51 protein-coding genes, 1 tRNA gene and 1 other RNA gene (1 of these 53 running past the window's edge) are annotated in these 57671 nt (G+C 53.3%); 23 read left to right on the top strand and 30 right to left on the bottom strand.

What is annotated here, in order from left to right; translation table 11 throughout:
- Positions 1-839, bottom strand: partial view of a hypothetical protein gene (locus tag C5O23_RS08000; RefSeq protein ID WP_133166525.1) — the 5' portion only. 622 nt of this gene lie to the left of the window's left edge; only the first 839 of its 1461 coding nucleotides appear in the window; its start codon is at positions 837-839; its stop codon lies beyond the left edge, outside the window.
- Positions 840-1101: 262 nt separating this feature from the next.
- On the opposite strand from C5O23_RS08000, the gene C5O23_RS14300 reads away from it, so the two are divergent.
- The gene (locus tag C5O23_RS14300) at positions 1102-1248 is read left to right on the top strand and encodes a hypothetical protein (RefSeq protein WP_160630765.1); all 147 of its coding nucleotides are present in this window, start codon (positions 1102-1104) and stop codon (positions 1246-1248) included.
- Positions 1249-1366: 118 nt separating this feature from the next.
- On the opposite strand, the gene rplS is transcribed toward C5O23_RS14300, so the two are convergent.
- The 6 genes from rplS to C5O23_RS07970 form a co-directional block, all read right to left on the bottom strand.
- Entirely contained in the window at positions 1367-1726 is a 360-nt protein-coding gene (gene rplS / locus C5O23_RS07995; protein ID WP_107032421.1) for a 50S ribosomal protein L19, read from the bottom strand.
- A 106-nt stretch (positions 1727-1832) separates the two neighbouring features.
- The gene (locus C5O23_RS07990) at positions 1833-2066 is read right to left on the bottom strand and encodes a DUF3791 domain-containing protein (RefSeq protein WP_168182012.1); all 234 of its coding nucleotides are present in this window, start codon (positions 2064-2066) and stop codon (positions 1833-1835) included.
- 4 nt (positions 2067-2070) lie between these two features.
- Positions 2071-2541, bottom strand: coding sequence for a DUF3990 domain-containing protein (locus tag C5O23_RS07985; RefSeq protein ID WP_107032419.1), 471 nt, complete (start codon positions 2539-2541; stop codon positions 2071-2073).
- On the bottom strand, positions 2538-2753 hold the full coding sequence (locus tag C5O23_RS07980) for a DUF3791 domain-containing protein (protein WP_107032418.1): 216 nt from the start codon (positions 2751-2753) through the stop codon (positions 2538-2540). Before C5O23_RS07980 ends, C5O23_RS07985 begins: the two co-directional genes overlap by 4 nt.
- 241 nt (positions 2754-2994) lie before the next feature.
- On the bottom strand, positions 2995-6267 hold the full coding sequence (locus tag C5O23_RS07975) for a S41 family peptidase (RefSeq protein WP_107032417.1): 3273 nt from the start codon (positions 6265-6267) through the stop codon (positions 2995-2997).
- A 64-nt stretch (positions 6268-6331) separates the two neighbouring features.
- Positions 6332-7258, bottom strand: a complete 927-nt coding sequence (locus C5O23_RS07970; protein WP_162496194.1) for a DMT family transporter — start codon at positions 7256-7258, stop codon at positions 6332-6334.
- Between the two features lie 358 nt (positions 7259-7616).
- On the opposite strand from C5O23_RS07970, the gene C5O23_RS07965 reads away from it, so the two are divergent.
- Positions 7617-8318, top strand: coding sequence for an OmpA family protein (locus tag C5O23_RS07965; RefSeq protein WP_107032416.1), 702 nt, complete (start codon positions 7617-7619; stop codon positions 8316-8318).
- A gap of 203 nt (positions 8319-8521) precedes the next feature.
- Here the strand turns inward: C5O23_RS07965 and C5O23_RS07960 are convergent, their stop codons facing one another.
- The 12 genes from C5O23_RS07960 to C5O23_RS07905 form a co-directional block, all read right to left on the bottom strand.
- Entirely contained in the window at positions 8522-9025 is a 504-nt protein-coding gene (locus C5O23_RS07960) for a metallophosphoesterase family protein (protein ID WP_107032415.1), read from the bottom strand.
- 40 nt (positions 9026-9065) lie between these two features.
- Positions 9066-11099, bottom strand: a complete 2034-nt coding sequence (locus C5O23_RS07955; RefSeq protein ID WP_107032414.1) for a carbohydrate-binding protein — start codon at positions 11097-11099, stop codon at positions 9066-9068.
- Positions 11100-11333: 234 nt separating this feature from the next.
- Positions 11334-11525 (bottom strand): 30S ribosomal protein S21, encoded by a 192-nt coding sequence (gene rpsU, locus C5O23_RS07950; RefSeq protein ID WP_107032413.1) that lies wholly within the window; start codon positions 11523-11525, stop codon positions 11334-11336.
- Positions 11526-11695: 170 nt separating this feature from the next.
- Positions 11696-12985: a sodium:proton antiporter NhaD gene (gene nhaD / locus C5O23_RS07945; RefSeq protein ID WP_107032412.1), complete on the bottom strand. Its 1290-nt coding sequence runs from the start codon at positions 12983-12985 to the stop codon at positions 11696-11698.
- Between the two features lie 208 nt (positions 12986-13193).
- A complete protein-coding gene (locus C5O23_RS07940; RefSeq protein WP_107032411.1) occupies positions 13194-13970 on the bottom strand; it encodes a tRNA threonylcarbamoyladenosine dehydratase in 777 nt (258 codons plus the stop codon).
- 31 nt (positions 13971-14001) lie between these two features.
- A complete protein-coding gene (locus C5O23_RS07935) occupies positions 14002-14352 on the bottom strand; it encodes a hypothetical protein (protein ID WP_107032410.1) in 351 nt (116 codons plus the stop codon).
- Positions 14353-14871: 519 nt separating this feature from the next.
- Positions 14872-16026, bottom strand: coding sequence for a sodium ion-translocating decarboxylase subunit beta (locus C5O23_RS07930; protein WP_107032409.1), 1155 nt, complete (start codon positions 16024-16026; stop codon positions 14872-14874).
- Between the two features lie 62 nt (positions 16027-16088).
- Positions 16089-16523 carry a biotin/lipoyl-containing protein gene (locus C5O23_RS07925; protein ID WP_107032408.1) on the bottom strand — a complete coding sequence of 145 codons (435 nt, stop codon included), beginning with the start codon at positions 16521-16523 and terminating at the stop codon, positions 16089-16091.
- Between the two features lie 49 nt (positions 16524-16572).
- Positions 16573-17499, bottom strand: coding sequence for an OadG family transporter subunit (locus C5O23_RS07920; protein ID WP_107032407.1), 927 nt, complete (start codon positions 17497-17499; stop codon positions 16573-16575).
- A gap of 51 nt (positions 17500-17550) precedes the next feature.
- On the bottom strand, positions 17551-19104 hold the full coding sequence (locus tag C5O23_RS07915; protein WP_107032406.1) for an acyl-CoA carboxylase subunit beta: 1554 nt from the start codon (positions 19102-19104) through the stop codon (positions 17551-17553).
- 83 nt (positions 19105-19187) lie between these two features.
- Entirely contained in the window at positions 19188-19607 is a 420-nt protein-coding gene (gene mce / locus C5O23_RS07910) for a methylmalonyl-CoA epimerase (protein WP_107032405.1), read from the bottom strand.
- A 308-nt stretch (positions 19608-19915) separates the two neighbouring features.
- Positions 19916-21538, bottom strand: coding sequence for an Rne/Rng family ribonuclease (locus tag C5O23_RS07905; protein WP_107032404.1), 1623 nt, complete (start codon positions 21536-21538; stop codon positions 19916-19918).
- A 26-nt stretch (positions 21539-21564) separates the two neighbouring features.
- Here C5O23_RS07905 and C5O23_RS14405 point away from each other — a divergent pair, with 26 nt between their 5' ends.
- Positions 21565-21771 carry a hypothetical protein gene (locus tag C5O23_RS14405; protein ID WP_162496193.1) on the top strand — a complete coding sequence of 69 codons (207 nt, stop codon included), beginning with the start codon at positions 21565-21567 and terminating at the stop codon, positions 21769-21771.
- Between the two features lie 29 nt (positions 21772-21800).
- On the opposite strand, the gene C5O23_RS07900 is transcribed toward C5O23_RS14405, so the two are convergent.
- From C5O23_RS07900 to C5O23_RS07885, 4 genes are all read right to left on the bottom strand, one after another.
- Complete coding sequence (locus C5O23_RS07900) at positions 21801-22082, bottom strand: HU family DNA-binding protein (protein WP_107032403.1); 282 nt, start codon at positions 22080-22082, stop codon at positions 21801-21803.
- Between the two features lie 175 nt (positions 22083-22257).
- Positions 22258-22974, bottom strand: a complete 717-nt coding sequence (locus tag C5O23_RS07895) for a YjjG family noncanonical pyrimidine nucleotidase (RefSeq protein ID WP_161553573.1) — start codon at positions 22972-22974, stop codon at positions 22258-22260.
- Positions 22964-23650, bottom strand: coding sequence for a queuosine precursor transporter (locus C5O23_RS07890; protein WP_107032401.1), 687 nt, complete (start codon positions 23648-23650; stop codon positions 22964-22966). The genes C5O23_RS07895 and C5O23_RS07890 overlap by 11 nt, the downstream gene beginning before the upstream one ends.
- A gap of 42 nt (positions 23651-23692) precedes the next feature.
- Complete coding sequence (locus tag C5O23_RS07885) at positions 23693-24172, bottom strand: KdsC family phosphatase (protein ID WP_107032400.1); 480 nt, start codon at positions 24170-24172, stop codon at positions 23693-23695.
- 210 nt (positions 24173-24382) lie between these two features.
- On the opposite strand from C5O23_RS07885, the gene guaA reads away from it, so the two are divergent.
- From guaA to pyk, 9 genes are all read left to right on the top strand, one after another.
- The gene (gene guaA, locus C5O23_RS07880; RefSeq protein ID WP_107032399.1) at positions 24383-25906 is read left to right on the top strand and encodes a glutamine-hydrolyzing GMP synthase; all 1524 of its coding nucleotides are present in this window, start codon (positions 24383-24385) and stop codon (positions 25904-25906) included.
- A gap of 278 nt (positions 25907-26184) precedes the next feature.
- Positions 26185-27522 carry a YncE family protein gene (locus tag C5O23_RS07875; protein ID WP_107032398.1) on the top strand — a complete coding sequence of 446 codons (1338 nt, stop codon included), beginning with the start codon at positions 26185-26187 and terminating at the stop codon, positions 27520-27522.
- 274 nt (positions 27523-27796) lie between these two features.
- On the top strand, positions 27797-29773 hold the full coding sequence (locus C5O23_RS07870; protein WP_107032397.1) for a putative porin: 1977 nt from the start codon (positions 27797-27799) through the stop codon (positions 29771-29773).
- Between the two features lie 96 nt (positions 29774-29869).
- Positions 29870-30784, top strand: a complete 915-nt coding sequence (locus tag C5O23_RS07865; RefSeq protein ID WP_160630753.1) for a transporter substrate-binding domain-containing protein — start codon at positions 29870-29872, stop codon at positions 30782-30784.
- Between the two features lie 169 nt (positions 30785-30953).
- Complete coding sequence (locus C5O23_RS07860; RefSeq protein WP_107032395.1) at positions 30954-31508, top strand: HdeD family acid-resistance protein; 555 nt, start codon at positions 30954-30956, stop codon at positions 31506-31508.
- Positions 31509-31639: 131 nt separating this feature from the next.
- Positions 31640-32596, top strand: a complete 957-nt coding sequence (locus C5O23_RS07855) for an AvaI/BsoBI family type II restriction endonuclease (RefSeq protein WP_107032394.1) — start codon at positions 31640-31642, stop codon at positions 32594-32596.
- Entirely contained in the window at positions 32578-34113 is a 1536-nt protein-coding gene (locus C5O23_RS07850; RefSeq protein WP_205743437.1) for a DNA methyltransferase, read from the top strand. Before C5O23_RS07855 ends, C5O23_RS07850 begins: the two co-directional genes overlap by 19 nt.
- 201 nt (positions 34114-34314) lie before the next feature.
- Positions 34315-34731 (top strand): DUF3127 domain-containing protein, encoded by a 417-nt coding sequence (locus C5O23_RS07845; protein ID WP_107032393.1) that lies wholly within the window; start codon positions 34315-34317, stop codon positions 34729-34731.
- 550 nt (positions 34732-35281) lie between these two features.
- Entirely contained in the window at positions 35282-36733 is a 1452-nt protein-coding gene (pyk, locus tag C5O23_RS07840; protein WP_107032392.1) for a pyruvate kinase, read from the top strand.
- Positions 36734-37185: 452 nt separating this feature from the next.
- Here pyk and C5O23_RS07835 read toward each other — a convergent pair whose 3' ends face one another.
- Entirely contained in the window at positions 37186-38286 is a 1101-nt protein-coding gene (locus tag C5O23_RS07835) for an ROK family protein (RefSeq protein ID WP_107032391.1), read from the bottom strand.
- A gap of 272 nt (positions 38287-38558) precedes the next feature.
- Between C5O23_RS07835 and C5O23_RS07830 the strand changes: the two genes are divergently transcribed.
- From C5O23_RS07830 to C5O23_RS07815, 4 genes are all read left to right on the top strand, one after another.
- Entirely contained in the window at positions 38559-39245 is a 687-nt protein-coding gene (locus C5O23_RS07830; protein WP_107032390.1) for a response regulator transcription factor, read from the top strand.
- Positions 39223-40680: a sensor histidine kinase gene (locus C5O23_RS07825; RefSeq protein ID WP_107032389.1), complete on the top strand. Its 1458-nt coding sequence runs from the start codon at positions 39223-39225 to the stop codon at positions 40678-40680. The genes C5O23_RS07830 and C5O23_RS07825 overlap by 23 nt, the downstream gene beginning before the upstream one ends.
- Positions 40681-40789: 109 nt before the next feature.
- Positions 40790-40987, top strand: coding sequence for a type II toxin-antitoxin system HicA family toxin (locus C5O23_RS07820; protein ID WP_107032388.1), 198 nt, complete (start codon positions 40790-40792; stop codon positions 40985-40987).
- 205 nt (positions 40988-41192) lie between these two features.
- A complete protein-coding gene (locus C5O23_RS07815) occupies positions 41193-41603 on the top strand; it encodes a hypothetical protein (RefSeq protein ID WP_107032387.1) in 411 nt (136 codons plus the stop codon).
- Between the two features lie 153 nt (positions 41604-41756).
- Here C5O23_RS07815 and C5O23_RS07810 read toward each other — a convergent pair.
- From C5O23_RS07810 to C5O23_RS07795, 4 genes are all read right to left on the bottom strand, one after another.
- Positions 41757-41828 (bottom strand) — tRNA-Met (locus C5O23_RS07810).
- A gap of 103 nt (positions 41829-41931) precedes the next feature.
- Positions 41932-43251: a TolC family protein gene (locus C5O23_RS07805; RefSeq protein WP_107032386.1), complete on the bottom strand. Its 1320-nt coding sequence runs from the start codon at positions 43249-43251 to the stop codon at positions 41932-41934.
- A 76-nt stretch (positions 43252-43327) separates the two neighbouring features.
- Complete coding sequence (locus C5O23_RS07800) at positions 43328-46489, bottom strand: efflux RND transporter permease subunit (RefSeq protein ID WP_240597740.1); 3162 nt, start codon at positions 46487-46489, stop codon at positions 43328-43330.
- Positions 46490-46530: 41 nt separating this feature from the next.
- On the bottom strand, positions 46531-47613 hold the full coding sequence (locus tag C5O23_RS07795) for an efflux RND transporter periplasmic adaptor subunit (RefSeq protein WP_107032385.1): 1083 nt from the start codon (positions 47611-47613) through the stop codon (positions 46531-46533).
- Positions 47614-47932: 319 nt separating this feature from the next.
- On the opposite strand from C5O23_RS07795, the gene C5O23_RS07790 reads away from it, so the two are divergent.
- The 4 genes from C5O23_RS07790 to C5O23_RS07775 are packed head-to-tail and all read left to right on the top strand — an operon-like array spanning position 47933 to position 53019.
- Complete coding sequence (locus C5O23_RS07790; protein ID WP_107032439.1) at positions 47933-48667, top strand: rhomboid family intramembrane serine protease; 735 nt, start codon at positions 47933-47935, stop codon at positions 48665-48667.
- The gene (locus C5O23_RS07785) at positions 48654-49595 is read left to right on the top strand and encodes a rhomboid family intramembrane serine protease (protein WP_107032384.1); all 942 of its coding nucleotides are present in this window, start codon (positions 48654-48656) and stop codon (positions 49593-49595) included. Before C5O23_RS07790 ends, C5O23_RS07785 begins: the two co-directional genes overlap by 14 nt.
- The gene (locus tag C5O23_RS07780) at positions 49592-50806 is read left to right on the top strand and encodes an endonuclease/exonuclease/phosphatase family protein (protein ID WP_107032383.1); all 1215 of its coding nucleotides are present in this window, start codon (positions 49592-49594) and stop codon (positions 50804-50806) included. The genes C5O23_RS07785 and C5O23_RS07780 overlap by 4 nt, the downstream gene beginning before the upstream one ends.
- A gap of 35 nt (positions 50807-50841) precedes the next feature.
- Positions 50842-53019, top strand: a complete 2178-nt coding sequence (locus C5O23_RS07775) for a M3 family metallopeptidase (RefSeq protein WP_240597738.1) — start codon at positions 50842-50844, stop codon at positions 53017-53019.
- A 275-nt stretch (positions 53020-53294) separates the two neighbouring features.
- Here C5O23_RS07775 and C5O23_RS07770 read toward each other — a convergent pair whose 3' ends face one another.
- Positions 53295-54326 (bottom strand): glycosyltransferase family protein, encoded by a 1032-nt coding sequence (locus C5O23_RS07770; protein WP_107032381.1) that lies wholly within the window; start codon positions 54324-54326, stop codon positions 53295-53297.
- A gap of 289 nt (positions 54327-54615) precedes the next feature.
- Here C5O23_RS07770 and C5O23_RS07765 point away from each other — a divergent pair, with 289 nt between their 5' ends.
- Both C5O23_RS07765 and C5O23_RS07760 read left to right on the top strand, forming a co-directional pair.
- A complete protein-coding gene (locus C5O23_RS07765; RefSeq protein WP_107032380.1) occupies positions 54616-55206 on the top strand; it encodes a sigma-70 family RNA polymerase sigma factor in 591 nt (196 codons plus the stop codon).
- Between the two features lie 95 nt (positions 55207-55301).
- Complete coding sequence (locus C5O23_RS07760; protein WP_107032379.1) at positions 55302-56381, top strand: porin family protein; 1080 nt, start codon at positions 55302-55304, stop codon at positions 56379-56381.
- A 14-nt stretch (positions 56382-56395) separates the two neighbouring features.
- Here C5O23_RS07760 and ffs read toward each other — a convergent pair.
- An RNA gene (gene ffs / locus C5O23_RS07755) (signal recognition particle sRNA small type) lies at positions 56396-56495 on the bottom strand.
- A gap of 59 nt (positions 56496-56554) precedes the next feature.
- Between ffs and C5O23_RS14155 the strand changes: the two genes are divergently transcribed.
- A complete protein-coding gene (locus tag C5O23_RS14155) occupies positions 56555-56806 on the top strand; it encodes a hypothetical protein (RefSeq protein WP_133166524.1) in 252 nt (83 codons plus the stop codon).
- Positions 56807-57671: the final 865 nt, after the last annotated feature.

The raw sequence follows: 57671 nt of genomic DNA, 5'->3' as shown, positions 1-57671 counted from the left end.
GTTGCTTTATCAGTGATCGCCATTGTTTCAGCAATCGAGTTTACAGGCTGTCCTACATAAACTTTATACGAAGCCGATCCTGCAAGGAATTTATCATTTGATTCTGATTTTGCAGAAATTTCAGCGGTTCCCACACCAACAATTGTCACGGCACCGGTAGCTGAGTTTACAGTTGCCACGTCAGTATTCGATGACACATATTCAGGGGCAGGAGCACCTTCTGCACAAGTAAAATCAGGTGCATCAATTGAAGATCCTAATGGGGCACAAACAGAAGCCTTTGAAAAAGCATACTCTGCATCAGCCTTATCAGATTTACCATATACGGTAATCTTATTAATTGATATCGCCTGACCGTTAGATTTTTGAGATGGAATTACAAGGCCAACTTTGTAATATTTGTTTTCTGCCGGATTGGGAATTGTGATTGTCCAATCTGAATTTGCACCGGTAGGCAGAGTGAGCGAAGTTTTAACCGCATTCTCAAAAGTGTTAGTATCTGCAACATATAAGGTTGCTGAAGTGATAGCGCTTGCTGTATAACGGGCTGCTATACCTATAACAATCTTCGATACGGGGGCTGCATAAACTCCGGTGTAGAAATAAGGCTCTGAAGCATTATTTTTTCGGCCGCCTGCAATGAAATCCCAGCCGTTTTTGTTGTTATTAAAGCCCTTGAATACCCATTTTTCATCTGTTGATTTCCAGGTATCAGTATAATTACCTATTTTTTCATAGTCTGTACTGTTTTGTTTGAACTCGATGGATGAAAGGACTTCTTGGGCATTTGCGCCGAGGCCGAGGAGCAAAATTGCGAGTGAGAGTAAAGTTTTTTTCATAAGCGATTGATTTATAATTAATTAAGCTAAGAGGGATGTTATTTCGTGTTCCGGTGGAGAGTCTAAGCAGATATATAATGCAAAGTTAGTGCATCTGCGCTTAATATAATATAACAATTATGTTAAAATTTGGTGAGCGGGTTGATTTAGGGCAATCTTTCGGAGTTTTTGGCGATTTTTGCCGTAGGGGCAACTTTTGGGGGCGGGCGTGTGTTGTAAAGGTTGAAAGATTTGCTAACCTCTGTTTTAACTAATTTATATTATGAGTGAGAAAAAATCAAAATCAGGGACTGCTGTGTGGCTTGTGATCGGAGTGGTAGTTCTGATCATACTGCTTTTTCTGTGGCTGACTATCGCTGACATTTTCGGTGATACAGATGTGGCTGCGGCTGTGATGCCTGCACTCTGACGGAAAAAGATAAAGAACCGCAGAAGTTTTCTCGCCTCACGGTGATACGACTTGCGGTTCTTTGAAGTGTCCGGGCGATGGAGTTGGGGGACGCCCGGACGGGCGGGTATTACTTTTTTTAAGCTTTCTTGACTACGCGGCGCTCTTTGATACGGGCCTTTTTGCCGGTGAGTGAGCGGAGGTAGTAGAGTTTAGCGCGACGCACTTTACCATATTTGTTGATGGTAATTGAGTCGATAAACGGTGATTCGATGGGGAAGATACGCTCAACGCCGATGTTGTCGGAGATTTTGCGTACGGTGAAGCGGCGCTTGTTGCCGTCACCGGAAATGCGGATAACGACACCGCGATACTGCTGGATACGTTCCTTGTTACCTTCCTTGATTCGATAAGCGACGGTGATGGTGTCGCCGGGCTGGAAGTCAGGGTGCTGCTTGCCTGTGGCGAAAGCTTCTTCAGCAACTTTAATTAAGTCCATTTTTCTATACGTATATTAAAAATGTTAACACTGCTCGCAATATACGCAGGCTGCTTGTCCTTGCCAGAGATTGCGAATTCGGGTGCAAAGGTAGTGGAAAATCTGTTTACCTGCAAGCGTTTGACTGATTTTTTGCGGCCGAGAGTTCGAGGATGAGCTCATCGACAAGGTAAATTTCCGATCGGGCGTGAAGATCGGCAATGCCTTTTTCTATCAGCTGAAATGTGGCTGAGCCATAGAATATCTCCATAGCTTTTTCGATCGACAGCCCCAGTCGGGCGGCAAGCCCGCTGATTATGCGGGCATACTTCATTTGCAATACAATTCTTCGTCCATCCATCGGTTTACAATTCTGTAGATGAAACAAATTTCAGATATCGGTCTATAACGCTCTGTGATCTGAAACAAATCTGGTGATTTGGTTTTTCGTATTTAAGTCTGTTGAGCGCGTCGGTTTTGGTGATGTCGCCTGAAAGATACAGGTCTATTGTCCGGAATATCTTGTCGTCGGCTACTCCTCCCTCAATGATTTCATAGTCTGTCACCGGCTGATTCTGCCGGTTTGCCATGATGAAGTCAAGCCATTCTTCATCATATGACACAAACTGCCTGATGTTGGCTTCGAGATAGGCCGAGTCGAGGACGTATTCGTTGAGTATTGCTGGAATTCCCCTGAGCGAGAATCGCAATCCATAGGCTTCGGCCTGTTCCCGAAGCACTGTGCAGTAGAATCCTTTGCCGAAATCAAGACCTTCGCGGGAATGAATGATGTCAGGATTGATTATTTCAATGGTTGATGTGTGGTAGACTTTCATTGTATTACCCCTCTTTCTTTCATGAGACTGACAAGGTCGTCGGCAATGTATTCGGGACTGTATGTATGAAGCACTTCGTAGCCGGGCACAATATAGCTGCCAAGAATATCCGAGTCTTTCAGCATTCGGAATACTGTTGGCTGTGAGAGTTTGAGTCTCTCCGAGAGTGCGCCTATACAATATGTGGTGAAGTCCAGTTGATCAAATGTCATTAAGTAACTCTTCAAAATTAACAGATGTGCATAAGCAGCTCCGATGGATGATCTTTTTCAGAGTTACTTAGCCGAGTAGTTTTATTACGCAAATATAATGAAATTCGCATAAATTCAAAAGCCGAGGGTCTTTTTATTGGAGTGCTTTGAAACGAAAATTAATCCGATTAGTCCGATCTGGCTAATCGGACTAATCGGACTAACTGGATTTATTAGAGCCTTGTGAGGTTTTGCCTCAGGTTCAGCGGAGGTCTTTGAGGAGGGTCTCAACGGCGGTTTTGAGCTGGTCGTCGATACCGAGGACTATGCGGGCGGGGTCGTTGGCCACCTTCACGTCAGGCTCAAGCTGGGTGTTTTCAAGATAGTTGCCTTCGGCGGTGCGGAAACCGATCACGGGAATGCCGAACACGAGCGAGGGGTCCTGCATGTCGATCCAGTTGACCGAGCTCATGGTGCCGGGGACGGGCATACCGACCACCTTTCCGAGTTTCATGTGGCGGTAGACCCAGGGGGTGCCGTGGGCGTTGGAGTAGTTGGCCTCGCAGGTGAGCATGATCGAAGGCTTGTTCCAGCGGCGCGAGGGCATTTCGCCTACTGGCTGGCCTTTGATTTCCTGAGTGAGGTATTTCTTGCCGCTGAAGAGCACTTCGATGTCTTCGTGGAGACGGCCGCCGCCGTTGTTGCGGGTGTCGATGACTATGCCGTCACACTCATTGTATTTGCCGAGGATGTCGGCATAGATGGTGCGGTAGCTTTCATCGTTCATTGACTTGATGTGGACGTAGCCGAGACGGCCGTTTGAGAGAGAGTCGACCAGGTGGGCGTTGCGTTTGACCCAGCGGTCATAGAGCAGGCCGTTGATCACCGAGGCTCTGACCGGGAGCACCACTTCCTCGGCCTTTTCACCTGAAGGGAGGGTGAAGGCCACGAGGGTCTTGCGGCCTGCCAGAGAGTTGAGCATCACGGTGGGGTCTGTCTTCGAGCCGATCTCGGTGCCGTTGATGGCGGTGATGACGGCTCCGGGCTTCATCGAGGAGTCGGCGTGGCCGAATGGGCCGCCTGCGAGCACTTCGCCCACCTTGAGGCCGGGTCCGGGATAGGTCATGTCATAGAGCAGGCCGAGCGAGGCAGTGGCTTCGCGGGCGCCCTGCGGATAGTAGCGGCCTCCGGAGTGGGAGACGTTGATCTCGCCGAGGATCTCGCTTGTGAGTTCGGCAAAGTCGGCGTTGTGGCTGATGTGGGGGAGGAACTTGCGGTAGGCCTTGCCCATAGCTTTCCAGTCGGTGCCGTTCATGTCGGTGCCGAAGAAGCGTTTTTCGGCTTCGGTGAGCATGTAGTCATACATGTATTCGCGTTCGGCCGCGGCATCGAATTTCTGAGTGGCCGAGAAGCTTACGCCGTCAATCTTTCCGCCGGGGAGGCTCATCTTGCGGATGGCTCCGCCGCCGGTGAGGAAGAGGGTCTTGCCTGCGGCTGCGGGCTGCATGCCGGTGGGGCGTGCGCCGAGCTTGGAGGCGAGGCTCACGGTGCCTTTGCGGAGGTCTTTCTTCCAGAGGTCGTAGCCGTTGTCAACCTGGGCGAGGAACCAGAGGGTTTCGCCCTGGTCGTCGATATAGGCGTCAGACATGGATGCCGAGAATGGGGTCAGGCGCACTATGCGGTCTGTGATGCCGTCGAGCTCGACGTTGATGGTCTTTGAATCCTTGTCTTTGTCTGATTTGGCGGCTTTATCCTTGTCGGCCTTTGAGTCGGCTTTCTTCTTGCCGTCGGCTTTGGCGGCGGGCTTGGCAGCGGCTTTGGCGCGCGAGGCTTTCAGCTCTTTCTGAAGCTGGAAGTCTTCGGGCGAGAGGCGGAAGCGGTCATAGGCGGCCTGGTTTGTGAAGGCCAGAAGCACGTCATACTGCGATCCCCATGAAGCGTGGCTGCGCATACCGTAGCGGTCGCTGAGGAAGAGGATTGCATCGCCTCCCATCACCCAGCGGGGCGACTGGTTCATGTAGGCCGAGTTGGTGATGTTGGTGATTGTGCCGTCAGCGGCATTGATGATGGCGATGTCGAAATAGGGTGAGCGGCGGTGCATGTCGACCACGGCCACGAGCCATTTTCCGTCGGGCGACCATGAGTAGTCGAGCATACCGTCACGGTCGTTGCAGATGTTGCCCTTGGTGAGTCTGCGCACTTTCTTTGAGGCGAGGTCCATCACTGCGATGTCGCGGCGGTCGATGGTGAAGGCCATCTGCTTGCCGTCAGGCGAGATCACGGGGTTGGCACGGTCGGTGCGGTCGCCGGCGGGGAAGATTGCAGTCTCTTCAACGAGGGTTGCGTTGGGGAAGTTGGGGTCCTCGTCGCGGCCTATCTTGGCGCTATATATATTAAGGTGGCCGTCGCGGTCGGAGGTGTAGTAGAGAGTGCGGTTGTCACTGCCCCAGGAGATGAAGTTTTCAGCGGCGGGGGTTGATGTGATCTGGCGTGTTGTGGGATAGTCAACGGAGGTCACGAAGATGTCGCCGCGATTAGAGAAGGCCACCTGTTTGCCGTCGGGCGAGGGAACGGCACCTGATGCACCGCTGCTGAAGTTGCGGATGCGGAGGGGCTCCGACTGGTCGGCCGTGATGTCGATCCTGACCTTGGAGGGTTTGGCTCCGGGGGTCATGGTGTAGATCTCGCCGTCATAGGTGAAAGCCAGAGTGCCGTCGGCTCCGCGCGAGAGGAAGCGGACGGGATGGGTGGTGAAGTTTGTCAGGCGGCTTGCCTTTGAGAGGTCGTCGACGGGTGCTGAGTAGACGTTGAAGCTGCCTCCGTCACGCTCGCTGAGGAACCATACGGTCTTGCCGTCGGGGCTGACCACGGGGTTGCGGTCTTCACCGGCACGGTCGGTGAGGTTGGTGTGGCGTCCGCTTGCGGCATCGTATTTCCAGAGATCGCGGGTGACTGACGAGGTGTGGTGCTTGCGCCATTCGTCTTCAAGTCCCTTGCGGTCCATGTAGAGGAATGATTTTCCGTCAGGGAGATAGCTGACGGCCTCGGCGGGAGTTGAGAGGATCTGCATGGGGCGTCCGCCGCTGACGGGCACACTGTAGAGCTCGGTCTGCCATGAGGAGGGGAAGAGGAGCGATCCGGGAGCGTCCTGGATTGAAGCCGAGTAGACCACGGCTGAGCCGTCGGGGGTGAAGGCCCAGGGAGTTTCAGCCACAGAGTTGAAAGTCAGGCGTGTGGCTTCGCCGCCTCTGGAGTCCATGATGTAGATGTCGGCATTTCCTTCGCGGTCGCTGGTGAAGGCGATCTTCGATCCGTCGGGCGACCATACGGGCATGGCCTCGTAGGCTTCATTGGCGGTGAGGCGCGTGGCTTCTCCGCCCTTGGCAGGGACTGTGAAGATGTCACCTTTGTAGGTGAAGGCGATTTTCGATCCGTCAGGCGAGATGCGTACATCTCGGAGCCACATCGGGGTGACGGCTCCGGCACCAAGTGCCGCGCCGGCAAGAAGAGTGGCGAGGAGGTTTCGTCTGTTCATAAGTAAGTTATAGCGTGATTGGTTATTGATTTCTGTCATTATTGTGAGTGAGGCACGGGGCTGATCAGTGGCGCGTTGCGGCGCGCGATCCGCGCTTCTGCAGATAGTCGGCCAGCCAGACTCCGAGCAGAATCATGGCGCAGCCGGTCACTCCGATCAGCGTGATCTTCTCGCCGAGAATCAGGAAGGAGAAGACGAGGGTGACCACGGGCTGGAAATACATATAGTTCGAGGCCTTGACAGCTCCGATCTTGCCGTTGATCACTGCCCACATCAGATAAGCGAACAGAGAGCAGAAGAGGGCGAGGAAGAGAATGTTGAGCAGCAGTTTGGGCTGTATGAGCACGGCGGGAGAGGTGACATGAGGCTCGATGAGCAGGAAGGGAAGGGCTGTCAGGACTCCGTAGAAGAAAGTCTTGCGGGTGATGAACAGTGCGCTGTAGAGTGGTGTGAGCTGCTTGATGATGATGCTGTAGACGGCCCAGCAGAGGGCAGCGAGCAGGGCGAGGAGGTCGCCGAGGGGGTTGATGCTCAGAGCGAAGCTACTGTTGAAAATCACAAGCCCCACTCCGACGAAGGCTATAGCCGATCCGAAAATGGTGGCTTTGCCCGGACGTTCCGAGCGGTAGAGGAAGCCAATGAGCAGCACCGTGAGAAGCGGAGAGAGAGATGTGATTAGCGAGACGTTGCTGACCAGGGTGTACTGCAGGGCGACGTTCTCGGAGATAAAGTAGATCGACCCTCCGAAGAGGCCCGCAAGTATGAATATGAATTCATGGCGCCATGTGTTGCTTCTGATCTGCTTGTGGCAGAAGAGCAGCAGGGCCAGATAGGCAAGGGCGAAACGATAGATGTAGACTTCGATCGGCGAAAGGCCGTTGTCCATGAGGACTTTGGTTGAAATGAACGAGATACCCCATCCCATGACTGCCACAGCCGCGCCGGCATGATAGATGAGGTTGCTTCCGGCTGAAAAACGCTTCGTTGACATAAGAAAGCCAAAAAATCGGACACCCGCGCGCCGGTGTTGTGATAGGTCTGATATTAGCGCGCAAGGCGAAAAATTTAAGGTTAACCTTCGTTTTAGACGCGCAGCTGTCAGCTGACCGGTGTCAGTTATGCCGACGGAAGGATTTTACGTCAACCATAACTGCTGACAAAATTAAGAATTTTTTGTCAAAGAACACAGTCCCGACAAAAAACTTTATCGCTCTGCCGGACGTATTATCTAATGTAGACGCAAGAAAGTGATAAAACAGTCCCGATTATAGATTTTATTGGGATATGTTGAGGGAATTTCCTATTTTTGCGTCTGAATTTAACACGTTAACTTAAAAACATTAAAAGCAATGAAACTCGCAAAAGCATTAGGAATTCCTGCAATGGCACTCTGCGTGCTTCTCTCCACGGGATGTTCTTCATGGTCCAATACGGGCAAGGGCGCTGCCATCGGCGGCGGCGGCGGTGCAGCTCTCGGAGCAGGCCTCGGAGCTCTCATCGGCGGCGGTAAAGGCGCTGCCATCGGTACCGCTATAGGCGCTGCGGTAGGCGCAGGCGCAGGTGTGCTCATCGGAAAGAAGATGGACAAGCAGCAAGCCGAACTTGAGGCCGAACTCGCAAAGCAGGCCGAGATCAAGCAGGTAACTGACGAAAACGGTCTCCAGGCAATCCAGGTGACTTTTAACGGCGGAATTCTTTTCCCCACCAACGGCACAACCCTCAGCGCCAACGCGCGCACTGATCTGAGCAAGTTTGCCGCTTCGCTCATCAACAACCCCGGCACAAACGTGCAGATCTACGGCTACACCGATGACACCGGCACTCTCGCCGTGAACGAGCGTGTGGCTACCGGACGTGCGAACGCCGTGCGCAACTATCTGCTCAACAGCGGTGTGCAGGCCAACCGTCTTTCTGCCGAAGGTCTGCCCATGCAGGACTATATCGCATCAAACTCTACTGCCGAAGGACGCGCGCAGAACCGCCGTGTGGAAATCTTCATCACCGCAAGCAAGGAGATGATCGACCAGGCCAACAGCGGTAATCTGAAATAAACCGCAAGCGTCTCGACAATTAGCAATCATCAATTCCATTATCCGTATATGGCTTCCCTCCGCCTGAGCGGAGCGGTCAATGCCGGAACAGAGAGGAGTCTGTGTCACCTCAGCGCGACACAGACTCCTCTGCTTTTTTTCATCCTGATCAGAGCAGGCAGGCCTGTCATTTCCGGCGGCCCGCACCGGATTGCTGACCGGAATCAGATTTTGACTTTGCCGAGCTCGATGACTTCAAGGCCGGTGACCGAACCGGTGTCGATGGTCAGGCGCACGAGCGTGCGCTCTTTCTGCCATCCGTGATAACCGGCAGCACCGGGGTTGACGTGAAGCAGGCCGAGTTCGGCGTCGGGCATCACTTTAAGGATGTGGGAATGGCCGCAGACCATGAGGTTGACGCGGTTTTCTATGAGCTGACGCTTCACGCCGGGGGCGTAGCGTCCGGGATAGCCTCCGATATGGGTCATCCAGACATTTACACCCTCTATCTGAAAGCACTCTACTTCCCGACACCTGCGGCAGACGTCGCCGTGGTCAATGTTGCCGCGCACGGCCCTGACCACGGGCACCACCTCTTCGAGGCGGCGTATCACACCGATGTCACCAACATCGCCACAGTGCCATATCTCGTCGCAGTTTTTGAAATGGGCGGCATAGCGGTCGTCCCAGCAGGAATGGGTGTCAGAGATGATTCCGATTGTTTTCATCAAATGTCTTGTTTATGCGGTTGAAGCCACGGAGCGCGGGCTAATGGACCTTTTTCAGTAATGTTATTCTGTTGAGCAGCATGGTGCCGCTGATGTATGTAAGCGCGATCTTGTTGGGGCCTTCCTGCAGGGAGACCACCACGGTGTTTGACGGTCTGACGGTCACCCAGTCGTCATGATGGAACGAGGGACAGACCAGAGTGGCCACATCGCGACCGTTGATGCTGAGAGTGCGGAGCGCGTCGCGCTGCGAACCGTTGGAGTAGCCAACGGTCAGAAAGTAGTCACCGGCGGCAGGGACGTTGGCATAGCAGGTGATGCGGGTGTTGTGGCGGGCAGCAAGCTCGATATAGCCGTCGGCTGTCCGGCGGTCTTTGATCAGATGCAGAGGCGGACGGCGCGGTATGACTGACGATGCGAGTACGGTGACTTCCGACTGACCCGGAGCATAGACATGGCCGGGCGGCGAGAATCCGGTCAGCCCACCCGGAAGCGAGGGCATGATCGCGGTGACTGAAGGCTCAGACGGAGGGAGCGAATAGCGCTCAGCGCCGAGCACCTGGGTCATTACTCCATCCACAAAAAGACTGTAGCGGATCTCAGGGTCGAAATCCATTATCTCGACAGTACTGCCGTCATCACTCCACCTCAGCTGCGGGACGTGGAGCAGATCTCTGCGCTCGACGATGTTCACACCAGGCTCCGGCAGATCGTTGCCTGACAGGGTGATGTCCACCCTATGACGGCCCTCCAGAGAGGCCGGCAGACGCGGGGTCTCCAGCGATACGGAGTCGACGGCAAAGGTGGCGATACGGTCGCCCGTGCCGTGCATAACGATGTCAAACACCGCGTCGCGATAACGGAAACCGCCCAGAGTCTTGTCTCCTGCGAATGCCACCGGCACTATCGGTCGGAAGTCAATGCCATCAGGAGTGAAATCCATACCGAAAAAGCCTTTGCAGACCACTGCCGGCCACTCGGAAGTTAGATTGCCGTCAACAGCCATGTTCATAAGCGATGCCACTCCAAGCACAAAGGCCTGCGGGTTGCGGACCTTGGCGGCCGCAAGAGTGAAAAGAGCCTGGGTAAGCGGCGAGCAAGAGCCGGCAGACGGGTTGATCTGCGGACAGACATCAGGTACTCCGTCACGATAGACCGGCATGGCGCTGACCAGATCCTCGGCCATCTCCGCTGTGGCTATGCCGTTGAGCACGCAGAGCGCGTTCGCACGACTGTCAGACACGGCTGACAACACCGGATAATAAACTCCGTAGAGATACTGTCCGTAGCGCTGCCCGTCGGGAATCCACAGGCGGTCATTGATCGCTGAACGCAAGGCTGCAAACTGGATCTGATGCTCATGCTCGGCATAGAGATTCAGTTCTCCGGCCATACGCGACGCTACAGAACTGGCCGTGGCCTGCGAGACGTTGACCTCCAGAGCCAGTGTCTGGTAGCGGTCCATCGCCGTCATCCAGTCAGGATAATAATCCGCAGGATTGTCAATCCGTGCGACCTGCCCGCACACCAGGGGGGCGACTCTTCCGGAGGGCTGCTTCCACTGCCTGCGGATTGAGGCGGTCAGTATGTCATAGGCTTCTTTGAGCCACTGGCGCGAGCCGGTCACACAATACAGTTCCCAGGCGGCAATGGCCCAGCAGCCTATGTCGGAAATCTTCGGGAAATCCTGGCAGCGGATACAGCCGTCGGCCACCTCTGCCCTGAGCGCAGCCATTGACTCCTCTGGCCGCAGAAAGGCCCCTGCCAGCCTGACATCAGCCACTGTCAATGCCGAAGTATCGGCGAGCGCGGCGGCAAACAGTGCATCGGCCATGCGTCCGGCTGAACTGTAGGCCACGGTTCTGTGAAGCGAGTCACACTCCCCTGCCCTGCCTGACTCAGCCGCCCTGAGGCCGGAGGCTGTGTAGATCCGGTGGCCCCGGACAATGCTGTCTGGATACAGTTCGAAACTGCCGCCGTCATATATGGCATTCTTTTCCACACCTGCATGTGAGCATGACACTGCAAGGAGCAGTGTCAGGTGGCAGGCCAACAGTAGAAATATGCGCGACATAATCAGCAGGCGGAATGTCAGAGGTGAGTAATGCTTATATCAATACCTATATTAATATAGGTGTATTATATTATATAACGTTTCAAGTCACAACAATAGCGATGAAGAGTTGCAGTCTGCAATCTTCACCGCCATTGAATATGTTTCTTTCAAATAAATTCGGGTGATTTCCGGGTGTTTTCCTGACCTCCTTTCGGTTGATTGTCTAAAGGTAGAGTGCTAATCAGAAAAATCTTATTCTTCGTTGGCACGAAGCTGCTGGACGTAAACAGCCTTCATCATTTTCTTACGGTTGGTCACAGAGGGCTTCTGGAAAGCCTGACGTGAACGAAGCTCGCGAACGATGCCGGTCTTTTCAAATTTACGCTTGAATTTCTTCAGTGCCTTTTCGATGTTTTCACCTTCTTTTACTTGTACGATGATCATTTTGGTTTCTTGATTATTGATATTTAAGTTATTGATTGGTGAGACGGCCGCAAAAACGCCCTGTTTCAGACTGTCCCGGCGGACGCCTCACGGATTTGCGCTGCAAAATTAGCAATTCTTTTTCGTATTTCAAAACATTTTAGCTTTTTAGCTTAAAATGCCGCTGAAAATTACATGAAAAGAGTTTCCAGAGCGTAGGCTCCCATGCCTGCGATATAGCCGGCGAAGGCAATCCAGGTGAAACGGCGCAGATACCAGCCGAAGCTGATTTTTTCGAGGCCCATGACCACGACTCCGGCTGCCGATCCGATGATGAGCATCGAGCCGCCGACTCCTGCACAGTAGGCAAGCAGCTGCCAGAACAATCCGTCGCAGGCAAAATCGCCGGTCGGAGCGATGGCATACATGTCCATGCAGCCTGCCACGAGGGGCACGTTGTCGACGATGCTTGAAACCACGCCGATGACACCGGTCACAAGATAGTGGTTACCATTGGAGACTTCATTGAGCCACTGGCCGAACGCGGTGAGCACTCCGGTTTCCTGGAGGGTGGCCACTGCGAGGAGAATGCCGAGAAAGAAGAGTATGGTGGCGAGGTCAATGCGCGAAAGCAGAGTTGTCACTTTCAGATGTGAGTCACCGGCCAGGATAGAGCAGCGGTTGGAGCGCCATTCGCTTACAAGCCACAGCACACCGAGAGCGAGGAGTATGCCCATGAAAGGGGGCAGACCGGTGAGCATTCTGAAGATAGGCACGAAGATCAGGCCGCCCACACCGAAGATGAGTATGATCTTGCGGTCAGCCGGAGAATTCCTGACTTCATTGGCTTCAGACCGTTTCGGAGCCACGACCTCGCCTTTGAGGTAGAGCGAGACGCAGAGAGCCGAGACGACAACCGAGACAATCGAGGGGATGATGAGCTGTGAGATCACACCGCCGGTCGAGATCATGCCTTTGATCCAGAGCATGATGGTGGTAACGTCGCCGATCGGCGAGAAGGCTCCGCCGGCATTGGCCGCGATTATGATGATGCCGCCATAGATCATGCGGTCTTTATGGTCTTCGATCAGCTTGCGCAACACCATGATCATCACGATCGAGGTGGTAAGATTGTCAAGTATGGCCGAGAGGATGAAGGTCATGGCTGTGATGCGCCACAGAAGTGTTTTCTTACTTTTGGTGGCCAATGCGTCATGAACGAAGTAGAATCCGCCGTTGGCATCGACGATCTCGACGATGGTCATGGCGCCCATGAGGAAGAAGAGAATCTCGCAGGTTTCTCCGAGATGATGGAGCAGACGTCCGGAATAGTCAGCGCTGTCGCCCACGCCGCAGGCGTAGAGAGTCCAGCAGATAACACACATAAGCAGTGCGGGTACGGCTTTGTTGATCTTCAACACACTCTCAAGTGCGATGCACAGATAGCCGAGGATAAAAAACGTGACAATAGCTGTTACCATTTCTAAAGTTTTTATTTCATGGATTATGATTGATTTTTCAAAAACGTGAATTTAAGGCAAAAAACAGCAGGCCAAGTGACCTGTCGGTACTGACAATTCGGGCGCAAAGGTCGGAATTATCAGAATCAAAACAAAATTTACAATAATGAAAGATTTCCTTAATCACAGGAGACTTAGCGCTTGGTTGACAAGCACATCTCAAGTCCGTTCAGACAGTCTTTCCGATGGCATCGCGGATGACAAGAGAGGCAAGAGTGATTCCGAAAACAGCTGTAATGTGCATGAAAGCCCCGTTGACTGCCACTTTTCCGTAGGTCATGGCCCCGCTCCGGTCAGCGAGCATAACCGCATCAGCATGATTTGCGACCAGTTCGTCGGAATAGACACAGCGGAACTTGCGGGTAGGAAAAACACCCGATTTTTTAAACTTGCGCCTTAAAGCCGCTGCAAGCGGGCAGCCTTTCACTCTCCAGAACTCAGCCACGGCTATGCGCGAGGGGTCAAGCTTGAGAGCCGCTCCCATCGATGAGTAGAAGCGCACCGGTCGGGAACTTTTGGCCGTCTCGGCCATTGCCGCCGTTGCGTTCAGAATGAGCAGAGCCTTGTCAGCCAGCGAATCAATGGCATCTATGACATAGTCATAGTCCCTGAGATCGTAGCGCGACTGGGTTTCGGCGTTATAAAAATCATGGATGGCTTCAATCTCGGCATCAGGGTTGATGTCAAGCAGACGCTGCTTCATCACCTCGACTTTCACACGGCCTACCGTTGATGACGTGGCCGGCAGCTGACGGTTGATGTTAGAGGCGGCCACTGTATCCGCATCGACAATAGTCAGCCGGGCTATACCGCTGCGCACCAGAGTCTCGGCAGTCCAGCTCCCCACGCCGCCTACGCCGAAGATTATGACCCTGCGCGAGGCCAGAGTCCCGAAAGCCTCAGTCCCTGTCAGAAGGGCCACACGGTTGAAAGAATCCTTTATCATTACAAGTAATTACAGAATAGCGGCCGGGCGGTCAGTCTCTATATAGCAACGAATCTTTGATGCGCGACCAGACCGATGTTTTTTCCATACGCAGATGCACATTCACTTTAGAGTCTGACTTGCTCAGAAAGACAATCGAGTTGCGCAACACGATCGCTATCTGGTTTTCAAATTCAAATATCTCGTGTATATGCCTGAGCGGAATTCTGGCAAACGGCGATGACGGATCAACGCTTCCGATAAACAGGTCATCCTCATCAATGACTATGCCGTGATTTTCCAGCGCATAGTCAAAAAGCAGAGAAAAGTTAAGCTCGTCTGTCGACGCCGGAGGCCGATTATATTTCCGGTAGAGAGCATCAATAAGTTTTCGTGTTACCATAAATCAGAAAGAATGGATAAATGTTCCGGACCTTATTGTTCGGTTTAAATCAGGCCTGCCGATTCACTATGCACTGTGCCGCATTGGCGAAAAAAGAGGTCTGCAGTTGAAATCAAACGCATACGGATGTGAGAATTTCTATTTTATAAACACCCCTGCCGCCACAATGGTTCTCAATCAGGGCCGGATTCCTGGAACAATTTTTAAGTAACTCTTCAAAATTAAACGATATAATGTACATTAGTATCTCCTATGGAGGATCTTTTATACTCTCTGCGGTTTTATTCCGGTCAGAATCAAGTTCTTCATCGGTCGTTTATGTCTATAAACTCCCTCTTCATTCCTCGATTCTGCCTCTGAATAAATTCCGCATATAGTATAAATTAATTTTTCAGAGTTACTTATTACAAATAACTTATCGCAGGAAAGTAATCATGAAAAACGCAGAGGCATAACATTTTATTCAGCTAAAATTTATGCCCCTGCGTTTTTATAAGGGATATTCAGATCCTGATATCATCAGGCAAGGAATCCGAGAAGCACACCGGCTGCCACAGCCGAACCGATCACACCGGCCACGTTCGGGCCCATAGCGTGCATCAGCAGGTAGTTGCTCGGATCGTATTCCAGACCGAGGTTGTTTGAAATACGTGCCGACATCGGAACGGCCGAAACGCCGGCGTTGCCGATAAGCGGATTGATCTTCTTGGACTTCGGAAGAACCAGATTAAAGAGCTTGACGAAGATCACACCGCTGGCCGAGGCGATGATAAACGCCATGAAGCCAAGAAGGAAGATGCAGATAGTCTCCGAAGTCAGGAACTCTGACGCCTGGGTCGATGCGCCGACTGTCATGCCCAGAAGGATGGTGACAATATCGGTGAGGGCATTGCTGGCAGTCTTGGCCAGACGGTTGGTGACACCGCACTCACGCAGAAGGTTGCCGAAGAAGAGCATGCCGAGCAGCGGCAGACCCGAAGGCACAACGAAGCAGGTGAGGATCAGACCCACGATCGGGAAAATGATCTTTTCGTTCTGCGACACGGCACGCGCGGGCTTCATCTTGATCAGACGCTCGTTCTTGGTGGTCAGCAAGCGCATCAGCGGCGGCTGGATCACTGGCACGAGAGCCATATAGGAGTAAGCCGACACGGCAATGGCGCCCATTAGGTTCGGAGCGAGTTTCGACGAAAGGAAGATTGCTGTCGGACCGTCGGCACCGCCGATGATGGCAAGCGCACCGGCCTGGTCAGGAGCAAAGCCTAAAAGAAGAGCCACCATGTAGGCACCGAAGATACCGAACTGCGCGGCAGCGCCGATGAGCATGAGCTTCGGATTGGCGATCAGTGCCGAGAAGTCGGTCATGGCGCCGATGCCGAGGAAGATCAGAGGCGGATACCAGCCTGCACTCACACCGTTGTAGAGGATATTGAGCACGGAGCCTTCTTCATAAATACCGATTTCCAGACCGGCGGTAGTGTTGAAGGGCACATTGCCGATAAGGATACCGAAACCTATAGGCACGAGGAGCATGGGCTCGAAGTTCTTCTTAATGGCAAGCCAGATGAAGAACAAGCCCACCACCAGCATCACCAGATGCTGCCACGTGGCGTTGTAGAAACCTGTCAGATGCCAGAACTCCTGAAGGTTTTGGGTTAAGAATTCGCTAAACATAATTGATGCTGTTACTTGGAAGTGAGGTTTTCAATCAGATTGTAAGACTACACTCACTCTTTTTATTCGAGGGTAATGAGGGCTGCACCCTGGAGCACGGAATCACCTGCCGAGACAGCGATCGAGGCAACTGTGCCATCCTGGCCTGCATGGATGGCATTTTCCATTTTCATGGCCTCAAGCACGACTACAGTGTCAGATGCCTTGACGACATCTCCCACTTTGACGTTGACCGAAACTACCACACCGGGCAGAGGAGCCTCGACGCTGTAGCCTGCGGCTGCGGCTTTGGGTTTGGCGATCACCTTGGCGCCGCTCTCTGTGCGGGGAGCTGCCGATGGACGCGGGGCGGTTACGATGGTCACAGGCTTTTCGGTCTTTTCGAGTTCCACCTTATAGGGAACACCGTTGACCTCCACCTTGGCGATATTGTTGTCGATGTCGCCGACTTTGACGGTGTATGGGTTACCGTTGATTCTATATTTATATTCTTTCATTGTCGTGATAGTGTTTCAATGGTTGAAAGTGTTAATGAGGTGGACACGATTATTTGCGGGGAAGTTCGCGCAGATTGTAGATCTTCGAGCTCCAGGGCGAATAGGCACGACGCACCTTGTTGATGGTCAGCACTGTGCTTTCGCGATCATGAGCATCGAGATGCTCGGAGAGAGCTGCCGAGATAGCGGCGATGACCTCACCTGAATCCTGTTCGTGATGGTGGTCTGCCAGTTCTTCGTCATCTGAGCTGAGAGCCTTGATCTTGCGAGAGCGCGACACAGAGGCTCCGATGCGGCTGATGATGTAGAAGCAGATCGAAAGCACGAGCAGCGCCGAGAACACGATGCACATCGCCATCACAGCCATCGCAAATCCGTGGGGATCGTTTTCAGCGAAGCTGTCCACCTTATTGTTGGTGCTCTTGATGATGTTGTTGCTTGAAGGCGTGATATACTTGGCTTCCGAGCCGTCACGCACTTCCCAGTCCTCAGGGTTGTTGATACCGCCTTCGCCGTCAGCCTTGCGGGCATATGACTGTCCGGGGAGCAGGTTGCCGGGCACCACGATCTCGTCGATGAGCGACAGGCCGTTGGCGTCATAGATGGCAAGATAGTTGTCCTCACCGGGAGTGAAGGTGAAATTCAGATGGAAAGTTCCCTTGTTGGGCTCTCCGTCGGCCCAGAACAGCACATGCTGACGGGCGGGAATCTCGGTATTCACGTCGCCTAAAGGCACGGGATAGAGAGTATTGTTGCTGCGGTCGTTGGTGATGAAGACGCTTGAGATCTCCAGCGGTGCGAAAGTCGAGTTGTAAAGCTCAACCCAGGCACTGTAACGGCCGAAGTCGTCCACCACACTTGTGGAGTCGTTGGCGATCATCACCTCGTTGAGGCGCAGACCGCGGCGACCTTGGGCCGACACTGCCGTGACACAGGCGAGAGTCACCAGCAACAGCGTTAAAAGTCTTTTCTTCATAACTTTTTCTGATGTTTGTTTTATCGGTTTGGGGTGACCTTCCCTCGCGGTTTAGAGAGGTATGTTGCCGTGTTTCTTGGCCGGGTTGACAACCTTCTTGGTCGCAAGCTGCTGCAGGGCACGGATGATGCGGAAGCGGGTGTTGCGAGGTTCGATGACGTCGTCGATATAGCCGTAGCGGGCGGCGTTGTAGGGGTTGCAGAAGAGCTTGTTGTATTCGTCTTCCTTTTCGCGGAGCACCTTGGCAGGATCTTCAGCTGCCTTGGCTTCCTTGGCATAGAGCACTTCAACAGCGCCTGCGCCACCCATAACAGCGATTTCTGCCGTGGGCCATGCGTAGTTCATGTCGCCGCGAAGCTGCTTGCATGACATCACGATGTGGCTGCCGCCGTAGCTCTTGCGCAGTGTGACTGTCACCTTGGGCACTGTGGCCTCGCCGTAGGCATAGAGGAGCTTGGCGCCGTGGAGGATCACGCCGTTGTATTCCTGACCGGTACCGGGGAGGAAGCCGGGGACGTCGACGAGGGTCACCAGAGGAATGTTGAAGGCATCGCAGAAGCGGACAAAGCGGGCACCCTTGCGAGATGCGTTGCTGTCAAGCACACCGGCGAGATATTTGGGCTGGTTGGCAACTATGCCGACTGCCTGGCCGTTGAAACGGGCAAAGCCGATGATGATATTTTTTGCGTATTCGCGCTGGATTTCAAGGAATTCGCCGTTGTCGACGATTGCGTTGATGACCTCATACATGTCATAGGGATGGTTGGCCGAGTCAGGCACGATCTCGTTCAGAGAGTCTTCCAGACGGTCAATGGGGTCGTTGCATTCAACCAGCGGCGGTTCTTCGAGGTTGTTCTGGGGGATGTAGCTGAAGAGCTTGCGGATGATGCGCAGGGTCTCTTCGCCGTCTTCGGCTGCGAAGTGTGCCACACCGCTCTTCTGCGAGTGCACGGTTGCGCCGCCGAGTGCTTCTTGGGTCACGTCTTCGCCGGTCACGGTCTTGACCACCTTCGGGCCGGTGAGGAACATGTAGCTGATGCCCTTGGTCATGATGGTGAAGTCAGTCAGCGCTGGAGAATACACCGCACCGCCGGCGCAGGGGCCGAGGATGCCGGAGATCTGGGGAATCACGCCTGAGGCGAGGATGTTGCGCTGGAAAATTTCGGCATAGCCTGCGAGGGCGTTGATGCCTTCCTGGATACGTGCGCCGCCTGAGTCGTTGAGACCTATGACGGGTGCGCCCATCTTCATGGCCATGTCCATGATCTTGCAGATCTTGAGGGCCATTGTCTCGCTGAGAGATCCGCCGAACACGGTGAAGTCCTGAGCGAATACATATACGAGTCGGCCGTCGATTGTGCCGTAGCCGGTCACAACGCCGTCGCCGAGATAGCTTTTCTTTTCCTGTCCGAAGTTGTAGCAACGATGACGGACAAACATGTCGATTTCCTCAAAAGAGCCTTCATCGAGAAGCTGTGCGATACGCTCGCGGGCTGTGTATTTGCCTCTCTCGTGCTGTTTTTGAATGGCCTTTTCGCCACCGCCTAAGCGGGCTTCTTCGCGAAGGGCGATAAGCTCTTTTACTTTTTCAAGCTGGTTACTCATTTGTTTCGAAGTAAAATGGGTGGAGTTCTTGGTTGTAGATTTCTTCTGTCTCCGTCATTGCTGACGGGGATGGGAGATGGATGTTACTTGTTGGGGTCCTCGCAGAGTTCGATAAGAGTACCGCAAGTTGATTTCGGGTGAAGGAACGCGATGTTCAGACCTTCGGCACCCTTGCGCGGAGCCTTGTCGATCAGACGGCAGCCTTTGCCTTCGACTTCTGCCAGAGCGTTGGCCACACCGTCTTCAATGGCGAATGCGATGTGCTGGATGCCGCCGCGGCCGCCGTTGTTGGCGATAAACTTTGAGATGGCGCTTTCAGGAGAAGTTCCTTCAAGAAGTTCGATCTTGGTCTGGCCTACCTTGAAGAAGGCGGTGCGTACTTTCTGATCTTCAACTTCTTCAATGGCAAAACATTTAAGGCCAAGAGTGTTTTCGTAAAAGGCGATGGCTTCCTTCAGATCAGGAACTGCGATGCCTACGTGCTCGATGTGGGAAATATCCATGATATGAAAAATAATAAATTAATGCTTATAATTAGTTGTGATTAAATTGATTTCGGGCCAATTACGCACAGGCGTTCTTAGCCCTTGCAAAATTAGTCATAAAAAGTTGTAAAGCAAATTTAATCTCTACAAAAAATCTCCTCGAAATTGTTCTTAAGGCCAACCACGCCGACACACGGACTCAGCACCCTCCATTCCCTGACTGCCGCTACTGCCGGAAGATGCGAAAAACCTCCCGGCTCAGACCTTGCAGTCTGCGACGGGAGGTTTCTGATAGGGTTCGTAAGAACAGGGAAAAGGCTTGGATGCTAATCTTCCTGGGTTCGGTTCTTGGTTTTTGCTTTTGATTTCGATGCCGAGGAGTCCATGTCTTTCTCTTCCTTGAGGTCGATTTCGTTGCGGTCGCGGTCAAGTACGCGATACTGCAGATAGGCGAGCGATTCGTCAGGCACGATCCGGAAGTTGAAGCCGAATTCAAGCTGCCAGCGACGGTAGAGCGACGGGAAACCTTTCTTCAGATAGGCCGACACGAAGGGGTGCACATAGAGCACAAAGTGTTTGGTCTTAAGCGTGTTGACCAGATAGTCGAGTTTTTCGTGCAGCAGATCGGTGAAGAGCAGCGACGGGCGCACCTCGCCTTTGCCGTGACACGACGGGCAGGTTTCGGAGGTGTTTATGTCAAGCACCGGGCGCACTCTCTGGCGGGTGATCTGCATCAGCCCGAACTTGCTCAGCGGCAGAATGTTGTGGCGGGCGCGGTCATTGGCCATCACCTCGCGCATGTGTTCATAGAGTTTCTGCCGGTGCTCGGCTTTGTTCATGTCGATGAAGTCGATGACGATGATGCCGCCCATGTCGCGCAGGCGCAGCTGGCGGGCTATCTCGTCGGCGGCCCGCAGGTTGACCTCAAGCGCGTTGCTTTCCTGGTCAGGTGCGGCTTTCGAGCGGTTGCCGGAGTTGACGTCAATGACATGGAGTGCCTCGGTATGTTCGATGATTACATAGGCGCCGGATTTGAATGAAACCGTCTTTCCGAACGACGATTTTATCTGGCGGGTGATGCTGAAATGATCGAAGATGGGGACATCGTCCTCATAAAGCTTGACGATGTCTTTGCTCTCCGGTGAAATGAGGTTGACATACTTTGAAATCTGGCTGAAGATTTCCTTGTCATTGACATGAATGCTCTCGAAAGTGGGGCTGAATACGTCGCGAAGCATTCCGACGATGCGGCTTTCCTCTTCAAAAATGAGAGCCGGGGCGCTTGCTTTCTGCGCTTTTGCCACTGTCTCCTCCCAGCAGCGCAGGAGGGTTTTGAGCTCGTGGTGCAGCTCCCTTACGCTCTTTCCTTCGGCCGAGGTGCGGATGATTACTCCGAAGTTTTTCGGCTTGATGCTTTCGATGAGCTGACGCAGGCGGAGTTTTTCTTCCGTGGTCTTGATTTTCTGCGAAAGGGAGATCTTGTCGCCGAATGGTATGAGCACCATGTAGCGTCCGGTGAAAGTGATCTCAGTGGTCAGACGGGGGCCTTTCGACGAGATAGGCTCCTTGACTATCTGAACCATGAGTTCCTGGCCCGGCTCCAGGACGCCGGTGATGGCGCCGTGTTTGTCGATGTCGGGCAGGCGCTTGATTTTCGGGACGGTGGTATCAGACTTCTTGTCGACGAGAATGGCCTTCAGAAAGGCCGAGTAGGTGGAGAATTGAGAACCGAGATCCAGATAATGAAGAAAAGCGTCCTTCTCGTAGCCCACGTTGACGAAGGCGGCGTTAAGGCCGGGCATCAGTTTCTTGACTTTGGCAAGATAGATGTCTCCGACAGCGTAGGCGATGTTGCGCGACTCCTTCTGCAAGGAGACGAGCCGCGAATCCTCAAGCAAGGCTATCGAAACCTCACCGGGCTGTACGTCTACAATCAGTTCACTTTTCATTGATAAGCGTTATCCGGATTAGAGAAATGACGCAAAGAACAAACCTTTTGCGTGCGTCTTTGTTCAAGAGCCGGGCAAAAGAGTTTGTTCTTCGTGTTCATTACGCAACTACGCAAGAATTATTTCTTCTTGTGGCGGTTTTTGCGAAGGCGTTTTTTACGCTTGTGGGTAGCCATCTTGTGGCCTTTTCTTTTCTTTCCGCTTGGCATGTGGTTGGTATTTATTTTGTTTAACTAAAAGTTGGATTTTCTGGCAGGCAGAATTATTTCAGATCCTTAACCTCTTCCATAAACACCTTGGCGGGCTTGAAAGCGGGGATGCGGTGTTCGGGGATGATGATAGTGGTGTTCTTTGATATGTTACGGGCAGTCTTTTCCGAACGCACCTTGGTGATGAAGCTACCGAAGCCGCGAAGATAGACGTTTTCGCCGTGAGAGAGAGATTCCTTTACGGTCTCCATGAATTTCTCGATGGTTTCGAGCACGTTGGCCTTGTCAATTCCGGTTGATTTTGAGATCTCGTTAACGATGTCAGCTTTAGTCATTACAATATGAATTTTATAATTGGTTAATATCTTTGACGTTGCGCTTTTTCAAGGCGCAATTTTTTGCAAGTGCAAATATCGGAACTTTTTTTGGATTATCAACTATAATTCCTATAATTTTTTGCTTAAATTTCACTTTCTCACCACTTTAGCGAGAAAAAACGCCGAAAAAGCCTCACAGAAGCCCCTCAAGCAGCTTCAGATCGGCTATGGCAATATGGCTTCCTCTCCAGCGCAACCCCGGCTGAGTGCGGTCGAAGTGTATTGCACGCCAGCCCACCCTGACAGCCCCGCCTACATCGGCCGCAAGGTTGTCGCCGATCATCAGATGGGCCTGCGGATCCATCTCTCCGGCGCGCTTCATGGCATGGGCAAAGATACGCAGGTCAGGTTTGTTGAAGCCCACGTCATCGCTGAGCACCACAAGATCCACAAGCGGCGCGAGTCCGGTGTTTTCCAGCTTCCGATGCTGCACTTCCTTGAACCCGTTGCTGAGCACACCTATATTATAATGCGCGCGCAGGCGGGAGAGCTGCTCAACGGCACCGTCAATCATCACCGTCTGCTCGGCAAGCCGGTCGAGATACTCCCTGTCGAGCCTCCAGCAGAAGGCTTCAAGATCTTCGCGACTTCCGGCCCAGCGGGGAGACAGCGGTGTGGCGAAACGGTCGACACGCAGAAAACCCTGCGTGATCTCCCCTCGGCTGTAGCGCTCCCACAGCAGGCGGTTGTGCCCCTCATATGCCTCGATCCACTGCTCAGGAGTGGCATAATAGCGGTCAAGGCCGGCCTCGCGATAGATGATCGCATTGGCCAGCCGCGAATTGGCATGAAAATCAATCAGAGTGTCGTCAAGATCGAACCACACCCACTTGACACCTTCATATTTCATTGATCTTCCACCATTTGTATGACGTCCGGCTGTCATCTGTCACATCGCCGCCTTCATGATCGCGCAGCATCTTTACAACCCTCATGGTCACCGGCAGGATCAGCACCTCGTAGAAAGTCTTCAGGAAGGTCTGCGTGATGATCAGCATCGCTATTTCATTCCATGCAAGGATGCCGCCGAAAGCTATCGGGAAGAAGATCACCGAATCAACCCCCTCGCCCCACAGCGACGACACGATGGCCCGCAGAGAAAAGCGGCGTCCGTTAGAGGCAGCCTTCATGCGCGACATCACATAGGCATTGACCATCGAGCCACACAGGAAGGCAATGAAACTGGCCGCGAAGATGCGCGGGACAGCCCCGAAGACCACCTCCATAGCCTCCTGGCCCTGCCACGACGGCGCTCCTGGAAGCCAGATGCCGAGCTGCAGCAGCAGCGAGACAAGAAGATTCATCCCGAAGCCGAGCCAGATGACAAGACGCGCCTTGCTGAAGCCATAGACCTCGACTATGCAGTCGTTGAGAATATAGGAGATCGGAAAGACCACCACGCCCGCGGTTATGGTCAGCGGGCCAAGATCCACAGTCTTTATCTCCATCAGATTGCTGACTATGAGGCAGACGCAGAACGTCACCGCAAGCAGCATGAAAGTCACTGATATTTTTACTTTGCTCATTTTTTTTCAGAGTTTGTTCAGAGGTTGTTTTTTAACAACGTATTAATATTCCCCGGAAAGGACCGCTTCGGCAAACTCCCGCACACAGCCCTCTCCTCCTTTAAGATTCATTATCCGTATTCCTTCTATAGCCTTGACAGCAGCCATCGCATCGGCCGGACAGGCAGCCACACCAGCGGCGCGCAGCAGATCGCTGCAATTGACATCATCGCCTATGTATGACACCTCGTCAAGCCCGATGCCTATCCGAGCACAGATCTCAAGCGCGGCTTCAAGCTTGCCGCCGTCACGCCGGCCCTGGACAAGAAAATCCACACCGAGCTTTTCGGCACGGCTTCTGACAATGCCGGTGTTCTCGCTGGTGATGATCCCCACCTTTATGCCGGCCTTCTGAAGGAGCAGCAGCCCCATGCCGTCGCGCGCGTTGAACTTTTTCATGGCATCACCCCCGGCGGTGTAATACATACCCCCGTCAGTCAGCGTCCCGTCTACATCGGTCAGAAAAAGTTTTATTCTGTTCATTGTCTCATTTTGAATTAGCCCGCAAAATTACTCAATTTTTCTCACATAACCGCCTTTAAACTACTATTTGAGCCTATTTTAAAGCACTTTTGAGGCGCTTTAATAAAATTTCACCATCTTTATTGCGACGGGGTGAAAATCTCACGATTTTTGAGTAAATTTGCACTCAGAAATCAATCCATTACCACAACCATCTCTTATTCCCACTTTATGCAGGAAAAGATAATCATTCTCGACTTCGGATCGCAGACCACACAGCTCATCGGACGCCGTGTGCGCGAGCTCGGCGAATACTGCGAGATCTTGCCCTACAACAAGTTCCCCTACGACGACCCCTCGGTCATCGGCGTGATTCTCTCAGGCTCCCCCTTCTCGGTCTACGATGAAAAAGCCTTCCACACCGAACTCTCGCGCCTGCGCGGACACCTGCCGGTGCTCGGCATCTGCTACGGAGCTCAGTTCATCGCCTACACCTCAGGCGGCAGTGTGGAACCCGCTCCTTCACGCGAATACGGCCGTGCCCACCTGACAAAGATCGACACCGCGAACCCTCTGTTCAAAAACATCCCCGCAGGATCACAGGTGTGGATGAGCCACGGCGACACCATCACCGCGATCCCCGACTCATTCAACACCATAGCCTCCACCGACAAGGTTGCAATAGCCGCCTATCAGGTTGAAGGCGAAAAGACCTGGGGCGTGCAGTTCCACCCCGAAGTCTACCACTCGGAACACGGAACCCAGCTTCTGCGCAACTTCGTGGTCGACATCTGCGGCGGCAAGCAGGACTGGACTGCCGAATCATTCATCGAATCTACAGTGGCCCAGCTCAAAGAGCAGCTCGGCGATGACAAGGTGGTGCTCGGCCTCAGTGGCGGAGTCGACTCCTCGGTAGCCGCAGTGCTCCTCAACCGCGCCATCGGCAAGAACCTCACCTGCATCTTCGTAGACCACGGCATGCTGCGCAAAAACGAATTCCGCGACGTGCTCCACGACTACGAATGTCTCGGCCTCAACGTGATCGGCGTCGACGCCTCTGAAAAATTCTTCAGCGAACTCGCCGGAGTCACCGAGCCCGAACGCAAGCGCAAGATCATAGGCAAAGGCTTCATCGATGTGTTTGATGAAGAAGCCCATAAGATCAAAGACGTCAAATGGCTCGCTCAGGGAACCATCTACCCCGACTGCATCGAAAGCCTCTCCATCACCGGCACAACCATCAAGAGCCACCACAACGTAGGCGGTCTGCCCGAAAAGATGAACCTCCGTCTGTGCGAACCCCTCCGTCTGCTCTTCAAAGACGAAGTCCGCGCCGTAGGCCGTCAGCTCGGCATGCCAGACCACCTCATCAAACGTCACCCCTTCCCCGGCCCCGGCCTCGCCGTCCGCATTCTCGGCGACATCACCCCTGAGAAAGTCCGCATCCTCCAGGACGCCGACGACATCTTTATCCGCGGCCTCCGCGACTGGGATCTCTATGACAAAGTATGGCAGGCAGGAGCCATCCTCCTCCCCGTGCAGAGCGTAGGAGTCATGGGCGACGAACGCACCTACGAACGTGCCATAGCCCTGCGCGCCGTAACCTCGACCGACGCCATGACCGCCGACTGGGCCCACCTCCCCTACGACTTCATGGCCAAAGTCAGCAACGATATCATCAACAAAGTCCGCGGCGTCAACCGCGTCTGCTACGACATCTCCTCCAAACCGCCGGCCACAATCGAGTGGGAATAAGCGCCTTCCCGGCAAAGGAATAGGCCTTTCCTTCCACACACCCACATATCAAGCGGTCTGAGCCTCACCCCGTGCGCTCAGACCGCTTTTTTGTATTCCCGACAGATGCTATCTGCAAAATTTTCATTATCTTAGCGCCCGCATTTTTTCATGCGTTGCAATCCGACACACGGAACCACCGATGATTCATCGACACACAATTTAAAGGGCTGTTAAAAACAGCTTATAGAAATCAAATTCCAACCTGACCAATCATTTCAACAAACCATCAAAGGAAAATGACATCACACCACCCGACACACCCTCTCCGGCTCATCATGCGCGCGGCTACAGCCATGCTCCTGACTGCCGCAACATTCATTCCGGCCACAGCGCAGACCGACGAACCAGCCCTGGTCCGCTCCGAAATAGGCGACAAAGCCTCGACACGCGACGGAGCAATCACCATCACCAATATCGGCAAAAAGCAGCAGTTCAACGCCTCGCAGCGCTCCACCTATGACACCGACATCCACTCGCCAAAATCAGCCGCCTTCCACCCCGACGGCTCTCGCTTCTATGTGAACTCACTTGAAGGCTGCCGCACCATAGTCTATGATGCCCGAAGCATGCGCAAGCTCAAAGTCATAAACCACACATTCAAAACCGGACAAGGCGACAACTGGACCTCTTCGCCACACTACAAATGGGAACACTACCCCAACGGCGCACGCAGATCTTTCAGCGGCAAACCCGTGGAAATGACCTTCTCCCACAGCGGCCGATACCTTTGGATTCCATACTACCGCCGCACTTTCGACATCAATGCCCAAGACCCCTCGGCAATGGCCGTGGTTGACACCCGCACCGACTCGATTGTCCGCATGTTTGACACCGGCCCTCTCCCCAAGATGGTCTCCGTCTCAAACTCCGGCCGACTTCTTGCAGTCACCCACTGGGGCGACAACACCGTAGGCCTGATTGACATCTCCTCGCCCGATCCGGCCCGCTGGAGCCATCTGCCGCCCGTCACTATCGGCAACAAACTCAGACTCGACTTTCCGCTTAACGAATCCGTGAACCGCGATTCCAACTCCGGCTACCTCCTGCGCGGCACAGTTTTCCTCCCCGGCGACCGCCACATGCTCATCGGCTGCATGGCAGGCTCCATAGCCGTGGTCGACCTGAAAACCATGAAACACATAGGCTTCATCAACAATATATATAATGTAAGACACCTCACCCTCCACGGCAAAAACCTCTTCGCCTCCTGCAACGTCAACGGCATGGTCTGGAAAATTCACACCGACAGCCTCGGCAGCGCCATCGCCTCGGCCTCGGCCGCAAAACGCCGCGCCATCAAGGCAAACGGATGGAAAGGATGCAAGGTTGGTGCCGGCGCGCGCACCATCGAAGTCTCGCCCGACGGCAGATATGTCTATGCTGCCTGCAACTTCGCCAACCGTATCGACATAGTCAACGCCCGGACCATGAAACTCGAAACCTCGATCCGCTGCGACTCCTACCCAGTAGGCCTCGGTCGGTCAGCCGACGGAAAATACATGGTCGTCACCTCCCAGGGCCGCAAAAAACGCGGAGGCAACGCTGTCAACATTTTTTCCATCACCCGGAAATAGCCGCCGCTCCAAAGTTCTTAGGGGCTGTTTAAAAACGGCCTCTTAATCTCCGCAAAAGCTTAATCCCTGTTAACAAAATCTCATTCCAATACCCGAATAGTAAAATAAAGTTAAAACAAAGATGTTTTTAAACATAAATATTTGACATATCCCAAAAAGTCTATACCTTTGCATCAGTTTTTCATGGTATTAGATTTAAGGTAAGAAGATTATTCGTCGAGATGACGGATAATTTTTTTTATGCGCGATTTTTAAGTACCTTTGCAGGCACATTATGAAAAAGCATATCCTCATCATTTTCACCATACTCATTGCCGGACTTCAGGGGTTCGGCAAAGATGACACACCGTCTGACTCGCTGTCATACAGCTGGCGCATCATCCAGCCGCTCGGACTGCGCGAACGGGTCCCGATGGACACCCTCATGCACAACTATTACCGCACGGCCGTCCCTACCTCTGTCAGCCCTGCCTTCGCCACCACAGGCAATCAGGCCTCCGTCGGCAAAAACATGATCTTCATGGAAAGCGAGCCCATGAGCGACTTCTTTTTCCGCGATGCAAAACAGTTCTGGATTCCGACCGTCGACAACATGCGCTTTTTCAACACCCGCATCCCCGTGACCCAGTTGGGCTACAACACCGGAGGCGGACGCGAAATAGCCCAGGACTATCTGCGCATGCTCTTCTCAGGCAATATCAGCAAGCGCGCGCAGATCGGTGCCCGCGTCCACTATCCCTACTCCAAAGGCAGTTATGAATATCAGGCCGCCAAAGGTTTCTCCTGGGGGCTATCAGGGTCCTACATGGGTGACCGCTATGAAATGCAGGCCTTCTTCAACTCCTTCAACTTCCTCAACAAGGAAAACGGCGGCATCACCGACGACCTCTACATCACCGATCCGGCCAAAATCCAGGGCGGAGTCTCGACCATCAACCCCAAAAGTATCCCGACCTACCTATCAGCAGCCCACTCACGTGTGCGCGGACAGCAGTTCTACATGAACCACCGCTACAAAGTGGGCTTCTGGAAAGAGACCCGCGACGAAAACGACTCCGTAGTGGCCCGCGAATACGTCCCAGTGTCAAGCTTCATCTGGACTCTTGACTACAAAGACTCCCGCCACCGCTTCACCAACACCAGCTCCTCGGAAGGCAAGGAATACTGGGCCAACCACTATCTTGACGCCGATGCCACCTGCGACCGCACCAAATACAATTCACTGCGCAACACCATTGGCATCTCTCTGCTTGAAGGCTTCAACAAATACGCCAAAGCTGGTCTCGCCGCCTTCGTCACCCACGAGATACGCCATTATTGGCAGACACCCGACACCCTGGCAATCTCAGGCGACGACCGCCCCGCCGCACTGACACCCTACCCCTTCAAATCGCGCCTCGCCCACAAAGCCAATGAAAATCTGCTCTACGTAGGCGCACAGCTCACCAAGCAGCAGGGCCATCTGCTCAACTATGAAGCCACAGCCAACATCGGACTCATCGGTCCCGCAGCAGGCGAAATCAAGATTGATGGCAACGCATCGACCCGATTCAGACTGCTCGGCGACACCGTATCGGTCAAAGCCTATGGCCTTTTCAGCAACACCTCGGCGCCATATCTGATGAACAACTTCATCTCCAACCACTTCGCCTGGAAAAACGATTTCGGCAAAATCCGGCGCCTCCGCCTCGGCGGCATCCTCAACATCCCCCACACCGGAACCAACATCAACATCGGAGTGGAAAACATCCAGAACCACATCTATTTCAACGCCGACGGGCTCCCCACCCAGGAAAGCGGCAGCGTGCAGGTGTTCAGCATCCGCGCACAGCAGAACCTCCGCTGGCGCGCACTCAACTGGGACAATACCATCATCTATCAGACATCAACCAACGATGCAGTCATACCTCTGCCCAGACTGGCCGTCTACTCCAACCTCTATCTGCTCTTCAGAGTGGCGAGAGTGCTCAAAGTCCAGCTCGGTGTAGACTGCGACTACTACACAAAATACAAGGCCCCCGCCTACCAGCCCGCCACAATGGCCTTCTGCAACCAGCGCGAGATCGACTGCGGAAACTACCCCTTCATGACAGCCTATCTCAACCTCAAGCTCTCACGCGCCCGCTTCTTCGTGCTCTTCTCACACGTCAACCAAGGCCTCATCGGCGACAACAACTACTTCTCCATGCCCCACTATCCGCTCAACCCGCGCCGCTTCCAGATGGGCGTGATAGTAGACTTCTCAAACTGATCCGCTCCTGACAAGCCGAAGCACAGGCTCATCCGTCAACCTTTTTTCGCCGGCCGATTGTTTATATATACATAAATGTATCAGACAACCGGCCCTATGACACCCACAGACCCTGACTATAAAACCACCGGCCGCCCACGCCACGGCAACCTCGCAGACTTCTTCCACGGCCCCCGCGGAGGCATACTCCTCTCGCTCATACTCATAGCCGTCGGAGTGATCGTCTCGGTCAAAAGCTGCTCCTCGCCCGTAGCAAACAACGGCTATGAATACACACGCGCCAAAGGCGACACCATCAACGTGGCCATCGACTACTCACCCATGTCGCTCTACCGCTACGGCGACTCACTCGCAGGCTTCAACTACGAGATGATGAAACAGATGGCCACCCTCTATGGAGACAATGTCAAATTCTACCCAATATCATCCGTCACCTCGGCACTCGACGAGCTGAAACGCGGCGTCTATGACGTGGTCATCTCCGACTATCCGCTTACCTCCTCGCGGCGCGACAGCTTCCGCTTCACCGAACCCGTCTACCTCGACCGCCAGGTACTCATAAGCCTCGACACCACCGTCCGTTCGCGCCTCGACCTCGCCGGCAAGGAAGTCTGGACAGTAGGAGGCACACCGATCGCCGAACGCCTCCGCAACCTGAGCCATGAGATCGGCGACACCATAATCCTGCGTCACGACTCTATCCACAGCGCCGAGCAACTCTTCATGCTGACCGCAATGGGGCGCATCCCGCGCGCCGTCATCAACGAAGCCAAAGCCACACGCCTCGCCGAGGACTATCCTGACGTCAACCTGGCCACACCAGTATCGTTCACCCAGTTCCAGTCATGGGTAGTCAACAAAGACAACACCGCGCTTGCCGACACCCTCGACGCCCAGATACGCCGCTTCAAGACCACACCACAATACTCCACCCTCGTGGAACGCTATCTGACCTCAGCCGCCGCCACAGCCGCGCAGACCGACAGTATGCCGGCCTCATCCGCGCCATAGGTCCTTAAGCACTTTTTCTCAACAAATTCAAAACGCCGCGCGTTATTACATTACAGCGAGTGATCCTGCTGTTCCTCACTTCCGATTCAGCGCAATCACTTCTATGAAGCAAACACACAAACTATATCGCAAAATCAATTTCAACTATTAACAAAAAACACAAGACGTTATGAAAACGCTAATTGAAAAATTCTGGGGACAGACCCGCTATTGGTGGGTGATCCTCGCAGCGGGAATCCTAATGGTCATCTGCGGTTTCGCTTACTGGTTCTGGCCCGTAGCCGGCTACGCCGTAGCATCCCAGATCTTCGGATGGCTGCTCATCCTTGTGGGCATTGTCCAGCTCCTCGTCTCCTCCGGACCTGACCGCGGCAGAGGCTGGGGATGGTGGCTTGCCGGAGGCATCATCGACATGTTCATCGGCTTCCTCATGGTCCGCAGCATCGTACTCTCCGAAGCAGTATTCCCCTACTTCATTGCCTTCATCTTCATCTTCTGGGGCATCAGCGCCCTTTGCAGCGCAGTCAACCAGAGCGGACGCCGCTACTGGTGGCTTCAGCTCATCAACGGCATACTGCTGATGCTCATCGGCTTCTTCTTCATTGAAGCAGGCTGGGTACAGGACATGGCAATGACAAGCTTCCTCACATCGCTCGCCTTCATCTACTGGGGTTTCACTCTCGCGATGCTCTCCTACGACATGAAACCCGTCGAACGCCGCTGATGGCATGAAGCGCGCCTCATGCCGCTGACAGAATCAGCCCCTCCTCCACCCTACAATATCACCGAGGCCCCGCCCACACAGCGGAGGCCTCGGTTGCGTCATAACGGAAAAATAAGTATCTTTGTAATCCCATGAATCCACTATTGATCATCAGATCAGCCCAAGAACTGATCACCTCCCGCACCCAGACCCGCAGCGGCTTCATAGAGGCCGCTCTTGCAAAGAATAAAAAAGGCCGCCCGTACATCGAACAGGCCAGGACTCTACGCGCATATGCCCTGGCAGCAGAAAATCCGCAGGCTCTGCTCGGCATCGATGCCATCCGCCCGGCTCTTCTTACAGCGTCCGGACTTTCTGACAAAGCCTTCAAATATTTCACTGAAGCAGACAAGACCGAAGCAATACGCGCTCTGATAAAGAATTTCCTTGAACCCGCAGGCGATGAATTTGCAGAAGAACTTACATATCGCTTTCTGCTGATCAAAGGTGATTCACTCGGCGGATCCATGAGGAACTATGTCGGTGAACTCGCTCAGATGAAACTCGTCAGGAAACTGCTTTCATTACTGGCTATCCGGGAAATCCCATATTACGTGCTGTCAAAACAGCAAAAGAAAAACAACGGATGGACAAGCGGCAGCTACGAAGCCGACTTTACAGCAGCATCTGAAATCGCCGCCATCCAGTGGAGCCACGATGGCAAGAACCGCCTCTTGTTTTTCAATACAAAAATACCATTGGTCAACAACAATGTAGACATCTGCCTTTTCGATGGCGACTGCCTAAGTTTTGATTTTGGACGCATTGTGAATCATCCACAAAAAGCCCTGATGTTCGGAGAACTCAAAGGCGGCATAGACCCGGCCGGAGCCGATGAACACTGGAAAACCGGCAACTCCGCACTTGCCCGCATCAGATCTGCATTCAGACCGACTCCGGTGTGCACATCATTCATAGCAGCCGCCATCGAAGCAAAAATGGCTACCGAGATCTGGGATCAGCTCTCGGATTCAACCTTAAGTTTTGCCGCAAATCTCACAGATGACGGCCAACTGACATCTTACTGCGCATGGACACTAAGCCTTTGACCGACATGATTTCAAGCCTATTCCCTGAATATACTGCAACGGATACTGACAACCGATGGAAACTCTCGTCATTTTCAGCCGAAGGCTTCGCTTCTGACTCAGAACGACTCCGTCTGGAAGAAAAATATTGGCCGCTTGCCGATATAACCGACCGATTCGACCGCAAAAGCGTCAGTTTCCAGCTGAGCAAGAACGACAGCATCCACAGTTGGCTGAAATACAAAGAAGGTTTTTCAGCCGAACTTGTCAGAAATCTCATCAGCGAATTCAAACTCCAGCCTGACGACACGATACTCGACCCCTTCATGGGATCCGGCACCACCGCTCTGGTAGCGTCAGCAGAGAACATCAACAGCATCGGTTATGACATCCTGCCGATGTCAGCCATCGCCATAAAAGCAAAAAGCGCGGTCCATGACTATAACATAGCCGAGCTTCATCAGCTTATTGAATTTATAGCAAGCCGGGAATTGCCCGGAAACTACCGTCAGGAAACTCCATATATCACCATCACAGAAGACGGCTATCCCAAACAAAACGCTATCGAACTGAATTACTTCACAGAACTGATTGCCTCATCAGACTTTTCAGACAACTGCAAGACCCTCTTCCGGCTGTGTGCAATAAACATTCTGGAGCGGATTAGCTACTCGGCCAAAGACGGTCAATATCTGCGCTGGGACATCCGCTCGCCCAAAATAATCCGCGCAATACAGAAACGCGAGGAAACCGGCAGGCGCCCTATGGTCGTAAAGCTCAACAAAGGTGACATACCCTCGTTCAGAAATGCAATCATCTCCGAACTCAACCAGTTCATAGCTGACATTGAGTTGATCCGCAACACGATGCCACGCCGCAAAGGATGCAGCTGTGATTTCCATGAAGGAAGTGTTTTATACAAACTCCCGCTGAGGGCCTCTGAAAGTATTGATGCCGTGATCACATCACCGCCATACTGCAACCGCTACGACTATACCCGCACATATGCGCTCGAACTTGCTTACCTTGGCGTTTCTGACACCAGAATCAGGCAACTGCGTCAGGACCTGCTGTCATGTACGGTCGAAAACAAATCAAAAGTCAGCCATCTGCGTGACTTCTATACATCCATTGGTCGGGCTGCCGACTTTGAGCGGATATGCGGAATACTCCAGTCATGCGAACCTTTAAAAGAGGTCATAGAAGCCTTGAAACTGAGAATGGCCAACGGAGAGATCAACAACAAAGGAGTAATCCCTATGGTCGAAGGATATTTCACTGAGTTGACATTTCTGTTTTTTGAACTGTTTCGCACCTGTCGCCATAGTGCGAAAGTAGCTTTTGTCAATGACAATGTGCGCTATGCAGGAGAAGTGATTCCGGTAGATTTCATTTCAACAGCCATAGCCGAGCAGATCGGTTTCCGTCCGGTCAAAATATATGTGCTCCGCCAGCAGAAAGGCAACAGCAGCCAGCAGATGAAAAAGTATGGCCGTGTGGCTCTGCGCAAAAGCATCACCGTCTGGGAAAAACCATAGGCACACTTTGAGCGCTTGCTTCCGCGACATTTCCCCTTTTGACACGGGCTGCCCATGAGGAGTGTTGAAAAGTGTGTTGAAAAGTTTTTGGGAATGGAGGAGGCGGGGATTTGGCAGGTTGGGGGAAATTGATTACTTTTGTAGTCGGTCTGCCCCTATGGCCGGCCGCATCAATCCACCCCGAAAAATTCTAAACACAATATGGAAGTTACAGGAAAAATCATCGTCGCTCTCCCCGAAGTAGGAGGCACATCTCAAAAAGGAAACCCCTGGAAGAAACGCGAATATGTGCTTGAGACACAGGAAACCTACCCCCGTAAAGTCTTCTTCAACTTCTTCGGTGACCGTGTGGACCAGTATCCTCTACAGGTCGGACAGCTTGTGAAAATCAGCTTTGACATCGACAGCCGCGAATATAACGGCCGCTGGTTCGTAGAAGTCCGCGCATGGAAAGCCGAGGATGCCACTGCCGCAGCAGCCGCTCCTGCAGCCTATGGCGCTCCCGCAGCCTACGGTCCCGCCCAGCAGATGCCTCAGGGCTATGCAGCTCCCGCCGCAGTTCCCGCTCCCCCGGCTCCAGACCTCACTCCCTCGGCTACTGACGACCTGCCTTTCTAAGCCGACATATCGCTCACAGATATATACCGTCAATCATAACTCATCAGAAGGAGACTACCGTCCATCACTCTCTATAAAAGGAGAGCGGACACGGCAGTCTCTTTTTCAACTTTATCAAACACACTTGAAACAAGAGGCGTCAGAGAGGTGTTATGAAACGCCCTCTAAGAGATCATAGCCGATATTGCTGCAAAATTATGTATTTTAATACAATAGACTTTTCACATGCTCTTGTGAGAAGGGTGGCGTTTTTAGTTAATATTATATAAAATTACGCCCATTCCTCATCTTTTCATGTAAGGTATTGGACGGACGGAATCCGGAAACCGGCAGGACTCGCACATGACTTGTCAGGCCTCGGAATGCAAAATATTTTTAACGGTTTCATGGCTTAACCGATAGATTTGAGTAATTTTGCAAAAAATTTGCACAAGGCAGGATTTTCATACCGTCAGGCCTGTGCGGCCGAGTCATCCGGGCCGAGAAAAAGGAGGTTATGATGACCGGTCTGTCATTCAGTCATTTCACATAAATCATAAGTAATAGGCACATGCTAAAAAAGAGCACTAAAATAATCACGACGATTTCCGACCGCCGCTGCGATGTGGATTTTATCCGCAGTCTTTTCGAAGCAGGCATGAACGTGGTACGCATGAATTCGGCCCATCTCGGAGCCGAAGGAATGGCACAGATAGTGGAAAACTGCCGGGCTGTCTCACCCCGTATCGGCATCATCATCGACACCAAGGGGCCGGAAATACGCACTACAGTCAACTCCGAGCCAAACGACAAGATTGCTTTCCGCGAAGGAATGGAAGTGGAATTCTGCGGTCACACCTCGGAACCGACAAGTGCCGGACGCATCTGCCTGAACTATGCCGACATTGCCAATGACGTGCATCCGGGCATGCACTTCCTCATCGACGACGGCGAGCTCGACTTCCTCATTCTTGACATCGACGCCGCCACCGGCATCATACGCGCCCGCTGTCTCAACGACGGCAACCTCGGCTCGCGCAAGAGCGTCAACATTCCCGGCAGCGACATCCGTCTGGCCTCGCTCACCGAACGCGACAAGGCCACTCTGGCCACAGCCGCAAAGCTCGGCGTCGATTTCGTGGCCCACTCGTTTGTGCGCAGCGCCGATGATGTCAAAGCCGTCCAGAACGAGCTCGACCGCCTCGGCTCCGACATGAAGATCATCTCCAAGATCGAAAACCAGCAGGGCGTCGACAACTTCGACTCCATTCTCGAAGCCTCCTATGGCATCATGATTGCCCGCGGCGACCTCGGCATCGAAGTGGCTGCCGAACGCATCCCCGTGATCCAGCACGAGATGATAGCCAAATGTATAGCCGCACACCATCCTGTGATCGTGGCCACCCAGATGCTCCACTCCATGATCACCTCGCCGCGACCCACCCGCGCCGAGGTCAGCGACATAGCCAACGCCGTCTATCAGCGCGCCGACTGCCTCATGCTCTCAGGCGAAACTGCCAACGGCCGTTATCCGGTCGAAGCCGTGTCGACTATGGCACGTGTGGCCCAGGATGTGGAGGCTTCTCTGACCGCCACCATCACCAGCGACAATATTCCGCAGCTCGCCGACGAACACGTCACCTCATTCCTTGCCCGCCAGGCCGTAGTCTCCGAGCGCGAGATCGGCACCAAGGCCATCATTGCCAATGCCTACCACGGACGCACAGCCCGGTTCATCGCATCGTTCCGCGGCGCGTGTCCCGTCTATGCCATCTGCTATCGCCGCCGCACCATGCGCTGGCTGAGCATCTCCTACGGCATCAAGGCATATTACTACGAAGACTATACCCGGCAGCAGCGCTATCCGCTTGTGGCTCTTCATGACTTCATCGAGCAGGGCCTGCTTACGCCTGAAGACCGCATCGCCATCCTCGGGGCGATCAACGGCACAGGCGCTACCTTCCTCGCCATCAACTCCGTACAGGCCATCATGGAGCACGGCGCCGCCGGGCAGGAAGCATAAAGTCTTCATCCTCCTGCATTGAACGACCGTAAATCGGTGTCCTTGACCGGGCACCTGTTTTCGGAGAAATACACGTAGCCCGTGACACCTTTGCGCTCTGCGCTGCGGTGTCACGGGCTATGAGTAAATCTGCGTCCTCCGGACGCCACCAGCCTAACCGCGACGATGAAAGGTCCGCCAATGGCAGCAAGGCCCGTGGATGACACCGGACCCCGGCCGGGTATGGGGCGGCAAGTGCCTACAGAATGGCGCCGGAACCACCGACCGGGTATGGGATAGCGGGTGTCCGGTCGAGGACACCGATTTAATCGTAGCCCCCGACACCGTGCGATAGCACACAGGTGTCGGGGGGATAGCGATGATCTTTCAATGATGGTGTCCGGTCGAGGACACCGATTTACCGTCATGAATACAATACATGACGGGAGATGACGATGCCTCAAAGAGGGAGCTCACTCGCCGTCGATCTTCGACAAAGCAAAGGCATAGGCCCCGGCCGAGATAGCTTTTGAGGCTCCGAGACGCGAGAATGTCACACCTATACGCTTCATATCGTCATAGACAGCCGTCCGGTCTGTGCCTCTGACAGGGATACGGCGGCTGTTTCCTCTTGCAAAAGCTTCGAACTCAGCCTGATCGTCGAGGTTGAACACCTCCATCTGCACACGGCGCACACTGTCGCCTCCGATCGTCGACAGAGACGCGCGCAGCTCTCCCAGCAGCGAAGGCAGTATGAGATGACGGGCTGCCGTGATGCCGCCGCCTATCACTATTATGCCGTCGATCAGCTGGGCGGCTATGGCCATCGCATCGCCCGCAGTCTCTCCGAATTCCTCAAAAGCCCTGCGGGCCGCCGCCACATCGCCGGGCCGCTTGCCATCAGCAATCTCGCAGATATCTTTCGGCTCGAAACTGTGGCCGAGATCGCCTGACAGTTCGGCATATACACGCTTCACGGCTCTGACGGCCACCCCCTCCTCGACTATGATACCATTTTTGGTCTTGTGGGGCAGACAAAAAGTCTCCACGCAGGAGTTATCGCCCCGGTTAAGCTGCCCGTTGACCACCATTCCCACTCCGAAACCGGTGCCGAAGGTATAGCCCAGCAGATTGCGGTAGCGCTTGCCGCTTCCGGCTTCCGCAAGGCGGCGGTTGATATCAGGCAGAGCTCCGCATAGCGCCTCGCCGTAGGCAAACAGGTCGCCATCATTGTTGATGAACACCGGAATGCCGAATTCATTTTCCAGAAAGGGTCCCAGAGCCACACCCTCGCGAAACGACGGAAAATTCGGCAGAAAACCACCGATTATGCCGTTGGGATAGTCGGCCGGGCCCGGAAAGGCAAAGCTGATGGCAACCGGCTTCTCGTCAAGCGAGTCGATCACCTCGCGAAAACCGCTCACCATAGTGTCGAGACAGAGGTCAAGGTCATGGGCATTAGAGGGATAAGTGATCGGTTCTGTGATATACTCGCACCCTTTCATAGCTCCGAACACCAGATTGGTGCCGCCGGCGTCAAGGGTTACTACTGTTCTGCTGTCATGGATATACATATATAATATATATTAGGTGTTGTCTGTTATCCACAAAGTTAATAAAAACCGCAAGCTTTACAGCCTCTTGGCAAAAAAAATCCCGGCAAGGCCACGTTCCCCCGCATTATCGCACTCTTTCTTCGTTTTCTCTGTGTATCTTTGCATCAGAAATCCATCCGGAACCCATGAAAGAAGAACTAAAACAAAACCAGAAAGAACTATCACTGTCAGATGACCGTTTCACAGCCTCCGGTTGTTATAATGCCATAAAGCATAAATTACAATCCCAAATGAGCAAGAGACTGTTGGTCGTCGATGACGAAGAGACCTTGCGCGAGGCCCTGCGCTTCAATCTTGAGGCCGAAGGCTATGAGGTAGACACCGCCGGAAGCGCCGAAGAAGCGCTTGCCCTTGACATAGGCTCGTATGACCTGATTCTCCTCGACATAATGATGGGCGAGATCTCAGGCCTGCAGCTTGCGCGCATCATCAGGGCCAATCCGGCCACAGCATCTGTGCCGCTGATCTTCTGCACGGCAAAAGACACGGAAGACGACATGATCGAAGGTCTGGAGACCGGCGCCGACGACTACATAATGAAACCCTACTCGCTGCGCAACGTCATAGCCAGAGTGCGGACCGTGCTGCGCCGCTCAGCTCCTGCCACACCCCAGCCTCAGGCCGAGGAGAAGGTGACATTCGAAGGACTGACCGTGATCCCCTCATGCAAACGCTGCCTGGTTGACGGCGAGGAGATCAGACTCCCTCGGAAAGAATTCGAGATCCTGCTCAGACTTCTACGCAACATAGGCCGCGTCTTTTCACGCGAGGAACTCATCAAAGACATCTGGCCCGATGAAGTGGTGGTGCTTGACCGCGTGGTCGACGTCAACATCACCCGCATCCGACAGAAGATAGGCCGCTACGGCTCCCACATCAAAACCCGCTCAGGCTATGGCTACGGATTCATGGATTAGGCTCTCCTATGCCCGCCGCCTTTTTGTGTGGCTCCTGGGCTACTCGCTGCTGCTCGTCGGGAGCATGGTCATCTTCCAGTACGGTCGTGAAAAGGAGTTCAAGGCCGCGGAACTCAACTCGCAACTGCAGCTGGTCAACCTCCACATCTCCGACGGCCTGGCCGAAGGAAAGACCGTGGAACAGATCGACCTTGACCGCTTTGCCCCGCTCGGCGACATCCGCGTCAGCATCATCGACTCCCAGGGCAAGGTGATCTATGACAATTCCCTCGACCATCTCCCCGGCTCAGACCACAGCGGCCGCAAGGAAATCACCGAAGCCATGCGCAACGGCTCTGGATACACACTGCGCCGCCACAGCGAAAGCACCGGCTCGACCTACTTCTACTCGGCCACACGCAGCGCCGACGGAATGATTGTGCGCACCGCACTGCCCTACTCCCTGCCTCTCAGCCGCATCCTTGAGGCCGACCACACTTTCCTCTGGGCTATGGGCGGACTGACGCTCCTTTTCTGCTTCCTCGGATTCCTGGCCACACGCCGCGTGGGACAGAACATTCTGCGGCTCGACCGCTTCGCAGCAAAGGCTGAGCGCGGAGAGAAGATCATAGACACCGAACCTTTCCCCCACGATGAACTTGGCGACATCTCAAACCACATAGTGCGCCTCTATGCCCGCCTGCAGCAGGCCGTGGCCGACCGCGACCGCGAACATGCAGCCGCCATGCACCAGCAGCAAGAAAAGGATCGGATAAAGAAACAGCTGACCAACAATATCAACCACGAGCTGAAAACCCCGGTGGCTTCCATCCACGTCTGCATAGAGACCCTCCTGACCCATGAGAACATGGCGCCGGAAAAGCGTCGCGAATTCCTCGAACGCTGCCTGGCCAACGCCGGAAGACTCAAGCGCCTCCTTGCCGACGTAGCCATCATTACGCGCATGGACGATGGCGGACGCATGATCTCGCGCAGCCGGGTGGATCTGCAGCCGCTCATAGCCGAAGTGGTCTGTGACTGCACCCCTGCCGCCGAGGCAAAAGGCATCGGAATCGACAATGAAATCATCGGACCGCTGACCGTAGAAGGCAATGCCGATCTGCTCGCCTCAGTGTTCCACAATCTGATTGAAAACGCCATAGCCTACAGCGGGGGTGACAGCATCAGCCTTAAAACAGTCTCGCTCAGCAGCGACAAAGCGGTAATTTCAGTAGCCGACAACGGCTGCGGAGTCGACCCATCACATCTGCCCCACCTCTTCGAGAGATTCTACCGCATAGACAAAGGCCGTTCGCGGGCATCGGGCGGAACCGGACTCGGCCTGTCGATAGTCAAAAACGCCGTCGTGCAACACGGCGGCTCCATCAGGGTTGACAACCGCCCCTCCGGCGGCCTGATCTTCACCATCACCCTCCCCCTCCCCCGCCGGGAGTGATCCTTTTCATATCGGTGGCTTTCATCTTTTTGAAAAAAATATTCAAGCGCCTTGCAGAATAATAGTAAAATTACTACCTTTGCAGTGTCCAATTAAAGAGAACATTGACATGAGAGTATTAAAAACCTCAGCAGTGCTCAAAGTGCTGCTTGCCGACGGTTGGATGATCGTCAGGCAGAAAGGTAGCCACCGCCAGTTAAAACATCCGACGAAGCCCGGCACGGTAACACTCAATGGAAAACCGTCGTCAGACATCTACGGCAGAGAACTTGACAGTGTGCAGAAACAATCAGGCTTAGAGTTCTGATTGAGGGAAAGGGAGCAAAACTCCCTTCCCCTTCCTTTCATTTTAATGCCATCTCTTTGTGCGGAACAATAGCGCGGGCATGATGCCCGCGCTATTTTATAAAATAAATTGTTATAATTAAGTAACTCTGAAAAATTAATTTAAAAGATTATCCTTAGGAGCTACTTATGTATATTATATCGTTCAATATTGAAGAGTTACTTATATGCAGACATTGACTATCAATACATCGAAGACCCCCTCAGGATATAGTGCCTCTTGCGACATTATTCCGGGCTGGGTCGTTGCATACGAAGGCGATTTCGACGGTTTTGAACCGTATGTGCGAGAAAGCATTGATTTTTATGTTGAATGCTGTCAGGCCGATGGCACTGAATATCCTCCGATTCTGGCTGAAAAAGATGTAGCTATCCGTTACAGATTTGATGTGCAGAGTCTGCTGAATCACTATCAGAATATTTTCTCTCTTGCAGCCCTGCAATGTATTACAGGCATAAATCAGCGCCAACTCTGGCACTACGCAGCCGGACGCTCCAAGCCACGCCCGAAACAAGCTGAGAAAATAGTAGGTGCCCTCAACCACCTTGGCAAAGAATTGGTCGCGCTCTCTGTTTAATTGGACACTAAACAAAGTCATTGGACCACAAGAGGCTGTCTAACAAGTTTAGGCAGCCTCTTTTAATCATTCTGATCTATCCCCCGCCCCAGACGAGGGGGCGAACAAGAGAAAGCCTTGCAACCGCTGCCGGTTGCAAGGCTTTCTTCTTAGTGGCGGGGGCAGGACTCGAACCTGCGACCTTTGGGTTATGAGCCCAACGAGCTACCACTGCTCCACCCCGCGATGTCATTTTCGTGGTGCAAAGGTAGAAACTTTTATTTATCCTGCCAAATATTTTGCGATATTTTCAGCGTTAAATAAGGTTAACACAAAGAAAAAACCGCTGTCACAGATCGCCGGAATCACTGCCGGCGGCGGTGCGCCCGGTGGCGATCAGATAGGCCGACCGGGCCACGCAGAATGCGCCGTAAGCCGCTATATAGCTGTCAATCGACTCCTTGTGGCTCGCTTCAGCTTCAAGCACGTCAGTGACCGTCGACATTCCGGCCTCATAATAGAGGCGGTTGAGCCGCAGATTCTCAGTGCTTTCCCCCACCCCTTCACAGGCAATGTCCATCTTGCGGTGGGCGGCGGTGAGATTGTTCCACTTGTCCTGCATTCCGATTTCGAGTTTCTCACCAAGATCCGTCAGCTCATTGCGGGCATTTTCAAGCGCAAGCGACTTACGTTTGATGGCATGTGAACCGCCCCACCATCCGGAGAGAGGAATGTTGACAGCCACCATCAGCGCACCGAAGTTGTGGTTCTGTTCAAGCAGGTCGTGGTAGAACCATCCGGCTCCGAGCGCCACCTGCGGGAGGTTCCGGCCTATCTCTATGCGCTTTTCGAGTTTTTTGGCCTCGACGTTTTTCTGCAGCAGCTTATAGTCGGTGGTCAGAGGCAGCGCGTCAGCACCGGGCATATAGAGCTCGGCAGGAAAATCAGGCACAGCCTCAGGCACAGCGTCGTCTACATCGAAATTCCAGTCTGCGCCTTTGCCCATATACTGGCCGAGAAGCATTCTGACAAGCTTGATGCCATTGTCAAGATCGACCATTTCGGAGCGGTAGGTGTTGCGTTTCAGCTGCACTTTGAGCAGATCGTTGCGCATGGCCACACCGGCGTCCACAGCCACCTTCACCTGGGTGTCAAGCGTGTCAAGCGTGGCTATTGCGGCTTCAAGAGCTCCGCGTGAGGCTTTGAGAGTCACCAGTTTCCAGTAGAGCGACTCGGTTGTCAGCCGCAACTCGTCGAGAGTCTGCTGCTGACGCAGCCTCGCCACTTCCTCGCCTACAGCCGCAAGCTTGTTGCCGTTGACGATCTGTCCGCCCATAAACACCGGCTGCATGGCCTGCACGCCGGCCATCTTGCCCTTGTTGATGAATCCGATCTCGATTATGTCCAGAAGATTGTATTGAAAAATGTCATTATGCGTCCAGAAAGCCATCCCGGTAGCTGATACCTCCGGAAAATATTTAGTGAACGCTTCGCAGCGAAGCTCTACGGCCGCCCTGGTGTCATTGGCGGCATTGCGCACGGCCATATTATTGGCAAGCGCCAGTTCAATACAGCGGTCAAGAGTGATGACCGAGTCTGCCTCAGCGGCTTTCAGCCCTGATGCCACGGCGAGCGAAACGAGTAGTATTGCAAATCTGATATGTCTCATCGCTTGATATGGATTTTGAGAAAGATTGTCAGATGGATTTTATAGGCCGGCTAATAGCGGCTTCTTAGGCAAGCTCTTAGAGCAGATGGGTTTCAAGAGGCTCTTCGAGAGGTTTGTCAGCCGCCTTTCCGCGGTTTTTCATCAGGCAGTAGGCCACGGGGATCACGGTGAGGATGAATATCATGGTGACAGGTGTGCCCCAGAATATCACCACTCCCATGGGTTTCCACAGGGCACTGTCACCCATGACCATCGGGAGCACACCCATAGTGGCGGCGGCAGATGTCAGGAAGATAGGGCGCATACGTCGGCTGGAAGCATTGAAGACAGCATCGTAGACACTCGCGCCCTGATTGCGCAGCTCTTCGGCATAGTCGAGAAGCACTATCGCGTTTCTGACAAGGATGCCCATCAGCGACACCAGACCGAGCACACAGGTGAGCGAGAGATCCGTAGACTGGATGCGCAGTCCGATTGCCGCGCCCGGAATGCACAGCAGCAGGCAGGCAAGAAGAAGGAGCGCCGTGTCAGCCGCGGCATAATGCAGCAGGAGGATGAAGAAGATGATGACCACAGCGATGGCCAGGCCTCCAAGAATCTGCGGGAGAGTGCTCATGGTGTTGTCCCATTCGCCTCCGCGTGTAAGGCTGACTCCGGCTGGAAGCTCATAACGGTCTATGCTGTCCATCAGAGCTTCCGTGCGGTCGATCACGTTGACCCCGCGCTGCACTTCGGCAATGAGCGACACGGATGGGATGCCGCTGTAACGTGTGAGCATGCCAGGATGCCATTCGGGCCTGACATCGGCTATCTGGCGCAAAGGCACATCGCCCAGGCCGATCACCGGCATAGGCTCGCCGAGAAGATCTTCGGCGGTTGACCGGTCAGAAGTTCCGGTTTTGAGCACCACGGGTATGCCATAGTCGCCTTCCCAGACCGTGGCCACCGGAAGTCCTGAGCTATAACGCATGGCAAGAGTAGTTTCAAGGAGCACACTGTTGAGACCGAGCCGCGAAGCACGTGTCACGTCAGGCGTGACCATGGCGACGGCCACAGGATTGTCAAGCGAGGATCGCACGTTTCTCAGTCCGGGCACACGGCGGGCCACACGCAACAGCGAGTCGCAGGCCTGGCTCAGAGCCTCGCGGTCAGATCCGGTGAAACGGATCTCCACCGGATAGTCGGCGGTGGAATAGCTGAGCTGCTTGAAGCGGACAAAGGCATCGGGAAACCAGCTTTCGTACTTTCCGGTGTAGTCGTTGAGCACATCGATGGTAGCCTGATTGCTTTTTGTGTTGACTATGAACTGCGCGAAGTTCGGGCCTCCGACCTGCGGAGCGTAAGTGGCCTGGAAGCGAGGCGACGAGCAGCCGTGGAAAGAGGCTATCGATACCACTCTGTCATCAGCTGCCAGTATTCGCTCAAGCGAGTCGGCCACCTGGGTGGTGCGCTCCACGGAGGTGCCCTGCGGAAGGAAAATCTCTACGGCAAACTGATTGCGTTCGGCTATAGGCATGAGCTGCAGAGGTGTGGCCACAAACATCCATGCGCTTGCCGCCACGCAGATCACACCTATAAGGATGGTAGTTTTAGGCCATCTGAAGCACAGCCCTATCAGACGGTCATAGCCTTTCTGCATCGAGTTGAAAATGCTGAACTTTTTCTTGCCTGAGGCGAGAGCCTCCTGCTGCTCCTTGTAGATCGGCTCCTTGATCAGCCTGAACTGCATGAATGGCACGAGAAGTTCGGCTATCAGAAGCGACACAAACAGAATTATGGTCATGCCCCAGGGGAAATCCGTCAGGAAGTCACGGAACATGCCTGTCACCGTCAGAAGGAAGGGGAAGAAAGTCACCGATATGGCGAGTGTGGCCGAGAAAATGGCTTTGAAAAATTCGGTTCCTGACCGGAGAGTGGCCGACATATGGTCCATGCCCTCGGAGATCAGTTCAACATAGTCGTCAATGATCACCACCGAATTGTCAACAATCATGCCCAGCGACACAATCAGACAGGCGAGGGTCACGGTGTTGAGCTCTATGTCAAAGGCATAGAAGAGTCCGAGCGAGATAAAGATCGACACCGGAATTGTCGCCGCAGCGATCAGCGCCACTTTGAGCGGCAGAAGAATCATGATGACGACCACCACCGCGATTATGGCTATCAGCAGCTCGACGAGAAAATAGTTGACCGAACTGTTGACCACCACCGGCTGATCTGTTATCTTGAAAAGCGTGACAGACTCCGGCATGTCGGCACGGGCCTTTTCAAGCTGCGCGTCGACCTCCTTGCCCATCTCTACGATATTGTAACCGTCTTTCATGCTCACGCTCAAGAGTATGCATTTATCGAAATTATTGGTGATATAGCTGTCAGGATCGGGATATTCCTTTCTGACCTCGGCCACATCGCCGAGCCGGACCACACTGCCGTCAGGGGCCGAGAACACAACCATAGCGGCGACATCGGCCACTGAATTGACCGGACGGGCCACGAATACAGGCCGGGTATAGCTGCCGTTGCGGAGAGAGCCTCCGGTGGTCTGAAAACCCTGGGCCAGAAGAGTAGCGCCTACGGTCTTCTCCGAGAGGGCATAGTGCTGGAGCTTTTCAGGGTCGAAACGGACCGCAATCTGCTCGGTCTGCATACCGGAGACCGACATTGTGCCTACGCTCTCTATGGTGCGCAGACGGTCTTTGAGATCGTCCATGTAGTCATTCAGCTCCCGATATGTCTTTTCATTGCTCTGCATGGTTATGAGCAGCGCCGATGTCTCGCCGAAATCGCTGAGAGTCTCCACGCCGAGCACTCCCGGCGGAAGTTTGAGTTTCTCGGCCTCCATGCCGATCTTGAACTCGTTCCAGAAGCTGTCGGCATCATCCACATTGTCATCAAGTTCTACGAAGATGATGGCCGTATTGCCTGAAATCTGCGAGTGGGTTTTGGTCTTGTCGACCTCATTGTAAGAAAACACATAGTCTTCAAGAGGCTTCAGCACCTCTTGTTCTATCTGTTCGACAGAAGCGCCCGGATAGACCGCACCGACCACACCCTCGCGGATTGTAAACGATGGAAACTCGTTTTTATCCATCACTTTCAGTGCATAGATGCCGAAAGCGATGAAAATACAGGTGATCAGAATGATCTCCTTGCTGTATTTCATTCCGGCCACGACTATCGGCGATGGCTTTGCCAACGGAGCCGGAACAGTGTTTTTAGAATCTGACTGACTGGACATAGTCTGAACTTAGAGTATATCTGTAATTAGGAAATATAAACTCATTCGGCCCCGTAGGCTCCCTGAATCTCTACGCTGACAGGAGAGCCGGTTCCAACTTTCCGCATACCGGCCACTATCACGCTGTCGCCGGCCGAAAGGCCTTCCGACACTATTACGCCGCCCGAAGCCAGAGCATCGGCCTTGACAAAGCGCCGGGCCGCCTTGCCTCCGTCAACCACCCAGACAAACGTGCGGTTGTCAGAGTCGAGAAGAACAGACTGCGAGGGAAGAAGCACCTCTGCCGCCGTGGCCGACAAATCAGCCGACGCGACTGAAGCTACGGCCACATCTCCGACCATGCCCGGCAGGATGCGTCCGTCAGCCGTCGGAATGGCAATTTTGACCGTATAGGCGCGTGTCAGAGGATCAGCCACAACCGATTTACGCACCACGCGGCCGGAGAGCGAGTCTATGCCGAGACTCTTGAAACCGACCGTGGCGGCCTGGTCTTCGGCAATCGCGCCGATTTCACTTTCAGGAACGGAAATAGTTATGCGGATATCACTGACGGTCACAAGCTCCAGCACCGGCTCAGCCGCTATGACCGTCTGCCCGACTCCGGCAAGTTTCCGGCTGACCACACCGCTGACCGGAGCATGAAGAGTGGCATCCGTGACGGCGCGCCGTGACATCTCGGCTGCATTCTCAGCCTGCTTCAGCTTGTTCTGCACCTCAACCCATTTGATCTCAGGAAGGGCATCGGCGTCATGAAGTTTCTTAAGACGCGCATATGCGTCGCGGGCCTCTGCAAGTTCCGCATCGGCGATATTGCCGGCGTTCACATAGCTGTCGCTCCTGACTCTGGCGAGCACCTGCCCTTTGGCCACGCGCTGACCTTCCTCGACATAGAGATCTGTAATGGTTCCCGGCACGGAGAAACTCAGCATCGAGGTTTCCGCTGATTCCACAGTCCCGGAAAAAGACAGTCTGCCGTCAGGGCGGGTCATGCTCACAGGCATGACCGTCACCTTGACCGGCGGAGCTACCTGCGCCTTTTCAGAGTGTCCGCAGCCCGTCAGAAGAGCCGCACAGACTAACACCACGGCTTTTGCCATGCCTGATGATGAACGGAGTCTATTCATTGTCCTTTGTGCTATTCAAGTTTATAAACAGCAGGAATCTCGCCTGCCTTAAAATTGATGAAATTATTTCAATTTTAACACGTTGACAGCGGCATTTGTTTTACGCCCGGTAAATATTCCTTTCTGCGGGAGCGCCACATCAGTTAAAAACAGTTAATCAGGCCGGTCGGCACACTATTATGCGTAAAACAATTGTTTACAAATAATCCGCCCCCTATCTCTCCGCATATTTCCCTACTCCCCGCATAGTGATGTGAATATTCGGGGAATATTTTGTAAATTTGCAGCTATGCAGACAGGAAACTCATTTTTCTCACAGATGCCGCCTGTTACAAAGAATCTGATTATCATAAATCTGATTGTCTGGCTGGCAATGTTCGTACTTCCGCGTCATCTCGGCGCGGACCTGGAGACCTATGCCGGTCTCCACTATTTCAAGGCTTCGGATTTCAATCCGGCCCAGTTGCTCACATACATGTTCATGCACTCGACGGGGAGCCTGGCACATATTTTCTTCAATATGTTCTCCCTGTTCATGTTCGGCATGACGCTCGAACGCACTCTTGGGAGCGCCCGCTTTCTGTTTTATTACATCTCATGCGGTGTCGGTGCGGCCCTGATCCAGGAGCTGACCTGGGCGCTGACCTGGGAAGACACCTTTGTCAGACTCATCGCCAAGACTTCTGACGTGGACTTCGCCGAAGCCCGCGAGTTTGTGACCAACTCCGAGTTCACGGCCGAAGGCAGAGCGTGGCTGGCCAGAAACCTCAACATGTTTGTGACAATCGGCGCATCGGGAGCCATCTATGGCATCCTGCTTGCCTTCGGTATGCTCTTCCCGAACGCTCCGCTCTATCTGTTTTTCATTCCGGTGCCCATCAAGGCCAAGTGGATGGTGATAGGCATGGGTGTGATCGAGATTCTCATAGGTCTCAGCGAGGCAGCGGGAAGGAGCGACGGAGTGGCCCACTTCGCTCATCTCGGAGGCATGATCTTCGGCTTCTTCATAATACTCTACTGGAAAAAGAAAGGCACTTTTCATGGCGGTTTCTGACACACTGCGACAGCTGAGACGGTCGTTTTCGACCTCTACGATGCTGATGAAGATCATCTGGGTCAACATCGGGGTCTTCGTGGTGTTGCGCCTGACGGCCATCGGAGGCATATTCTCCGGCAACCCTGACTTCATCAACGCCGTGCTGGGCTATGTGCAGCTGCCAAGTTCGCCGGGAGTGCTCCTGACGCGCCCGTGGACGCTGCTTACCTATATGTTCGCGCAGTATGACCTGATGCACATTGTGTTCAATCTGCTGTGGTTCTACTGGTTCGGCACACTCTTCATGATGATAGCCACACCGCGGCAACTCCTTGCGCTTTATCTGCTTGGCGGACTGGGCGGCGCCGTGCTCTTTATAGCGGCCTACTGCGGATTGCCTATGTTTGCCCAGCATTACGGGATGCTCATCGGCTCATCGGCCTCGGTGATAGCCATAGTCACCGCCACGGCCATACTCATGCCCGATTTCAGAATGAATCTGCTGTTTATCGGTTCGGTGTCGATCAAATGGATTGCCATAATCACCATATTTCTGGTGCTCATAGGAGTCACAGGCAACAATGCCGGGGGAGAGATAGCCCATATCGGCGGGGTGGCCGTCGGAGCTCTCTATGCCCTGCGCATGAAACGCGGCCATGACATCACGGCTCCGTTCAACCGGGCCTTTGACCGAATGGCCAACCTATGGAACAGTCTCACCTCAGCAGCCTGGAGCCGCAGCCGCTCCGCGAGACCTGAGCGGAACACCCGCCAGGCCGGCGCAGGCTCCGGCCAGAAGACAGCTAAACAGCATGAGCCCACATGCAGCCGCTCAGACCGCGAGGTGCTCGACTCTATTCTCGACAAAATAAAAAAATCAGGCTATGCCGCCCTTACACCCGAAGAGCGTCAGCGCCTTTTCGATGTCAGCCGTAAGATCAAATGAAAATTCCCCGTCCACACCGCCCGGTCAGATCGACAGTCCTCGCCATAGCCGTGGGGATCAATCTGTTTGTTGCCATGCTCACCATCCTGGCAGCCTACGGAGGGACTTTCAACCCTGACACACGTGTGATCATGGCCATGATAGCCATGACCTTTCCGGCAATGCTCCTCTTGGGGATGATAGTGATGACAGCCGATCTGTTCTTCGACCGGCGGCTCGCTCTGATCATAGCCGGAGGATGGCTCATCTCCATCCAGCCGATACTCAGCTTCTCGCCACTCCACATCTTAGGCCACAGCCTTTCGGAGCAGGAAAAGGAGCGGTCATTCACCCTGCTGACATACAACATACTCCACTACTGCGACTTCCGTGGCGAAAACCCGGAGCTGGAGGCAAACGCCACTATGAGCTACATACTCTCGACCGACGCCGACATTGTCAACCTTCAGGAGGCCGGACCGGAACTGACCTGCCCCGGCAGACTGAACATGATGGAATCAGGAGCGGTAACCACAGGCGACTACTGGCACATGAAGCAGAGCCAGCTCGACTCGCTCTATGCCCGCTACCCCTACCGGGTGATCAACCGCGATAATCAGCTCTCGGTATATTCGAAGTATCCCGTCACTCCGGTCAGAATCCACATCCCGCCCAAAGACCACAACGTGATGGAATGCTTCCGGCTTGACATAAAAGGGCAGACAGTTCACCTGATAAACGTCCACCTGAAATCCATCGGCCTGACCGATGCCGACAAGGCCCTCTACAAACAGACTTTCCGTAACGTGCCTGACAGCAAGCAGGAACTCAGGAGTGAGATCAACGATGTGAAATCGCAGCTTCTGAGCAAACTCGCGGTGGCGTTCAGAGACCGGGCCGCCCAGGCCAACACAGTCAAAAACGTGATCGACTCGATAGGCGGTCCGTTCATAGTGGCCGGCGACTTCAATGACATCCCTGACTGCTATGCCGTGCGCCGCATCCTCAGCGCCGACGGAATGAACGACGCTTATGCCGACGCCGCCTTCGGGCCGGCCATCACATATCACGGTGACCGCTTCTACTTCCGCATAGACCATGTGCTTTACCGCGGACCGTTCAAAGCCATTGACATAGAGCGCGGAGGCATATACTCAAGCGACCACAACCCGCTGCTGACCACCTTCCTCTTCGACAAGGACCTCCGGCTTCAGCCTGAATCCGCACCCTGACCGATAAACCAATATATATAATACCATCCGGAAACATGAACCGATTATTAACAGCCGCCCTCGGCGCCGTATTGCTCCCGGCAGCACTAAGCACCTCAGCAGATATGACTGCACAGACCCGTCAGAACCCGTTTCTGGCTCCTTACAACACCCCGTTTGAAATTCCGCCGTTCGACAAGATCACCTATGGCGACTATCTCCCCGCAATCGAACAGGGCATAGCCGAACAGAAAAAGGAGATCGAGGCAATAGCCAACAATCCGGCTACCCCGACCTTCGACAACACCATCCTCGCCATGGAAAAGAGCGGAGCTCTGCTCCAGCGCGTGATGCTCGTGTTCGGCTCTCTTGACGAGACCGACAACAACGACCAGATGACCGCCATCTCTGAAAAAGCCTATCCGATGGCAGCGGCGGCAGCTGATGAGATCTCGATGAACGACAAGCTCTTCCAGCGCGTCAAATATCTCTACGACCGCCGCGACCAGCTCGGACTTGACGGTCCGCAGAAACGCGCCATCGAACTCTCCTACAAGAGCTTTACCCGCAACGGCGCCCTTCTTTCAGCCGACGAGAAAGAAAAACTCAAAAACATCAACAACGATCTGACCCGCCTCTATCTCCAGTTCAACCGCAATCTGCTTGCATCGACAAACAGCTTCGAACTTCTTGTGGATGACGAGTCGAAACTCGCCGGACTTCCGGCAGGCATCGTGGGCACCGCCGCCACCGAAGCTGCCAGCCGCGGCAAGGCCGGCAAATGGATCTTCACGCTCCACGCCCCCAGCCGTCTGCCCCTGCTCAAATATGCCGATGACCGCGAACTGCGCCGCAAAATGTATGAAGGCTACATGAAACTTGCCTCCGAAGCGCCCTATGACAACCGCCCTGTCATCGGCGAGATCATCAAGACCCGCGCCGCCAAGGCCCGCCTGCTCGGATTTGACAACTATGCGTCATACATGACTGACAACGTCATGGCCAAGACCCCGGAAGCAGCCAAGAGCCTGCTGATGAAAATATGGGAACCGGCCACAGCCCGCGCCCGCGAGGAAGTAGCCGAAATGCAGGAATACGTGCGCAACGAAGGCGCCAAATTCGAGATCGCACCCTGGGACTACTATTATTATGCCGAAAAACTCCGTCAGAAAAAATTCGAGCTTGACGAAAACGAAGTCAGCGCCTACTTCTCGCTTGAGAATGTGCGCAAAGGCATCTTCACTCTGGCCGAAAGACTCTACGGCGTGACATTCACCGAACTTCCCGAAGCCCCGAAATATCATCCCGAAGTCAAGGTCTATGAAGTCAAAGACCTCAAGGGCGAACACGTGGCAGTCTTCATGACCGACTACTTCCCCCGCCCTTCAAAGCGCCAGGGCGCATGGATGAGCGAGTTCAAAGGATCGTTTGAAGATCCTGACGGAACCGTTGGCCGTCCGATCATCTACAACGTGGGCAACTTCACCCGCCCCACTGCCGACACACCCGCCCTCCTTACTGTGGATGAAGTGGAAACCATGTTCCACGAATTCGGCCACGGACTCCACGGCATGCTCACCCGCGCCAAACTCCGCAGCCAGGCAGGCACAAACGTTGACCGAGACTTCGTGGAACTTCCCTCTCAGATCACCGAACACTGGGCTCTGGAACCCGAACTGCTCAAGGAATTCGCCTTCCATTACAAGACAGGCGAGGTGATCCCCGAAAGCCTCATCAACAAGCTCCAGGCCGCTTCCACCCATAACCAGGGCTTCACCACCACCGAACTTGCCGGCGCATCGCTGCTTGACCTCGAATGGGGAATGCTCAATCCGGCCGAAGGCGAGACGATTGACGTGGACAATTTTGAAAAGCAGGTTGCCGAAAAGCTCAACATGCCCCGGCAGATAGCCTACCGCTACCGCTCGCCCTACTTCAAACACGTGTTCGGCAGCGACGGCTATGCCTCCGGCTACTACACCTACCTCTGGGCCGAAGTGCTTGACACCGACGGCTTCGAACTCTTCAGCGAAAAAGGTATCTTTGATCCCGCCACAGCAAAAGCATTCAAAGAAAATGTGCTTGAAAAGGGCGGCAGCGAGGATCCGATGGAACTTTATGTACGTTTCCGCGGCCATGAACCTTCGGTAGATGCCCTCCTCCGCAACCGCGGTCTCGCCCCCAAGGCTGAGAGCGCCAAAGGCGGCGACATCAAGACTCCCGGCGGCAAATAACAACCGCTGACAACTGCCCGTTTCAGTAAAAAACGTTAACAGGGGCTTTCAGACACTGATTTTTTCAGTCTGAAAGCCCCTAATTTCAAAAATATGACATATCTTTGCACCCGCATCAGAAGTGGCACGTAATCCCGCCGGGACCACAGTGCTCCGGGAGAGCTGCTGACGATGCATCCGACTTAAGCAAAAAATAATAAGTGAATCATAGGTTAAAATCCGGTAACTCGTGAGAGCAGCCGGATTTGTTTTTTCTGAAATGATCAAATGAATAATCAAAGGGCCATGACATCACGCAGCAGCGGCAGCTGGGCATCCATAGTAAAATTGCGGCTGCGTTCAAGGGCTTTCCGTCCACAGCGCTCTCTCAGTCCGGAATCAGACAACAACGCATGCAGCCCGGCGGACAGAGAGTCAAGATCGCCGAGACGATAAGGAATGCCGGCACCGTCTGAGAAGAAATAACTGATGACCGAGAGATCTGTATAGACCACCGGCTTTGCATTCCTTGCAGCCGAAATGGCAAGCATCTGACCGGAAGCCCCGACATCTTCCCTGAGAGGGACAATAACCACCTCGGCACCCGTAAGGATCGACTCGAACTGATCTTTCGGGAGATTGTAAAGAAGAGTTACATTGTCAAGGGAGGGAGGGCACTCAATGCCGTTAAGCGATGAGGCGACAAAGACAAACTGTCTGTCAGGAAAACGCCCGGCAAGTCTGAACATCAGAGGATAGTCTCGGTTCGTATATCCTCCGGTAAACACATATGAATCAGGAAGACCGGCTGTCCGTTGATCCTCTTTGGCCACGGGTGTGAAATCGGAACAGAATGGTATGAATTTCAGATTAACTTTTGACGAAAGGGCTCTGTAGTACTCGATCTCCCCCTCTGACTGGGTCAGAATAGTAAAACGGCTGTCGGCAAGGAGAAACCGGAGAATTCGTTTCACCAGCGGTTTGCGTCCGAGTTCATGTAGATAAAAATTATGGAAGTAGACGCGGCAGTCGCCCAAAGCCAGTCCGGCCAGACGGCAGATGAGCATGAACGGCAACTGGGCCGAAGTGCAGTAGACAATGCGGTTTCTGAAAGTCAGCGGCTGCACAGCCCATTTGAAAAAGGCCTTGGTCCATTCACGCAGCAGACCTTTCTTTGAAAGAAAACCGGACTTCGAAGCCTCTGATATATAAAGCAATCTGACCTCTCCCCCGTTGGCCGCATACCACTCTGCCACACTTGGCAGGCCATAGGATTTATATTGGTTGAGAACAACCATTGTTTTGCCGCAGTGTTCGGAAGAAGCCATGATATTGTGAAGATTCAGGTTGTGGTGGTGGGAATAGCAGATTCTAACGTCGTTTTTGCCTTGTTTCAGACAGTTCTTAAATAGAAGAACACCAATTCATCGGAATTATTGTGTGAAACATAGAATAACAGTGGTTAAAGTATGTCAATACAATTGCGAGGTCAATGAAATTTTGATATATTTGCCATAGGAATTCCGGTTTATTGTATGCCGCCTTTATTTTAACGTTTTTTAATTAAATTTACCGCCTATAGAACATTGCTACTCTAACCAATCAAACGAGAAACCAATGCAAAATCTGTCAAAGCTCGCCGACCGTGATCTGGTTGCAGCTTATGCCAATGACAACAACGACGCTTTTGACGTATTGCTTGAACGCCATCAGCAGAAAGTCTATTCCTACATTTTTCACATTGTAAAAAACAAGGATATTGCCGACGACATCTTCCAGGAGACATTCGTCAAAGCCATCATGACCATCAAGCAGGGACGCTATACCGAGCACGGCAAATTTTCGGGATGGCTCACCCGGATAGCCCACAATCTGATCATCGACTTCTTCCGCCAGGAAAAAATCGAGAATGCCGTCTCGGCCGATGACGAAACCAGCGATGTGCTCAACCGCCGCGACCTCTGTGAAGGGAATATCGAGGATGCCATAGTGAGCACCCAGATCGACGAAGATCTGCGACGCATTGTCATGGCCCTCCCTGATCCGCAGCGCGAGGTGCTCGTTATGCGCTTCTACCGCAACATGTCATTTAAGGAAATAGCCGAAGCCACATCCGTCAGCATCAACACCGCTCTCGGACGCATGCGCTACGCCATCATAAACATGCGCCGCATCGCTGCCGAAAACAATATCGCACTTGCCATCTGAGAGGAGCGGCCGGCCCCCTTCCGCGTGCAGGCTGACTTCTCTAAAGAAAAATTTCATAAACCCGCATCATTCAGACTCTATCCTCACACTGACTAATGAAACTACACATCAGACATCTCTGCCTCCCTCTTGCCATCGTTGCCTTTCTGGCATCATTTCAGAAAAGTCTTGCCGCTGAAAACCAGCAGTCCGGCACTCAGCCGCAATCTGACGAAGTCAGCAAAGACAAGGTTAATCTTGTCCCCAAAATCCACGGCACAGTCCGCGCCCGCTGGGAGATGGACACCAAGGGGGGCGAAAACCGCTTTGCGGTGCGCAATGCCCGCGTGTCTATTTCCGGAGAGATAGCCCAGCCTATCGACTATTATATCCAGACCGACTTCTGCGACCAGGGTAAAATGAAGATCCTCGATGCCTGGGGGCGTGTCAGCTTTACCAAGCGCCTGCGCCTGCAGGGCGGACAGTTCCGCTTGCCTTTCGGCACCGACTGTTTCCGCGGACCTGGCACATATTTTTTCTCAAACCACTCGTTTATCGGCGGCATAATGAACAACGTGCGCGGTGTCGGAGCCAAGCTGAGCTATACCTTTCCCACAAGCGGATCATCGCTCCTCAGCCTTGAAGCCGGAGCGTTCAACCCCACATCGATGGCTGACCATAATGTGTGGGTGAAAGAGATGGCCTTTGCCGGAAAAGCCCTTTGGACAATCGGCGAGGTAAAGATCGCCGCCGGTGCCGAGACTCTTATCCCGGACTCTGTGCGCATCAATTCGCTCACGGGCTCCGTGACATGGACCCACGGCGGTCTCACTCTTGAGGGCGAGTATCTCAACAAGCACTACACCAACAAGGCCCACAAGGCCGCTCACGGCTACAATGTGTTTGCCGACTACGGTTTTCCTGTAAAAGCAGGCATATTCAACCGCGCCTCGGTCCAGGCCCGATTCGACGGAATGACCGCCTACAGCAGCGGTAACAGAAATGACGAAGGGAAACTTTTCACTGACTATGCCGCGCGCAACCGTGTGACAGTCGGGGGTACTCTGAGCTACATTTATAAATTCGTGCGCTGCGATCTGCGCCTCAGCTATGAGAAGTATTTCTATCACCACGATGCCGTGGTGCCTGTAGGCGACGGAGATAAAGTGTGTGCTGAACTGGTTGTAAAGTTCTGAAAAGGGCACAAAAAAAAGGGTAAGCTTACTACATCGCACCGCTACAACCTGATACCGTTGCTTCGATCAAGACCTGGCGGAGTTCTCAGGGAGCTGGTCGTGTAGGACTTACCCGGCTGCAAAGGTACTACTTTTCCCCGAATCCGCAAGCATCCCGGCTGAATATTTTTCTCGTGGAGCAGATTTCTTCAAAAATTCTTTCTAAAAACGTCAAAAATCCGGCCTCGCTGGCGCTTTCTCCGAGCATCAGCGAGGCTGCAACGCATTCGCGCGGTAATGAAGCCAGACAAAGATGCAAGAATAAAACGCCACATCCAGTCCGGCTGATGCGAAGAAGGAAGACGCAGCGCCAACTATCTACTGCCGGAAACATCCTGAAATCGGCCCGTACTAATTGTTTTCAATTAGAACAGACACCTAAATAATAGAAAATTACCCATATTTAGGTATGTTCAGACGCATAATGTTATTGTAATTTTGCATACAGATAATTATACGAGAATAACAGATAAAAACATTTGGACAATAAAGCTTAGCTATAGATAGCTCATGTAATCTATTTTAATTGAATGCTATTGTTTAAACGGTATGATGCAAAGTCGCGATGACCCCTACATCATACCGGTTTTTATTTCCTGCATAGACTTTTACCCTCCCAGATCTTCATATGCCTGCACTCAATAAAAATATCGGAATCCATTCAATTCCAGAGTTGTGCTTTATACCATTCATGCCACTAAGCTATGGTGCTAAAAATTGGTCCGTGGAATATAAGTTATCGCGCCACCACTCCCAAAAGGATAGTTCGTTACGTCTGTATTAAGATATGGAGAATCCGGGACTATATCACCAACAAATGCGAATCGCGGATTTTTGAAAACCGTTCCGTCTTCTGCAACCGAACAAAGGGCCTTCTCTTTAACTTCAATGACAATACGCACAATCCCTCTATATATACCTAAAATATATTTTACCTTATCAGCAGGGCAACCGCATCAAAATTTTAGGCGATAAGCAGCGATGGCGTTGCGTCAACGATGATAGATGTAGGGAAATTCTTTGAATACACCATATCCGAAGTCATGAATTCTTAGTAATTTTATAGTGTTAAAATCTCGGCAACAGTCTGATTTTTAGCGCCATAAAGCTTGCATATCTCGTGCTTTTTTAGTATCTTTGTAGCTGACAATCAACAATATAGATACTAAAATCATGCTAAACGAAATCTTTATGACAGTACCCGATCATCGGGTTACAGGTCGTTGCACATACGCGCTTTCCGACCTTCTG

Source organism: Duncaniella muris (assembly GCF_003024805.1).
Classification (GTDB): Bacteria; Bacteroidota; Bacteroidia; order Bacteroidales; family Muribaculaceae; genus Duncaniella; species Duncaniella muris.
The sequence above is the reverse complement of the archived record's forward strand: the minus strand, read 5'-3'. Positions and strand labels throughout refer to the sequence as shown.

Coding starts and splice junctions, on each gene's coding strand:
- C5O23_RS14300 (WP_160630765.1), top strand. CDS start 1,102: ATGAGTGAGAAAAAATCAAAATCAGGGACTGCTGTGTGGCTTGTGATC.
- C5O23_RS07985 (WP_107032419.1), bottom strand. CDS start 2,541: ATGAAAGTCTACCACACATCAACCATTGAAATAATCAATCCTGACATC.
- C5O23_RS07980 (WP_107032418.1), bottom strand. CDS start 2,753: ATGACATTTGATCAACTGGACTTCACCACATATTGTATAGGCGCACTC.
- C5O23_RS07960 (WP_107032415.1), bottom strand. CDS start 9,025: ATGAAAACAATCGGAATCATCTCTGACACCCATTCCTGCTGGGACGAC.
- C5O23_RS07805 (WP_107032386.1), bottom strand. CDS start 43,251: ATGAGACATATCAGATTTGCAATACTACTCGTTTCGCTCGCCGTGGCA.
- C5O23_RS07835 (WP_107032391.1), bottom strand. CDS start 38,286: ATGTATATCCATGACAGCAGAACAGTAGTAACCCTTGACGCCGGCGGC.
- pyk (WP_107032392.1), top strand. CDS start 35,282: ATGCTAAAAAAGAGCACTAAAATAATCACGACGATTTCCGACCGCCGC.
- C5O23_RS07775 (WP_240597738.1), top strand. CDS start 50,842: ATGAACCGATTATTAACAGCCGCCCTCGGCGCCGTATTGCTCCCGGCA.
- C5O23_RS07955 (WP_107032414.1), bottom strand. CDS start 11,099: ATGTCGCGCATATTTCTACTGTTGGCCTGCCACCTGACACTGCTCCTT.
- C5O23_RS07770 (WP_107032381.1), bottom strand. CDS start 54,326: ATGGCTTCTTCCGAACACTGCGGCAAAACAATGGTTGTTCTCAACCAA.
- C5O23_RS07860 (WP_107032395.1), top strand. CDS start 30,954: ATGAAAACGCTAATTGAAAAATTCTGGGGACAGACCCGCTATTGGTGG.
- C5O23_RS07845 (WP_107032393.1), top strand. CDS start 34,315: ATGGAAGTTACAGGAAAAATCATCGTCGCTCTCCCCGAAGTAGGAGGC.
- C5O23_RS07940 (WP_107032411.1), bottom strand. CDS start 13,970: ATGATAAAGGATTCTTTCAACCGTGTGGCCCTTCTGACAGGGACTGAG.
- C5O23_RS07915 (WP_107032406.1), bottom strand. CDS start 19,104: ATGAGTAACCAGCTTGAAAAAGTAAAAGAGCTTATCGCCCTTCGCGAA.
- C5O23_RS07970 (WP_162496194.1), bottom strand. CDS start 7,258: ATGTCAACGAAGCGTTTTTCAGCCGGAAGCAACCTCATCTATCATGCC.
- C5O23_RS07920 (WP_107032407.1), bottom strand. CDS start 17,499: ATGAAGAAAAGACTTTTAACGCTGTTGCTGGTGACTCTCGCCTGTGTC.
- C5O23_RS07865 (WP_160630753.1), top strand. CDS start 29,870: ATGACACCCACAGACCCTGACTATAAAACCACCGGCCGCCCACGCCAC.
- C5O23_RS07875 (WP_107032398.1), top strand. CDS start 26,185: ATGACATCACACCACCCGACACACCCTCTCCGGCTCATCATGCGCGCG.
- C5O23_RS07905 (WP_107032404.1), bottom strand. CDS start 21,538: ATGAAAAGTGAACTGATTGTAGACGTACAGCCCGGTGAGGTTTCGATA.
- C5O23_RS07830 (WP_107032390.1), top strand. CDS start 38,559: ATGAGCAAGAGACTGTTGGTCGTCGATGACGAAGAGACCTTGCGCGAG.
- C5O23_RS07765 (WP_107032380.1), top strand. CDS start 54,616: ATGCAAAATCTGTCAAAGCTCGCCGACCGTGATCTGGTTGCAGCTTAT.
- C5O23_RS07890 (WP_107032401.1), bottom strand. CDS start 23,650: ATGAGCAAAGTAAAAATATCAGTGACTTTCATGCTGCTTGCGGTGACG.
- C5O23_RS07785 (WP_107032384.1), top strand. CDS start 48,654: ATGGCGGTTTCTGACACACTGCGACAGCTGAGACGGTCGTTTTCGACC.
- nhaD (WP_107032412.1), bottom strand. CDS start 12,985: ATGGTAACAGCTATTGTCACGTTTTTTATCCTCGGCTATCTGTGCATC.
- C5O23_RS07780 (WP_107032383.1), top strand. CDS start 49,592: ATGAAAATTCCCCGTCCACACCGCCCGGTCAGATCGACAGTCCTCGCC.
- C5O23_RS07790 (WP_107032439.1), top strand. CDS start 47,933: ATGCCGCCTGTTACAAAGAATCTGATTATCATAAATCTGATTGTCTGG.
- C5O23_RS14405 (WP_162496193.1), top strand. CDS start 21,565: ATGACGCAAAGAACAAACCTTTTGCGTGCGTCTTTGTTCAAGAGCCGG.
- C5O23_RS07930 (WP_107032409.1), bottom strand. CDS start 16,026: ATGTTTAGCGAATTCTTAACCCAAAACCTTCAGGAGTTCTGGCATCTG.
- C5O23_RS07800 (WP_240597740.1), bottom strand. CDS start 46,489: ATGTCCAGTCAGTCAGATTCTAAAAACACTGTTCCGGCTCCGTTGGCA.
- C5O23_RS07850 (WP_205743437.1), top strand. CDS start 32,578: ATGGACACTAAGCCTTTGACCGACATGATTTCAAGCCTATTCCCTGAA.
- C5O23_RS07815 (WP_107032387.1), top strand. CDS start 41,193: ATGCAGACATTGACTATCAATACATCGAAGACCCCCTCAGGATATAGT.
- C5O23_RS07885 (WP_107032400.1), bottom strand. CDS start 24,172: ATGAACAGAATAAAACTTTTTCTGACCGATGTAGACGGGACGCTGACT.
- C5O23_RS07965 (WP_107032416.1), top strand. CDS start 7,617: ATGAAACTCGCAAAAGCATTAGGAATTCCTGCAATGGCACTCTGCGTG.
- C5O23_RS07975 (WP_107032417.1), bottom strand. CDS start 6,267: ATGAACAGACGAAACCTCCTCGCCACTCTTCTTGCCGGCGCGGCACTT.
- C5O23_RS07870 (WP_107032397.1), top strand. CDS start 27,797: ATGAAAAAGCATATCCTCATCATTTTCACCATACTCATTGCCGGACTT.
- C5O23_RS07855 (WP_107032394.1), top strand. CDS start 31,640: ATGAATCCACTATTGATCATCAGATCAGCCCAAGAACTGATCACCTCC.
- C5O23_RS07935 (WP_107032410.1), bottom strand. CDS start 14,352: ATGGTAACACGAAAACTTATTGATGCTCTCTACCGGAAATATAATCGG.
- C5O23_RS07925 (WP_107032408.1), bottom strand. CDS start 16,523: ATGAAAGAATATAAATATAGAATCAACGGTAACCCATACACCGTCAAA.
- C5O23_RS07760 (WP_107032379.1), top strand. CDS start 55,302: ATGAAACTACACATCAGACATCTCTGCCTCCCTCTTGCCATCGTTGCC.
- C5O23_RS07795 (WP_107032385.1), bottom strand. CDS start 47,613: ATGAATAGACTCCGTTCATCATCAGGCATGGCAAAAGCCGTGGTGTTA.
- C5O23_RS07820 (WP_107032388.1), top strand. CDS start 40,790: ATGAGAGTATTAAAAACCTCAGCAGTGCTCAAAGTGCTGCTTGCCGAC.
- C5O23_RS07900 (WP_107032403.1), bottom strand. CDS start 22,082: ATGACTAAAGCTGACATCGTTAACGAGATCTCAAAATCAACCGGAATT.
- C5O23_RS07990 (WP_168182012.1), bottom strand. CDS start 2,066: ATGGATGGACGAAGAATTGTATTGCAAATGAAGTATGCCCGCATAATC.
- C5O23_RS07895 (WP_161553573.1), bottom strand. CDS start 22,974: ATGAAATATGAAGGTGTCAAGTGGGTGTGGTTCGATCTTGACGACACT.
- C5O23_RS07825 (WP_107032389.1), top strand. CDS start 39,223: ATGGCTACGGATTCATGGATTAGGCTCTCCTATGCCCGCCGCCTTTTT.
- rplS (WP_107032421.1), bottom strand. CDS start 1,726: ATGGACTTAATTAAAGTTGCTGAAGAAGCTTTCGCCACAGGCAAGCAG.
- rpsU (WP_107032413.1), bottom strand. CDS start 11,525: ATGATCATCGTACAAGTAAAAGAAGGTGAAAACATCGAAAAGGCACTG.
- mce (WP_107032405.1), bottom strand. CDS start 19,607: ATGGATATTTCCCACATCGAGCACGTAGGCATCGCAGTTCCTGATCTG.
- guaA (WP_107032399.1), top strand. CDS start 24,383: ATGCAGGAAAAGATAATCATTCTCGACTTCGGATCGCAGACCACACAG.